The 57,065-nt window shown below is 59.1% G+C and carries 55 protein-coding genes (1 of these 55 running past the window's edge); 32 read left to right on the forward strand and 23 right to left on the reverse strand.

Annotated features, from left to right (window positions below; all coding sequences use genetic code 11):
* On the forward strand, positions 1–335 hold a 335-nt coding region (locus K290_RS0108980; protein ID WP_028751606.1), incomplete at its 5' end, for an IS630 family transposase.
* A gap of 110 nt (positions 336–445) precedes the next feature.
* On the opposite strand, the gene rpoD is transcribed toward K290_RS0108980, so the two are convergent.
* The 3 genes from rpoD to K290_RS0108995 all read right to left on the reverse strand — a co-directional run bounded on the left by rpoD (position 446) and on the right by K290_RS0108995 (position 5,200).
* A complete protein-coding gene (gene rpoD / locus K290_RS0108985) occupies positions 446–2,506 on the reverse strand; it encodes an RNA polymerase sigma factor RpoD (RefSeq protein WP_028751607.1) in 2,061 nt (686 codons plus the stop codon).
* 447 nt (positions 2,507–2,953) lie between these two features.
* A complete protein-coding gene (gene tdh, locus K290_RS0108990; RefSeq protein WP_028751608.1) occupies positions 2,954–3,991 on the reverse strand; it encodes an L-threonine 3-dehydrogenase in 1,038 nt (345 codons plus the stop codon).
* A 21-nt stretch (positions 3,992–4,012) separates the two neighbouring features.
* Positions 4,013–5,200, reverse strand: a complete 1,188-nt coding sequence (locus tag K290_RS0108995) for a glycine C-acetyltransferase (RefSeq protein ID WP_028751609.1) — start codon at positions 5,198–5,200, stop codon at positions 4,013–4,015.
* A 223-nt stretch (positions 5,201–5,423) separates the two neighbouring features.
* Here K290_RS0108995 and K290_RS33930 point away from each other — a divergent pair, with 223 nt between their 5' ends.
* Together K290_RS33930 and K290_RS0109005 are read left to right on the forward strand one after the other, a co-directional pair.
* The gene (locus K290_RS33930; RefSeq protein ID WP_342425898.1) at positions 5,424–5,612 is read left to right on the forward strand and encodes a type II toxin-antitoxin system VapB family antitoxin; all 189 of its coding nucleotides are present in this window, start codon (positions 5,424–5,426) and stop codon (positions 5,610–5,612) included.
* Positions 5,612–6,034: a type II toxin-antitoxin system VapC family toxin gene (locus K290_RS0109005; RefSeq protein WP_037135174.1), complete on the forward strand. Its 423-nt coding sequence runs from the start codon at positions 5,612–5,614 to the stop codon at positions 6,032–6,034. The genes K290_RS33930 and K290_RS0109005 overlap by 1 nt, the downstream gene beginning before the upstream one ends.
* Positions 6,035–6,051: 17 nt before the next feature.
* Here K290_RS0109005 and recQ read toward each other — a convergent pair whose 3' ends face one another.
* A complete protein-coding gene (gene recQ, locus K290_RS0109010; protein ID WP_028751611.1) occupies positions 6,052–7,932 on the reverse strand; it encodes a DNA helicase RecQ in 1,881 nt (626 codons plus the stop codon).
* 7 nt (positions 7,933–7,939) lie between these two features.
* A complete protein-coding gene (gene dnaG, locus K290_RS0109015; protein ID WP_028751612.1) occupies positions 7,940–9,931 on the reverse strand; it encodes a DNA primase in 1,992 nt (663 codons plus the stop codon).
* A 571-nt stretch (positions 9,932–10,502) separates the two neighbouring features.
* On the opposite strand from dnaG, the gene K290_RS0109020 reads away from it, so the two are divergent.
* Positions 10,503–10,745, forward strand: coding sequence for a hypothetical protein (locus K290_RS0109020; RefSeq protein ID WP_028751613.1), 243 nt, complete (start codon positions 10,503–10,505; stop codon positions 10,743–10,745).
* A 338-nt stretch (positions 10,746–11,083) separates the two neighbouring features.
* Positions 11,084–11,986 carry a hypothetical protein gene (locus K290_RS0109025; RefSeq protein ID WP_028751614.1) on the forward strand — a complete coding sequence of 301 codons (903 nt, stop codon included), beginning with the start codon at positions 11,084–11,086 and terminating at the stop codon, positions 11,984–11,986.
* Here K290_RS0109025 and K290_RS0109030 read toward each other — a convergent pair.
* Positions 11,967–12,419 carry a GatB/YqeY domain-containing protein gene (locus tag K290_RS0109030; protein ID WP_037135175.1) on the reverse strand — a complete coding sequence of 151 codons (453 nt, stop codon included), beginning with the start codon at positions 12,417–12,419 and terminating at the stop codon, positions 11,967–11,969. The genes K290_RS0109025 and K290_RS0109030 overlap by 20 nt on opposite strands.
* Positions 12,420–12,727: 308 nt before the next feature.
* On the opposite strand from K290_RS0109030, the gene carA reads away from it, so the two are divergent.
* On the forward strand, positions 12,728–13,936 hold the full coding sequence (carA, locus tag K290_RS0109040) for a glutamine-hydrolyzing carbamoyl-phosphate synthase small subunit (protein ID WP_028751616.1): 1,209 nt from the start codon (positions 12,728–12,730) through the stop codon (positions 13,934–13,936).
* Between the two features lie 203 nt (positions 13,937–14,139).
* Here the strand turns inward: carA and K290_RS0109045 are convergent, their stop codons facing one another.
* From K290_RS0109045 to K290_RS0109060, 4 genes are all read right to left on the reverse strand, one after another.
* Positions 14,140–14,712, reverse strand: a complete 573-nt coding sequence (locus tag K290_RS0109045; RefSeq protein ID WP_028751617.1) for an EVE domain-containing protein — start codon at positions 14,710–14,712, stop codon at positions 14,140–14,142.
* Between the two features lie 95 nt (positions 14,713–14,807).
* Positions 14,808–16,205, reverse strand: coding sequence for an MATE family efflux transporter (locus K290_RS0109050; protein WP_028751618.1), 1,398 nt, complete (start codon positions 16,203–16,205; stop codon positions 14,808–14,810).
* Between the two features lie 144 nt (positions 16,206–16,349).
* Positions 16,350–17,606, reverse strand: coding sequence for a TCR/Tet family MFS transporter (locus tag K290_RS0109055; protein WP_028751619.1), 1,257 nt, complete (start codon positions 17,604–17,606; stop codon positions 16,350–16,352).
* A gap of 161 nt (positions 17,607–17,767) precedes the next feature.
* Complete coding sequence (locus tag K290_RS0109060) at positions 17,768–18,679, reverse strand: LysR family transcriptional regulator (protein ID WP_028751620.1); 912 nt, start codon at positions 18,677–18,679, stop codon at positions 17,768–17,770.
* 116 nt (positions 18,680–18,795) lie between these two features.
* On the opposite strand from K290_RS0109060, the gene K290_RS0109065 reads away from it, so the two are divergent.
* Positions 18,796–19,788, forward strand: a complete 993-nt coding sequence (locus K290_RS0109065; RefSeq protein ID WP_028751621.1) for an aldo/keto reductase — start codon at positions 18,796–18,798, stop codon at positions 19,786–19,788.
* Positions 19,789–19,830: 42 nt separating this feature from the next.
* Here K290_RS0109065 and ypfJ read toward each other — a convergent pair whose 3' ends face one another.
* A complete protein-coding gene (ypfJ, locus tag K290_RS0109070; protein ID WP_028751622.1) occupies positions 19,831–20,766 on the reverse strand; it encodes a KPN_02809 family neutral zinc metallopeptidase in 936 nt (311 codons plus the stop codon).
* Between the two features lie 295 nt (positions 20,767–21,061).
* On the opposite strand from ypfJ, the gene carB reads away from it, so the two are divergent.
* From carB to K290_RS0109085, 3 genes are all read left to right on the forward strand, one after another.
* On the forward strand, positions 21,062–24,547 hold the full coding sequence (gene carB, locus K290_RS0109075) for a carbamoyl-phosphate synthase large subunit (protein WP_028751623.1): 3,486 nt from the start codon (positions 21,062–21,064) through the stop codon (positions 24,545–24,547).
* Positions 24,548–24,856: 309 nt separating this feature from the next.
* Positions 24,857–25,333, forward strand: a complete 477-nt coding sequence (gene greA / locus K290_RS0109080) for a transcription elongation factor GreA (RefSeq protein ID WP_028751624.1) — start codon at positions 24,857–24,859, stop codon at positions 25,331–25,333.
* Between the two features lie 6 nt (positions 25,334–25,339).
* Positions 25,340–26,419 (forward strand): glycosyltransferase family 4 protein, encoded by a 1,080-nt coding sequence (locus tag K290_RS0109085; RefSeq protein ID WP_028751625.1) that lies wholly within the window; start codon positions 25,340–25,342, stop codon positions 26,417–26,419.
* 9 nt (positions 26,420–26,428) lie between these two features.
* Here K290_RS0109085 and K290_RS0109090 read toward each other — a convergent pair whose 3' ends face one another.
* From K290_RS0109090 to K290_RS0109100, 3 genes are read right to left on the reverse strand one after another with little or no spacing between them, the layout of a single operon-like run.
* Positions 26,429–27,343, reverse strand: a complete 915-nt coding sequence (locus tag K290_RS0109090; protein WP_028751626.1) for a glycosyltransferase family 92 protein — start codon at positions 27,341–27,343, stop codon at positions 26,429–26,431.
* Between the two features lie 18 nt (positions 27,344–27,361).
* Positions 27,362–28,270 carry a glycosyl transferase gene (locus K290_RS0109095; RefSeq protein WP_028751627.1) on the reverse strand — a complete coding sequence of 303 codons (909 nt, stop codon included), beginning with the start codon at positions 28,268–28,270 and terminating at the stop codon, positions 27,362–27,364.
* 3 nt (positions 28,271–28,273) lie between these two features.
* Entirely contained in the window at positions 28,274–28,741 is a 468-nt protein-coding gene (locus tag K290_RS0109100) for an Lrp/AsnC family transcriptional regulator (RefSeq protein WP_028751628.1), read from the reverse strand.
* A 240-nt stretch (positions 28,742–28,981) separates the two neighbouring features.
* On the opposite strand from K290_RS0109100, the gene trxB reads away from it, so the two are divergent.
* From trxB to K290_RS0109130, 6 genes are all read left to right on the forward strand, one after another.
* A complete protein-coding gene (trxB, locus tag K290_RS0109105) occupies positions 28,982–29,956 on the forward strand; it encodes a thioredoxin-disulfide reductase (protein WP_028751629.1) in 975 nt (324 codons plus the stop codon).
* 23 nt (positions 29,957–29,979) lie between these two features.
* A complete protein-coding gene (locus K290_RS0109110) occupies positions 29,980–30,876 on the forward strand; it encodes a LysR family transcriptional regulator VtlR (protein WP_028751630.1) in 897 nt (298 codons plus the stop codon).
* A 565-nt stretch (positions 30,877–31,441) separates the two neighbouring features.
* Positions 31,442–31,735, forward strand: coding sequence for an ArsR/SmtB family transcription factor (locus tag K290_RS0109115; protein WP_028751631.1), 294 nt, complete (start codon positions 31,442–31,444; stop codon positions 31,733–31,735).
* Position 31,736: 1 nt separating this feature from the next.
* Positions 31,737–32,903, forward strand: coding sequence for an MFS transporter (locus K290_RS0109120; RefSeq protein WP_028751632.1), 1,167 nt, complete (start codon positions 31,737–31,739; stop codon positions 32,901–32,903).
* 46 nt (positions 32,904–32,949) lie between these two features.
* Positions 32,950–34,059: an alkene reductase gene (locus K290_RS0109125; protein ID WP_028751633.1), complete on the forward strand. Its 1,110-nt coding sequence runs from the start codon at positions 32,950–32,952 to the stop codon at positions 34,057–34,059.
* 79 nt (positions 34,060–34,138) lie between these two features.
* The gene (locus tag K290_RS0109130; protein ID WP_028751634.1) at positions 34,139–34,939 is read left to right on the forward strand and encodes an aminoglycoside phosphotransferase family protein; all 801 of its coding nucleotides are present in this window, start codon (positions 34,139–34,141) and stop codon (positions 34,937–34,939) included.
* Positions 34,940–34,945: 6 nt separating this feature from the next.
* Here K290_RS0109130 and K290_RS0109135 read toward each other — a convergent pair whose 3' ends face one another.
* Positions 34,946–35,920, reverse strand: a complete 975-nt coding sequence (locus K290_RS0109135; RefSeq protein ID WP_028751635.1) for an SDR family oxidoreductase — start codon at positions 35,918–35,920, stop codon at positions 34,946–34,948.
* A 90-nt stretch (positions 35,921–36,010) separates the two neighbouring features.
* Between K290_RS0109135 and K290_RS0109140 the strand changes: the two genes are divergently transcribed.
* On the forward strand, positions 36,011–36,910 hold the full coding sequence (locus tag K290_RS0109140; RefSeq protein WP_037135176.1) for a LysR family transcriptional regulator: 900 nt from the start codon (positions 36,011–36,013) through the stop codon (positions 36,908–36,910).
* 66 nt (positions 36,911–36,976) lie between these two features.
* On the opposite strand, the gene K290_RS0109145 is transcribed toward K290_RS0109140, so the two are convergent.
* The gene (locus tag K290_RS0109145; protein ID WP_028751637.1) at positions 36,977–37,258 is read right to left on the reverse strand and encodes a DUF2188 domain-containing protein; all 282 of its coding nucleotides are present in this window, start codon (positions 37,256–37,258) and stop codon (positions 36,977–36,979) included.
* A 231-nt stretch (positions 37,259–37,489) separates the two neighbouring features.
* On the opposite strand from K290_RS0109145, the gene K290_RS0109150 reads away from it, so the two are divergent.
* A complete protein-coding gene (locus K290_RS0109150; protein ID WP_028751638.1) occupies positions 37,490–38,587 on the forward strand; it encodes a calcium:cation antiporter in 1,098 nt (365 codons plus the stop codon).
* A 140-nt stretch (positions 38,588–38,727) separates the two neighbouring features.
* On the opposite strand, the gene K290_RS0109155 is transcribed toward K290_RS0109150, so the two are convergent.
* Positions 38,728–39,930, reverse strand: coding sequence for a pyridoxal phosphate-dependent aminotransferase (locus tag K290_RS0109155; RefSeq protein ID WP_028751639.1), 1,203 nt, complete (start codon positions 39,928–39,930; stop codon positions 38,728–38,730).
* A gap of 299 nt (positions 39,931–40,229) precedes the next feature.
* Between K290_RS0109155 and K290_RS0109165 the strand changes: the two genes are divergently transcribed.
* The 4 genes from K290_RS0109165 (at position 40,230) to K290_RS0109190 (ending at position 43,648) form a co-directional block, all read left to right on the forward strand.
* The gene (locus tag K290_RS0109165) at positions 40,230–41,378 is read left to right on the forward strand and encodes a PQQ-dependent sugar dehydrogenase (protein ID WP_051263973.1); all 1,149 of its coding nucleotides are present in this window, start codon (positions 40,230–40,232) and stop codon (positions 41,376–41,378) included.
* Between the two features lie 90 nt (positions 41,379–41,468).
* A complete protein-coding gene (locus K290_RS0109170; RefSeq protein ID WP_028751641.1) occupies positions 41,469–42,359 on the forward strand; it encodes a DMT family transporter in 891 nt (296 codons plus the stop codon).
* 499 nt (positions 42,360–42,858) lie between these two features.
* The gene (locus tag K290_RS0109185; RefSeq protein ID WP_004116423.1) at positions 42,859–43,074 is read left to right on the forward strand and encodes a cold-shock protein; all 216 of its coding nucleotides are present in this window, start codon (positions 42,859–42,861) and stop codon (positions 43,072–43,074) included.
* Positions 43,075–43,222: 148 nt separating this feature from the next.
* Positions 43,223–43,648: a BA14K family protein gene (locus K290_RS0109190; protein WP_028751642.1), complete on the forward strand. Its 426-nt coding sequence runs from the start codon at positions 43,223–43,225 to the stop codon at positions 43,646–43,648.
* Positions 43,649–43,807: 159 nt separating this feature from the next.
* On the opposite strand, the gene K290_RS0109195 is transcribed toward K290_RS0109190, so the two are convergent.
* On the reverse strand, positions 43,808–44,446 hold the full coding sequence (locus K290_RS0109195) for an MBL fold metallo-hydrolase (protein WP_028751643.1): 639 nt from the start codon (positions 44,444–44,446) through the stop codon (positions 43,808–43,810).
* Positions 44,447–44,620: 174 nt separating this feature from the next.
* On the opposite strand from K290_RS0109195, the gene K290_RS0109200 reads away from it, so the two are divergent.
* Entirely contained in the window at positions 44,621–45,238 is a 618-nt protein-coding gene (locus K290_RS0109200; RefSeq protein WP_028751644.1) for a DUF1236 domain-containing protein, read from the forward strand.
* Between the two features lie 192 nt (positions 45,239–45,430).
* On the opposite strand, the gene K290_RS0109205 is transcribed toward K290_RS0109200, so the two are convergent.
* Positions 45,431–46,321, reverse strand: coding sequence for a branched-chain amino acid aminotransferase (locus K290_RS0109205; protein WP_028751645.1), 891 nt, complete (start codon positions 46,319–46,321; stop codon positions 45,431–45,433).
* A gap of 258 nt (positions 46,322–46,579) precedes the next feature.
* Here K290_RS0109205 and K290_RS0109210 point away from each other — a divergent pair, with 258 nt between their 5' ends.
* From K290_RS0109210 to K290_RS0109225, 4 genes are all read left to right on the forward strand, one after another.
* Positions 46,580–47,056, forward strand: coding sequence for a MarR family winged helix-turn-helix transcriptional regulator (locus K290_RS0109210; protein ID WP_028751646.1), 477 nt, complete (start codon positions 46,580–46,582; stop codon positions 47,054–47,056).
* Between the two features lie 87 nt (positions 47,057–47,143).
* Positions 47,144–47,845: a response regulator gene (locus K290_RS0109215; RefSeq protein WP_028751647.1), complete on the forward strand. Its 702-nt coding sequence runs from the start codon at positions 47,144–47,146 to the stop codon at positions 47,843–47,845.
* Between the two features lie 25 nt (positions 47,846–47,870).
* Complete coding sequence (locus tag K290_RS0109220; RefSeq protein ID WP_028751648.1) at positions 47,871–49,250, forward strand: ATP-binding protein; 1,380 nt, start codon at positions 47,871–47,873, stop codon at positions 49,248–49,250.
* Positions 49,251–49,364: 114 nt separating this feature from the next.
* Complete coding sequence (locus K290_RS0109225) at positions 49,365–49,946, forward strand: DUF1349 domain-containing protein (RefSeq protein WP_028751649.1); 582 nt, start codon at positions 49,365–49,367, stop codon at positions 49,944–49,946.
* A 37-nt stretch (positions 49,947–49,983) separates the two neighbouring features.
* On the opposite strand, the gene K290_RS0109230 is transcribed toward K290_RS0109225, so the two are convergent.
* The 4 genes from K290_RS0109230 to K290_RS0109245 all read right to left on the reverse strand — a co-directional run bounded on the left by K290_RS0109230 (position 49,984) and on the right by K290_RS0109245 (position 52,344).
* The gene (locus K290_RS0109230; RefSeq protein WP_028751650.1) at positions 49,984–50,325 is read right to left on the reverse strand and encodes a tRNA-binding protein; all 342 of its coding nucleotides are present in this window, start codon (positions 50,323–50,325) and stop codon (positions 49,984–49,986) included.
* A 26-nt stretch (positions 50,326–50,351) separates the two neighbouring features.
* Positions 50,352–51,191 (reverse strand): pyrroline-5-carboxylate reductase, encoded by an 840-nt coding sequence (proC, locus tag K290_RS0109235; RefSeq protein WP_028751651.1) that lies wholly within the window; start codon positions 51,189–51,191, stop codon positions 50,352–50,354.
* A gap of 1 nt (position 51,192) precedes the next feature.
* A complete protein-coding gene (locus K290_RS0109240; protein ID WP_028751652.1) occupies positions 51,193–51,693 on the reverse strand; it encodes a type III secretion system chaperone family protein in 501 nt (166 codons plus the stop codon).
* Between the two features lie 390 nt (positions 51,694–52,083).
* Positions 52,084–52,344 (reverse strand): accessory factor UbiK family protein, encoded by a 261-nt coding sequence (locus K290_RS0109245; RefSeq protein WP_028751653.1) that lies wholly within the window; start codon positions 52,342–52,344, stop codon positions 52,084–52,086.
* A 262-nt stretch (positions 52,345–52,606) separates the two neighbouring features.
* Between K290_RS0109245 and lgt the strand changes: the two genes are divergently transcribed.
* From lgt to K290_RS0109270, 5 genes are all read left to right on the forward strand, one after another.
* On the forward strand, positions 52,607–53,494 hold the full coding sequence (gene lgt / locus K290_RS0109250; RefSeq protein WP_028751654.1) for a prolipoprotein diacylglyceryl transferase: 888 nt from the start codon (positions 52,607–52,609) through the stop codon (positions 53,492–53,494).
* A 78-nt stretch (positions 53,495–53,572) separates the two neighbouring features.
* A complete protein-coding gene (locus K290_RS0109255; protein WP_028751655.1) occupies positions 53,573–54,670 on the forward strand; it encodes a class I SAM-dependent methyltransferase in 1,098 nt (365 codons plus the stop codon).
* 124 nt (positions 54,671–54,794) lie between these two features.
* The gene (pgeF, locus tag K290_RS0109260) at positions 54,795–55,577 is read left to right on the forward strand and encodes a peptidoglycan editing factor PgeF (RefSeq protein WP_028751656.1); all 783 of its coding nucleotides are present in this window, start codon (positions 54,795–54,797) and stop codon (positions 55,575–55,577) included.
* Position 55,578: 1 nt separating this feature from the next.
* A complete protein-coding gene (locus K290_RS0109265; RefSeq protein ID WP_028751657.1) occupies positions 55,579–56,730 on the forward strand; it encodes a M24 family metallopeptidase in 1,152 nt (383 codons plus the stop codon).
* Between the two features lie 56 nt (positions 56,731–56,786).
* A protein-coding gene (locus K290_RS0109270) for a hypothetical protein (RefSeq protein ID WP_028751658.1) crosses the window boundary here: on the forward strand, positions 56,787–57,065 show its 5' end (the start). Its footprint extends 618 nt past the window's final position; 279 of the gene's 897 nt are visible here — the first part of the coding sequence; its start codon is at positions 56,787–56,789; its stop codon lies off the right edge, out of view.

Raw genomic sequence — 57,065 nt, forward strand, 5'->3', positions numbered from 1 at the left:
GCCAATGTTTCAAGGCCTATGTCGAGCAACAACTCGTCCCGACGCTGCGACCAGGCGACATCGTCATCATGGACAATCTGGGTAGCCACAAATCCGCGCAGATACGCCAGTTGATCAAGGCCGCCGGTGCAAGGCTCTGGTTTCTGCCGCCTTATTCACCTGACCTCAATCCAATCGAGCAGGCCTTCGCCAAGATCAAGCATTGGATGCGAAAAGCGCAAAAGCGCACCGTCGACGACACCTGGCGATATCTCGGCTCACTCGTCCAGACAATCGATCCAGACGAGTGCACCAACTATCTTGTCAATGCCGGATACGCTTCAAACAAAACATGAAATGCTCTAGAAGAACGCGCCGGGAAACCGGTCGTGCCGGCATCTCACAAAACGAAAAACCCGGCTCGCTTCCACGAACCGGGTTCTGATTTCATAACAGCGTAAATCGCTTAGCTATCGAGGAACGAGCGCAGCTTTCTCGAGCGGCTCGGATGCTTCAGCTTGCGCAACGCCTTGGCTTCGATCTGACGGATACGTTCGCGGGTAACCGAGAACTGCTGGCCGACTTCTTCGAGCGTATGGTCGGTGTTCATGCCGATGCCGAAGCGCATGCGCAGCACGCGCTCTTCGCGCGGCGTCAGCGAAGCCAGCACGCGGGTCGTCGTCTCGCGCAGGTTCGCCTGAATGGCGGCGTCGATCGGCAGCAGCGCATTCTTGTCCTCGATGAAATCGCCGAGATGGCTGTCCTCTTCGTCACCCACCGGGGTTTCGAGCGAGATCGGCTCCTTGGCGATCTTCAGCACCTTGCGCACTTTTTCGAGCGGCATGGCGAGCTTTTCGGCCAATTCTTCCGGCGTCGGCTCGCGGCCGATTTCGTGCAGCATCTGGCGCGACGTACGAACGATCTTGTTGATCGTTTCGATCATATGCACCGGAATACGGATCGTGCGCGCCTGGTCGGCGATCGAACGGGTGATCGCCTGACGAATCCACCAAGTGGCGTAGGTCGAGAACTTGTAGCCGCGGCGATATTCGAACTTATCGACCGCCTTCATCAGGCCGATATTACCTTCCTGAATGAGATCGAGGAACTGCAGGCCGCGGTTGGTGTATTTCTTGGCGATGGAGATGACGAGGCGCAAGTTCGCTTCGACCATTTCCTTCTTGGCGATACGCGCTTCGCGCTCGCCCTTTTGCACCATGTGAACGATGCGACGGAATTCCGAGATCGAAATGCCGGTTTCGGTCGCAAGATTCTGAATTTCCTGGCGGATGTCGCGGATCGTGGTGTTTTCGCTCTTGGCGAATTCCTTCCAGCCGCGAGCGGCCAGATTGCCGATCGACTTCATCCAGTTCGGATCGAGTTCGGCGCCCTGATACTGCTCCAGGAAGCTATCGCGCTTGACGCCGTAGGATTCGGCAAGGCGCAGCAGGCGGCCTTCATTCTGCACGAGGCGCTTGTTGATGTCGTAAAGTTGCTCGACCAGAGCGTCGATGCGGTTCTGGTTCAGCGACAGCGACTTAACGGACTTGACCAGCTCGTCCTTCAGCTCCTTGTAGCGGCGCTCCTGCGCCGACGACAGCGTGCCGGAAGCCGACAGGCGCTGCTCGACCTGCTGGTCCTGCAGCTTGCGCAGCTTCTTGTAGGTTTCCGCGATCGTGTCGAGCGTCAGCATGACCTGCGGGCGAAGCTCTGCTTCCATCGCGGCGAGCGAGAGGCTGGATTCGTCCTCGTCCTCTTCCTCCTCCTCGATCGGCATGCCTTCGCCGCCGACGTCCGTGATGTCGTCGTCTCCGGAGCGCGCGCGCCGGGTCTTTTCCTTCTCCTCGGCAGCCTTGCGGTCCGCCTCGATCTTTTCCGGGCTCTGGAACTGCGGCGCAGCCTTGGCCTCGGGACCGGAATAGGTCGTTTCAAGATCGATGATTTCGCGGAGCAGCGTGGTGCCTTCGTTGAGTTCGTCGCGCCAGATGATCAGCGCCTGGAACGTCAACGGGCTCTCACAGAGACCGCCGATCATGGTTTCGCGGCCGGCCTCGATGCGCTTGGCGATCGCAATTTCGCCTTCGCGCGACAGCAGCTCGACGGAACCCATTTCGCGCAGATACATGCGCACCGGGTCGTCCGTGCGATCGGTCGGCTCTTTCTTCTTGGTGGTTGCAAGCGCCGAACCGCCGGAAGGCGCAAGCTCGCCGCCTTCACCATCCTCGTCGCTGCTGGAATCGTCGTCGTCGCCGCTGCTGGCTGCCGCGCCCGCCTCTTCGACATCCTCATCTTCAATGACGTTGATGCCCATATCGGAGAGCATAGCCATAGTATCTTCGATCTGCTCCGACGTCACTTCTTCGGACGGCAGGACGGCGTTGAGCTCGTCCATCGTCACATAGCCGCGCTTCTTCGCGGCTTTGATCATCTTCTTGACCGCGTCGTCGGAAAGATCGAGAAGCGGGCCATCGGAGGCGCCGTCGCGTTCGACTTCAGCTTCTTCGTTCTCTTTGACCTTGGTTGCCATCTCTATATCGTCGCTTTCCCTGACGCTTAAAACTTACACGCGGTGAATAACCGCTCTGGCCCGGCACGCCTCGCGCCAGTCCCGAATCACCGACAAACACCTAACGGAATGACCTTTAATGCCTGATTAACCACGATCACCGGCTCCGGACAGCAAAGCTGGATTGCGTTTGGAATTCCGGCCATGGTATATGTGATCCGCCTGACCCAGTTTCACCGTTTTTCCGAGGACAAACGGTGATTCCTACAATTTTTGCTCTCGTCAAGCTTTTCCAGCAAAAAAGCCTGTTAAAATCGTGAAAAAGCCTTATCCACAGGCTCAACACGCCCAGAAACAATTGCTTCCCGTATTTAGGAAGTCCCCGCGCGATGACAAGGGCAGGTCCATGAAACCGCCCGCATTTCCGCAGTTGGCGGCAGTGCTGGTGCGATCGGGCCACAAATTTGCTCAAATCCAGTCCATCACCACTTTGCCGGAATTGCCGGAACGCATAGCTTCGAAGCCATCGCGGAAATCATCGATTTTGATGCGGTGGGTAATGACCGGCGAGACATCGAGCCCGCCTTGGACGAAGGCGATCATCTTATACCAGGTCTCGAACATCTCCCGGCCGTAGATGCCTTTCAGATTGAGCATCTTGAAAATCACCTTGTTCCAGTCGATCTCGAAACCGGCCGGCGCGATGCCGAGAATAGCGATCTTGCCGCCATTGTTCATCTTGTCGATCATGTCGCGGAAAGCTGGGGCCGCGCCCGACATTTCCAGACCGACATCGAAACCTTCGGTCATGCCGATCGACTTCATTACATCGGCAAGATTTTCCTTCGAAGCATCGACAACATGCTCGATGCCGAGCTTGCGGGCGAGCGCCAGCCGATTGGGATTGATATCGGTGATGACCACCTTGCGGGCGCCGGAACGCTTGGCGACCATGGCGCCCATGATGCCGATCGGCCCCGCGCCGGTGACCAGCACATCCTCGCCCACCAGATCGAAGGAAAGCGCGGTATGCACCGCGTTGCCGAAGGGATCGAAAATCGCCGCCACCTCGTCCGGAATATCGTCAGGAATCGGCACGACGTTGCTTTCCGGAATGCAGACGAATTCGCCGAAGGAACCCGGACGATTGACCCCGACGCCGCGTGTATTGCGGCAGAGATGGCCCCTGCCCGCCCGGCAGTTGCGGCACTTGCCGCAAACGATATGTCCCTCGCCGGAGACACGCTCGCCGACATGATATTTCGTGACCGCCGAGCCGATCTCGGCAATTTCGCCACAGAATTCATGACCGACGACCATCGGCACCGGAATGGTCTTCTGCGCCCATTGGTCCCAGTTCCAAATATGCACATCCGTGCCGCAGATCGCTGATTTCCTGACCCGGATCAGCACATCGTTCGGCCCAACCTCGGGAACCGGAACATGCTCCATCCACAGCCCGACTTCCGGCTTCGATTTGACCAGCGCCTTCATCATGTTCGACATGAGCTGTCGTCTCCATCCGATTCAAATGATTCCGAGTTCACGTCCCGCCTCGGCGAAAGCGGCAATCGCGCGCTCGACATCGGCTTTCGAATGCGCCGCCGACATCTGCGTGCGGATGCGCGCCTGGCCCTTCGGCACGACCGGGAAGGAGAAGCCGATGACGTAGACGCCCTTTTTCAGCATCAGCGCCGCCATCTCCTGCGCCAGCTTCGCATCCCCGAGCATGACCGGAATGATCGGGTGATCGGCGCCCGCCAAAGTGAAGCCGAGCTTGGTCATTTCGCTGCGGAAAAATTCCGCATTACCACGGAGCCGGTCGCGTAGATCGTTGCCGTTTTCGATCAGGTCGAAGACTTTCAACGAGGCGGCGGCGATGACCGGAGCCAAGGTGTTGGAGAAGAGATAGGGGCGCGAGCGCTGCCGCAGCCAATCGACGATCTCGGCGTTGGCCGACGTATAGCCTCCCGATGCACCGCCGAGCGCCTTGCCGAGCGTCCCGGTGATGATATCGATCCTGCCCTCAACGCCGCAGTGTTCCGGCGAGCCACGGCCATGATCGCCGACAAAGCCGACGGCATGGCTGTCATCGACCATGACCATCGCGCCATATTTTTCGGCGAGATCGCAAACGCCCCCAAGATTGGCGATGATGCCATCCATCGAGAAAACGCCGTCGGTGGCGATCAGCTTGAACCGGCTGCCCTCGGCCTTCTTCAACTCCTCCTCCAGGGCAGCCATGTCATTGTTGGCGTAGCGGAACCGTTTCGCCTTGGAGAGACGCACGCCGTCGATGATCGAGGCGTGGTTCAGCGCGTCGGAGATGATGGCATCTTCCTCCGACAACAGCGTCTCGAACAATCCGCCATTGGCATCGAAGCAGGAGGAATAGAGGATGGTATCCTCCATGCCCAAAAACGCGGATATCCGCGCTTCGAGCTGCTTATGCTCCTCCTGCGTCCCGCAGATGAAGCGCACCGAGGCCATGCCATAGCCATAGCGATCGAGTGCCTTCTTCGCAGCCTCGGCCAGTTCTTCGTTGTCGGCGAGCCCGAGATAGTTGTTGGCGCAGAAATTCAGCACCCGCTCGCCGCCAGCCACGGCGATTTCGCCCGCCTGCTTGGATGTGATCACCCGCTCGGACTTATAAAGGCCAGCATCCTTCAGACCGGCGATTTCGGATTGAAGATGGGAGATGAAGGCAGATGTCATGATGAACGCGCTTTCTCGAAAAGAGATGGAACCATCTAACGACGACATCATCGAATTAGCACATCTGCACACATCATGTCGCGAGGAAGGCGTCAAGGCGACGGTCAAAAGTGTCGCTGGTTTGAATATCGTTGTTCTGATATACAGATATACAACGGAATATATCGATGGCACTTTATATTCGCGACGCGGAAGTAGACTCCTTAGCTAATGAATTCAGAAATTGACGAAAGCGCCCACGAAAACGGAGGCGGTTCGGCAAGCGCTGAAACATGAGCTTGCACGCGCACGGAGGGAGCTTCCGCTGCGCGATCGACTTGCCCGCGCCAAAGCAATGGCCGATGCACTTGGCCCCAATGATCCTAATTTCGATATGAAAGTATTCACTGATGAAATGTGGGGCGATGCCTGATGTTTATCCACGCATCGGCAATTGTCGCAATACTTGGCGAGGAGCCAGGCTATGAGGAAATTGAAAAAAGCCTGGCGAAGGCCAACGGCGATTTCTATGTATCGCCACTCGTGAAGTTCGAGGCAACTTTAGCCCTCGCCCGTCGCAAAGCCCCGGCCCCCGGGCAAAAACCAACACCATCTCTCCTCCGAAGGGCCGGACAAGCTGTTGATGCATTTATCGAAGACATCGGGGCACAAGAGATCGAAATCTCATCGGACATTGGCAAAGCCGCACTGGAAGCAAGCGCTCGATACGGCAAGGCGGTAGGTCACAAAGCCGATCTCAATTTTGGCGATTGCTTCGCTTACGCCTGCGCCAAAGCCCTGAATGTGGGCTTGCTCTACAAGGGAAATGATTTCGCTTTCACTGATATTGGGTAAAGGAAAGCGCCCGCCGCTCATCCCTCTTCAAACGCGCGGATAACCTTCAGGAACGCATCTCCATAGCGTTCCAACTTCGACTGCCCCACGCCCGAAATTCCAAGAAGAGCATCGCGGCTCGTCGGCCGCTCCGTGGCAAAGGCAATCAGCGTCGTATCCGGGAAAACGACATAGGGCGGAACGCCGAGCGCCTTGGCGATCCTAACGCGCTCACTTCTCAACGCTTCGAACAGCGGTTGGGCCTCGCTCGACAGGCTTGACTGTCGCTTCTCGATCCGAGCCGCCTTCTTGGTGCGCCGGCCCGCCTCAGGCCTATCCTTGCGGAAGAAAACCTGACGCTCGTGCTTAAAGACCGCCCGCGCCTCCGGCTCCAGCTTCATCGCGCCGAAAGCAGCATGATCGATGCTGACAAAGCCGCTTGCCAGCAATTGCCGGAAGACGGACTGCCAGGTGCGGGCGGGAATATCTTTGCCGACGCCGAAAACCGGCATGTTCACATGACCGAAACGCTCGGTCTTCTCATTGACCGTTCCCATCAGCACATCGATGACATGGCCGGTGCCGAAGCGCTCGCCGGTACGGTAGACCGCGGCAAGCGCCTTAATCGCCGCTTCGGTGCCATCCCAGGTCTCGACCGGCTTCAGGCAGGTGTCGCAATTGCCGCAGCCACCGCTGTGCCCCTCGCCGAAATGCGCAAGGATCGCCTGGCGCCGGCAGCCGGCCGTTTCGCAGATCGCGAGCAATGCGTTGAGCTTGGCGCGTTCCACACGCTTGATCTCTTCCGCTGCACCGCCCTCGTCGATCATTCGCCGCCGCTGGATGACATCAGCCATGCCATAGGCCATCCAGACTTCGGAGGGTAAGCCGTCACGTCCTGCGCGCCCCGTCTCTTGATAATAAGCCTCGACGGAGCCGGGCAGATCGAGATGGGCGACATAGCGCACATTCGGCTTGTCGATGCCCATGCCGAAGGCGACTGTCGCCACTAGGCAAAGATCCTCTTCCTTCAAGAAGGCGTCCTGGTTGGCATCGCGCACCGACCGATCCATGCCGGCATGATAGGCAAGCGCGCGAACGCCCTGCCCGTTCAACCACTCCGCGGTATCCTCGACCTTGGCCCGCGACAGGCAATAAACAATGCCGCTATCGCCGCGATGACCATCGAGGAAACGCAGCAACTGCTGGCGCGGCTGATCGCGCTCGACAATCTCATAGGTGATGTTCGGCCGGTCGAAGCTGGTGGTGAACACCTTGGCGTTGTCGAGCGCCAGCCTCTCGATGATATCGTCGCGCGTGTGCGGATCGGCCGTCGCCGTCAACGCGATGCGCGGCACGTCGGGAAAGAGCTCCGCGAGCCTGCCGAGATCACGGTATTCCGGCCGGAAATCATGTCCCCATTGCGAGACGCAATGCGCCTCGTCGATGGCGAACAAGGCGATCTTCGCCCTGGCGATCATCTGGCTGAAGCCATCGGTCAGGATGCGTTCCGGCGTGACATAGAGCAGATCGAGCCTGCCGCTGGAGATGGCGCGATAGACATCGCTTGCCTCATCCCGCGATAAGGACGAGTTCAGAGCCGCCGCCCGGATGCCGAGCTGCTTCATCGCCTCGACCTGATCGCGCATTAAGGCGATCAATGGCGAAACGACGATGCCGATGCCGTCGCGGCAGAGTGCGGGAATCTGGAAACAAAGCGATTTGCCGGCGCCGGTCGGAAACAGCACGACCGCATCGCCGCCGGAAACCACATGCTCGACCACCTGCTGCTGCTTGCCGCGAAAGGCGGAATAGCCATAGACTCGTTTGAGAATGTCGAGCGGCGGCGCTCCCGAATTGTCTCTCGCGAACAACGTATCATCGGCGGAAAACCGCGGTTGCTGTCGATCTGGCTGTGACATCTATCCCCTATTTCCCCGCGGCCCCTTTGATGCGGCCGGAAAGCACGCCAAAGCCATCGATGATCGCTTCCTGATTTTCGAGGCGCAAAGCTTCGAGCTGCACTTCCTGCAAAGCGCGCATCAACTGTTCAATGAGGTCGCCGTCGCCCTCTTCCGTGGCCTCCGCGATCGCGCTTTGCAGCTCGATCTTGTGCCAACGCAGCGCCTTCGAGCGTTTGTGAAGCGCAAGCGCCTGGCGATACCCCTCCCGCGCATCTTCCGTGGCGGCCTCCTCGGTCGCCGTCCAGAGCCGGGCATTGCGCACCTGCTGGTCGAGGCTCTTCAGCAATGCGGCGAAGCCCTGCTCCTCCAATGCCTCGATCAGCCGCTCGCGATTGAGCTGCGGGCCGGCCATGGCTGCTGCCGTACCAAGCATGGCGGACCACAGACGCTGCAATTCGCGGCTTTCATAATCGATCGCGGCGATCTCATCATATTCGTCCTGCAGCAATGCCGGATGATTGACGATGGTCAACGCCAATACGCTCTCGCGCAGCCCCGGTATGTCCTGATGACCCTTGATCATCCCCGACCGCATCAAGCGATCGGTCGCTTTGGTGTTGGTGTCCGGTTGCCGATCCCGGCCCGGTCCGCCGCGGCCACCGAAGGCGCGGCCATTTCCCTCGCGGGAAAAACCGCGTCCCTGCTGATTGCCGCCGCGCTGAAACTGCGGTTGGAACAGCCCGTTCAGCCGATCGCGCATGTCCTGCTGATAGTGCCTACGGACGTTCTCGTCCGATATGACCGAAACCATCTGCTTCAGCCGCGCCTCCAGTTCGGCGCGTGCCTCTGGCGTGTCGAAGGTGCCACTGCTCGCTTCGCGGCTCCAGATCATTTCCGCCAGCGGCTTTGCCTGCGCCATCACCTTGTCGAAAGGCGCGCGGCCATCATGGCGGACGAGATCGTCCGGGTCCTTGCCGTCGGGCAGCAAGGCGAAGCGCACGGTGCGGCCCGGTTTGATATGCGGCAGCGCCAGATCGGCGGCACGATTGGCGGCGCGAATGCCGGCGCCGTCGCCGTCGAAGCAGAGCACCGGCTGGGGCGTCATCTTCCACAGGAGTTCGAGCTGGTTTTCCGTCAGCGCCGTGCCGAGCGGCGCGACTGCATTCTCGACGCCAGCCTGATGCAGCGCGATGACGTCCATATAGCCTTCCACGGCGATGATCGTCCCGGCGCCGTCATTGCCCTGGGCGGCACGGCGCGCACGCGTGAAATTGTAGAGCACGTTGCCCTTGTGAAAGAGTTCGGTCTCGTTGGAATTGAGATATTTGGCCGGCGCATCCGGCGACATGGCACGGCCGCCGAAGGCGATCACCTTTTCACGCGAAGACAGGATAGGAAACATGATGCGGTCGCGGAAGCGGTCGTAAGAGACCGGCACATTCTCGTGCACGACGAGGCCGCAGGCTTCCATCTGCTCTTTCAAGACGCCTTTGCCGGCTAAAAACTCCTTGAGCGCATTGCGGCTGTCCGGCGAGTAGCCGAGGCGAAAGGTCTCGATGGTGCGGCCGGTCAGGCCGCGGTCGCGCAGATAGGCGCGTGCCCTCGCACCGTTTGCCGCCTGGAGCTGATCCTGAAAGAACTGCGTTGCCATTTCCATGACATCGAGCAGCGATGTGCGTTCCTTTTCCCGCTTTGCCTCCATGGGATCCGCGACGGGCATGGGAACGCCCGCCATATCGGCGATCTGCTGCACCGCTTCGGGAAAGCTGAGCCCCTCGATCTCGGTCAGAAAACGGAAATGATCGCCCGTGACCCCGCAACCGAAGCAGTGATAACGGCCCTTGCGGTCCTCGCAGTGGAAGCTCGGCGACTTTTCGCCGTGGAACGGGCAGCAGGCCCAGTAATCGCCGCGCGGTACATTGGTCTTGCGCCGATCCCAGGTCACACGTCGACCGATCACGTCCGAAATGGGAACGCGGTCGCGAATCTCATCGAAAAACGTATTGGAAAATCGCATGACTACCTCTGGCTTGCTTCCATATAATCAGGAACGGAGCCCATTGCCACGAGAACCCGCCACCACGCCCGCTATTCACAGCCCCCTCTATTGCGTGACCGAACTCAACCTTTCCGATCACAACTCCGTGAAAACCTCGGCTCAACTCGGGTTCGCGCGCCGGTTTGGAAGGCTGTTTTGACATGGTCTGAGGCAGGGTCCAGGTCGAGTTCCTGCAGCATAGATATGCATTGCGGAAGGTAGACCACACAGCTCACCTTGTAAGAAACGCTCGTAAAAGCAAAGAGTTACTGATAATCAGAGTGAACAGGTAAGAGCGCAAAACGACGCAGTCGGCGACCATTGTCGAAGGTCGAAAGGTGCGCGCTTCTGCCTACTGGTGGCGCATTTGCGGCATAGTTCGTAAGCCAAACATTATTTTTTTGTAATTTGATTGTTGGTGTGCGGCGCAATAGCGTTCTTCTCAAGGGACGAGACAAGCCGGCGAACGAATGGTTCGCGACGCGACATGCCTAGACGTCCCGCCGAACGGGAAACCAGAGGTACAGGTTTTCAGTTTAGGAGAATCCGGATGCGCGTTCTGCTCGTACCCTTTGCTGCCGCCGCTCTCTTCGCCACAGCTACCTATAGCTCGGCTACGACGACGCAAGGTATAGCGCCCGCAGCGACGACGAACGTGCTTTATACCGACGCCGACTATCAGGTGCCGGTTGACATGAAAGTTCCGGCCCTCAAGGCCGGCATCAAGGTTCAGGTATCCTGGTTGCGGTCGCAAGGCATGGATTTGCCCCGGCAAGTCAGGATCATCAGATAAAGTTCACCCCATACCCAGGTGAGGCACCATCCCTACCCCCGGCGCCGCCTCACCTGGGTGCCTTTGCGAAAGACGTTTGATCTTTGGGCCCCACCCTGCGTCATCAAACGCCTGCAAAGCGCAAGAAGGCAGGAGCTCCCCCAGCTCCTGCCTTCTCTATTTCCTGTCACAAGTGGTGAGAAGCGCGCAAACCCGTTCGATTTTCGGGGATTGCCACCGGCTCGGGTCATCTTCAGAAAATATATTAGAAATTTCTATTTAACACTGACCCATCCAAATTCAATTGACAATTGATATTGTAAGCACAATGAATTGCCCGGCTCATCGGAAATCCCAATATGCCATTTGCTGCGGAAGAACTTTCCTCTGATCTTGGTTTCTTCACGACTATTCTCGGCTGCGCGCGCGAGATGGTTGCCGCATACGCTGAAAATCAACGTATGAGCTCGATTTTTGCTTCACAGCAGCGCTGGCTGATGGCCCAAGCCGGACTCGGACTGTATTTCGGCGGCATCGACAGAGAGCAGCCGGGCTTCTATGCCCGCCGCTTTGTCGATTATATTCTCAAACACGAGATCGCCAGTCACAATACGGCGCTGAATTTCATCCAGGAAATGCTGGCCTATCGCTATATGCGCTATCTGCCTGATCCACCCGACAAGCGCCTGCGGCCGATCGAGCCGACCGAAACGGCAGTCGAACAACTCTCAAAATGGTTTTATATCCATCTGATGGCCCTAGACAGCCTGGATGGAGGCCAGCGGATTGCGACGTTTGTCGAGCGGCCGGGGATCGTTGCAGCGCTGCAGCCGGCGATCGCAGAAAGAATCATTGCCAGCGACCGGGTCCGTCACCCCGGCGAGACCTTCGACCTCTTCACTTGGGCAAATTCCGGCGGCGTGGTGATGGATTTCCTTATGTCCCGCATCGGGACGATCGATCCGACGGCAGCAAGAATGGTCATCGGCCCGATTTCGTTCAGCGATATCTGCGATCGGTTCCTGATCTCCAGAACGCATGTGAAGCGATTGATGAGCAAGGCATCTGCTATCGGCAGCGTGGGCTGGGTCGGCAGTCCGGGCAAGAGCCCCTTCTGGCTGTCGCGGGGCTTTATTCAGGAATATTGGGATTACCAGGCCGAAAAATTCGCCATCATCGGCAACGTCTGGGAAGAAACCGTCGGCGCGCTGCCCGTGCCCACGCCGACGGAGCAAGAAAGATTTACTTCAGCAGCTCTTTGAGGATTCCCGAAGCCTTGGCGAAATCCATCTGGCCGGCATAGCGCTCGCGCAGGGCGGCGACGCATTTTCCCATGTCCTTCAGCCCCTGCGCACCGAGTTCGACCACAACGGCGGCGCAGATCTCCCGCACCTTCTCGTCGGAAAGCTGCTCGGGCATGAAACCTTGGATGACGACGATCTCTTCGCGTTCCTTGTCGGCGAGCTCCGGACGTCCGCCATCGATGTAGATCTTCACCGACTCTTCGCGCTGCTTGATCATCTTGGCGAGCAACTGCAGGATCTCGTCGTCGCTTGCCTGTTCCTTGCCGAGGCCACGATTGGCGATGTCCTTATCCTTGATCGCAGCGAGGATGAGGCGCACGGTCGAAAGCCTCGCCGCGTCCTTGGCCTTCATGGCATCCTTCTGGGCGTTGGAAAGCGTTTCGCGGATCATGTTTTTAACTCCTTAAGCAGACCGGCGACGATCGCCTGGCCTCTCATTTCACGTTGCCAGTCTCATAGACCATCAGCGGCGATCATTGCAATTATGTCCGGCCAAACCGAAAGCCGGCGAATTCCTTGGCGGGAAACGAACGGGGCGCATTGACCGACACGCCTTGTTTGGCTATGTCCAGCACCTGCACATTAGATCGATATGAAGGTCTCAAGCCGCGACGCACGTCGCCGGCTGCAATCTGCACAAACATGGCGGAAGCCCACGGTCTTTTCAAGGCCGCGCACGACGCCGGAAACGGGATGACAATGACCGCGACAGCCCCATGGACAACTGAAAAGCCGAGTGCCTTGCTCGTCCTCGCCGACGGCACCGTAATCGAAGGCAAGGGCATCGGCGCGACCGGTAAGGTCCAGGCCGAAGTCTGCTTCAACACGGCGCTGACCGGCTACGAGGAAATCCTGACCGATCCCTCCTATCTCGGCCAGATCGTTACCTTCACCTTCCCTCATATCGGCAATGTCGGCACCAATGACGAAGACATCGAGGATCTGACGCCTGCAGCCCGGCACGGCGCCGTCGGCGTCATCTTCAAGGCCGATATCACCGATCCCTCGAACTACCGCGCTGCAAAGCATCTCGACCAGTGGCTGAAGGCTCGCGGCATCATCGGCATGTGCGGCATCGACACCCGCGCGCTGACCGCCTGGATCCGCGAGAACGGCATGCCCAACGGCGTTATCGCCCATGATCCGAACGGCGTCTTCGACATCGACCAGTTGAAGGCGGATGCGAAGGCTTGGAGCGGACTGGAAGGCCTCGACCTCGCAAAGGTCGCCACTTCAGGCCAATCGTCGCAATGGTCGCAGACGCCCTGGCTCTGGAACGAAGGCTACCGCGAACTCAACGCCGACGATGCAAAATATCACGTCGTCTGCCTCGATTACGGCGTCAAGCGCAATATCCTGCGTCTCTTCTCCGGCCTCGACTGCAAGGTTACCGTATTGCCGGCAACCGCATCGACCGATGATGTGCTGGCGCTAAAGCCGGATGGCATTTTCCTGTCGAACGGTCCCGGCGACCCGGCGGCAACCGGCGAATATGCCGTTCCTGTCATCAAGGACCTGCTGAAGACCGAAATTCCGTTGTTCGGCATCTGCCTCGGCCATCAGATGCTTGGCCTTGCGCTCGGCGCCAAGACGGCGAAGATGCATCAGGGTCACCACGGCGCCAACCACCCGGTCAAGGATCATACGACCGGCAAGGTCGAGATCGTCTCGATGAACCATGGCTTCGCAGTCGACTCGAATTCGCTCCCACAAGGTGTTGAGGAGACTCACATTTCGCTTTTCGACGGCAGCAATTGCGGCCTGCGCGTGTCCGGCAAGCCGGTCTTCTCCGTGCAGCACCACCCGGAAGCCTCTCCGGGCCCGCAGGACAGCCACTACCTCTTCCGCCGCTTCGTCAATCTGGTGCGCGAGAAGAAGGGGGAAGCTGCCCTAGCCGAGCGCGCCTGAGCGCATCAACCGCCTAACCGCATAAGAAAGCCTCGGATTGTCGATCAATCCGAGGCTTTTTTTATGCGTCAAGTTGGGAGGTATAGAGCATTTCCAGGAAAAGTGCGCGGCGGTTTTCCGTCCGGAATGCGCAAAAACAAAAAGGGATAGAGCGGGAAAGCGACCCCGTGAAACGCTGAACCGCTCTATATCTTCACACCAGCTTACGCCTGCAGGCGACGCTGCTTCACGACTTCCAGCTCGCTCGTCATGATCTCCTGCAGGAACTCGAAATCGGACTGCCCGAAGTCGACGAGCCCGAACCTCAATCTGTAGCCCCAGTTCTTGTCCTGGGTGAAATCCAGCCAACCCAGCAGGGGACGAAGCGGCTGTTCGGGCGCATCGAGCCAATCGACATCGCGCCGATAGGCTTTTCCGCAATCCATCTCTGCCCGATAAACCTCGCCCTCGCGGACATAGCCGATCGCCGTGAAGCTCTGGAAGCCATCCTTGCCTCCCATCGTCAGCGATGGCGAATAATAGACGATGCCGTCACCTGGCTTGATGCGCTTCAGCGGAGCCGGTTTGCCGTGGCAAACCTGCATGAAGCCATGTTCCCGCCCGAGGCGAACGTGTTCTGCGGAAGCCACAGCCAGCCAGTAGGATCTCTCGGCAGGCTTGGGTCCGCCGCGAGACACGTTGGCGTGCGGCAGAAGGCGCACCGTTGCACCCGGATTGATCGATTCTTCCCGCGGGAACAGCGCGGCATCGTCACGATTGCTTGCCTTGAAAATCATGTTCGTCTCCCGTCGTTGGTATGGCACCAATATAGACGACCATGCTGTCAATATTTGTCAGCAGTCTCGCCGCTCTGGCTGCAAAATGGCCGGCGTCAACCGGCCATTTTCTTCGAGCGCACCAGGAAATAAAACCGCGTGCAGAGCATCGTCGCAGCCGAGGCCAGCCCCAGCAGAAAGCCGAACCAGATGCCGATTCCACCGAAGCCGAGCGGAAAGGCAAGGAGCCACGCCAAGAAGAAGCCGATCGGCCAATAGGCGATCAACGCCATGATCATCGGCACGCGCGCATCCTTCAGACCGCGCAGCAGGCCGCTGGCGATCGCCTGCAGCCCGTCGACGAGCTGGAACAGGCCAGCCACGACGATCAGCGGCGCCGCATAGGCGAGCACCTGCGGCGCCTCGGCCGACTTGACGTCGAGAAACCAGCTTCCCAGCCACGATGGCGCGGTCGCGAACAGAATGCTGCCGCAGAGCGCAATGCAGCTCGAAACGATGAGCGCCACGATGGCCGCGCGCTTCAGGCCAATATGATCGCCCTGCCCGTGCGCGACACCCACCCGCACGGTCGCCGCCTGGCTGAGGCCGAGCGGGATCATGAAGGCGATCGACGCCCATTGCAACGCGATACCATGCGCGGCAAGCTCGATCGTACCGATCTGCCCCATCAGCAGCGAAGCGGCCGTAAACAGGCTGACCTCCGCCAGGACCGTGATGCTGATCGGAAAGCCAAGGCGAAGGACTTCCCACAACGCATGCCAATCCGGCCGCCAAAGACGGACGAAGATTTCGTAGCGGCGCGTCTCTTCGCGGCTCTGCACATAGCCGAGAATGAACAGGAATCCCGCCGTCTGTACTGCGACGGAGACGATGGCCGCACCATGCAGCCCGAGCGCCGGCATGCCGAAATGACCGAGCACCAGGCAATAGGCGAGCACCGCATTCATCACCAGCATGGCAATGGTGACCTTGAGGATGATGCCGGCGCGGCCGATCGCGCTGACGAGTGCGCGAATGACGTTGTAAAGCAGCCCCGGCAGCACGGCGAAGTGGCCGATCGCGATATAGCCGCTTGCAAGCTTCGCGACGTCGGGCTTTTGCCCGGCTGCAAGAAGGATCTGTTCCGAATAAAGAAAGGCCGGCTGCGCCACCAGCCAATAGGCCGTGACGACCCATAGGCCCATACGCAATGCACGGCGCACCGAAGCCACATCGCCCTTGCCATATGCCTGAGCCACCAGCGGCACGACGGCGATGGAGAAACCGGAACCGAAAATCAGAATCGTGAAGAGAAACTGCGCGGAGAGCACCATCGCCGCCAGTTGCTCAGCACCGAGACGGCCGACGATCATCACATCGGTGGTGTTGATGCCAAGCTGCGCCAGTTGCGCGCCGATCAGCGGTATGCCGAGCGCCAGGGTGGCGCGGACATGGGCAGACCACGAATTATTGTTGTCGTGCGCGAACGGGCGCGCAGCTACCGGCGTATCCATCTTGTGACTCGATTTAAGAACGCGCAAACCACCTACCCAGGCGTGCGCAAGTCTGTCGGCTTAGCGCAACTTGGCTCGAAAAGCCAGCCGACAAAGCCTCGATGCTGAAGAATTCATCCGATCATCAAAATATCTGATGAATGTTTAGGCCAGTTCCTGAACCGCCGCTTCCATCGTGGCTTTCGGTTCACTCTTGCGCACCTTGGCAACGAAGAGGATCACCGCAGCCGCAATCAGCACCGCCGACATGATGAATGGAGCACCGGCGAAAACAACAGGCGCGGACGGTGCGGTAAAATAGCGAAACAGGTAGGGAAACAGCACCGGTCCGATGATCGCGGTGATGCTGGTCAGGCTGCCGAGAGCGCCTTGCAGTTCGCCCTGTGCCGATGGGGGCACCTTGCTTGCTGCAATTGAGCGCAGCGGCGCGTCTGCAACGTTTTCGATCACCGTGACTACGATCACCGCATAGACCATCCAGCCCTGCCACGCGAAGGCATATCCCAGCAAGCCAATGCCGGAAAAGACGAGCCCGAACACCACCGTCTTCCATTCCCCGAGCACCGGCACGATGCGAGGCAAAGCCAATCCCATCACCAGCGCCATGCCGATGCCGTAGGTGCCGAGCGAAATGCCGATCTCCCACGAGGTCCATTCATAGCGATAGGAGGTGACGAAGGACCAGACCGCCGGGAACACACCGTGCGCCAGCCAGTTGAAGAACATGACCACGAAGACCCAACCAAGCCCCTGATAGCGGCCTACTTGCCGTAATGCGCCAAGCGGACTGGCACGCCACAATTCGAAACGCCGGCGATTCTTCGCCGCCAACGTTTCCGGCAGGAGGAAATAGGCACCGGCGAAATTTAGAAGCGACAGTGTTGCCGCGCCATAAAAGGGTGCGCGTGGACCGAATTCGCCAAGGAAACCGCCGATCACAGGTCCAAGCACGAAACCGACGCCGAAAGCCATGCCGATCAGGCCGAAATTCTTTGCCCGGTTTCCATCATTGCTGATGTCGGCAATATAGGCGGAGCATGTCGAGAAACTCGCCCCGCTGACGCCAGCCAGTATCCGGCCGGCGAACAACATCCAGTAGCTGCCCGCAATGGCGCAGATGAAATTGTCGATCGCAAAAGTCAGCACGGACGCAAGCAGGACCGGACGGCGACCGAAACGGTCACTCAGATTGCCAATCAGCGGCGAGAACAGGAACTGCATGGCGGCATAGGCAAGCAACAGCCAGCCGCCATCGGTCGCAGCCTCGCTGACCGAAGCGCCCGTCAGTTCTTCGAGATATTTCGGCATGACCGGCATGATAATGGCGATGCCGATGACGTCGAGGAAGAGAATGATGAAAACGAGGAAAAGGCCGCGACGTACGAATTTTTGATCGATCATGGAGTTTGCCTATCGGGGCTCCATCTCCATGAAGAGACAGAACGTGAACGAAAAACCAAAATGGTCCCTTACCTAAAGATTTTGCCGGAAACAATGCGTGAACGCTTCAATCTTCCTGATTTACCGAATGATTTTTTTGATCTTTGACAGGAAGACGACGCCTACCCATCGTTCATGCGTCGTTGCTCCAATTTCAGAAAATCAACGAAGGCACGAAGCGGTACCGGCATGTGCCGGCGGCTGGCATAATAGAGAAACGGGCCGGGAAATGCAGTATTCCATTCCTCAAGAATGGGAATGAGGTCACCGCTTGCGATCTGCGGCGAGATGAATTCCCTGAAGGTCCTGATAATGCCGAGACCCTCCAAGGCGGCGCTGCGTTCGATATCGACCGAATTGCTGGCGAGAACCACGGGCGGCGAGATGACGATCGTCTCGCCCTCCCTTTCGAACTCCCAGGGAAAGGCCGAGCTGCCTAGGAAACGGTGACGGATGCAGCGATGGTCGAGAATGTCGCGCGGATGACGAGGCGTACCATTCGCGGCAAGATAGGCCGGCGAGGCGGCGGTGACATAGCATTGCTGCCGCGGCCCGATCGGCACGGCAATCATATCCTTTTCCAGCCGCTCATCGTAACGGATGCCGGCGTCATAGCCGCCCGCCAGCACGTCGATAAAACTGTCTTCGGCGACGATTTCGACCGAGATGCCCGGATAAGTCTTCAGGAAGCGGTTGATGATCCCGGGCATGATGACCATGGCAGCCACGGTCGGTACATTGAGCCGTAAAGTCCCGCCGGGACTGTCGCGGAATGTGTTGATATCGTCGAGCGCGGTGGCGATTTCGCCCATCGCCGGTCCCAGTCGCTCGATCAGCCGCTCGCCAGCCTCTGTCGGCGTGACGCTGCGGGTGGTACGGTTGAGCAGACGCACACCGAGCCGCTCCTCAAGCCGCCGCAGCGCCTCGCTTAGTGACGATGCGGAGACGCGGCGCTTACGTGCCGCCTCACGAAAACTGCGCTCACGAGCCACCGCGGCAAAGGCATCGAGATCAGCAAGGGGCAAATCATTCATTATGCGAAATTCCAAACAACCTGTTTCAATTTAAATGGATTATCGCACAACAAACGCCGGAGTAAACAATCTCGAAGACGCCCTTTGGAGAGCGCCGCCGATGAAGGAGAACTGAAATGCAGATGCATCAATTGGGTAGGACCGGTCCCGAAGTATCCGCCATCGGCCTCGGTTGCATGGGCATGTCCGGCATGTATGGACCCTCCGACCGCGCCGAAAGCATTGCGACCATTCACGCCGCGCTAGATGCCGGCATCAATCTGCTCGATACTGGCGATTTCTATGGCATGGGCCACAATGAAATGCTGATCGGCGAGGCGATCAAAGGACTGAAGCGCGACGATTTCCTGCTGAGCGTCAAATTCGGCGCGTTGCGCGATCCGGCCGGCGCCTGGTCGGGCTATGATGCGCGTCCGGCCGCGATCCGCAACTTTCTCGCCTATACGCTGCAGCGCCTCGGCGTCGACCATATCGATATCTACCGCCCTGCCCGCCTCGATCCGAACGTGCCGATCGAAGAGCAGATCGGAGCCATGGCCGATCTGATCAAGCAAGGCTACATCAGACATATAGGCCTCTCCGAAGTCGGCGCCGACACCATCCGCCGTGCGGCAGCCGTGCATCCGATCGTAGATCTGCAAATCGAATATTCGCTGATCTCGCGCGGCATCGAGGACCAGATCCTGCCCACGTGCCGCGAACTCGGCATCGGCATCACCGCCTACGGCGTGCTCTCCCGCGGCCTGATCAGCGGCCATTGGCAGAAGGATGCGGCGCAGAAGGGTGATTTCCGCTCCTTCAGCCCGCGCTTCCAAGCAGGCAACGTCGAAAAGAACCTGGAACTGGTGGAAGCACTGCGCCAGATCGCCGACGCCAAGGGCGTCAGCGTTGCGCAGATCGCCATAGCCTGGGTCGACGCCCAAGGCGAGGACATCATCCCCCTCATCGGCGCCCGCCGCCGCGATCGCCTGACCGAGGCGCTCGGCTCGTTGTCCGTCGAATTGTCTGAAGCGGATTTCGCCGCGATCGAACGCGCAATCCCAAAGGACGCCGCTGTCGGCGGTCGTTATCCGGAAGCGCAATTGATGCATATGGACAGCGAGAAATAGGTGGCTAGCACCTTCTCCCCGGCGGGGAGAAGGTATTCCCCTTTAAACCGGATTGTTCAGCGTATCGCAGTCGCTGAGCTTACCGGATTGGAAGCCTTGCTTGAACCATTTCACGCGCTGCGCCGAAGTGCCGTGGTTGAAGCTATCCGGAACGACATATCCCTGGCTGCGCTTCTGCAGCGTATCGTCGCCGATCTGCTGTGCGGCATTCAGCGCCTCTTCGAGGTCGCCTTCCTGCAGAATGCCTTTCTGCTGAGTAAACTTGCCCCAGATGCCGGCAAAACAATCGGCCTGCAGCTCGATGCGCACGGACATTTTATTCGCATCCACCTCGCTCATGTTTTGGCGCGCCTGATTGAATTTCGGCAGAATACCAAGGAGGTCCTGAACATGATGGCCGACTTCGTGCGCTATCACATAGGCCTGCGCGAAATCGCCGGATGCGCCGAATTGATCCTTCATCTGCTGGAAGAAGGCCATGTCGAGATAAACCTTCTTGTCACTCGGGCAATAGAAAGGCCCGGTCGCGGCCGATGCCGTGCCGCAGGCTGACGGGAAACGGCCTGAGAACAGCACCAGTTTCGGATCGGTGTAGGTCTGCCCCATCGACTTGAAGATGCCGGTCCACGTGTCTTCCGTATCGGCAAGCACCGTTGCCACGAACTGCTTCATCTCGTCATTGGCCGGAGGGGCGTTGCCGCCGCTGGAATCGCTCTGCTGGTAGCCCGGCCCGCCATCCAAGGCGCCGCTTTGCTGCAGAAGCCCTATGACGTCGACGCCCATGGCCTTCAGCACCAGGAAAATCACCACCAGAATGATGATGGTGCTGATGCTCAAACCGCCGCCGCGCCGCATGCCGCCGCCGGGGAAGCCCATGCCGCCACCGCCGAAGGGACCACCTCCCGAACCGCCGTCCATCGGCGATGAGCCACGCTCATCCTCGATATTGTCGGATTGCCGACGTCCTTTCCAATCCATATTGCACCTCCCGGCGATGCACCGATTCAATGTTCGCTACGTTCTTTATATATCCGCGAAGACGCGCTGTACCAGTTGCTCGTGAGGATAGAATCGGAACTTGCATCGGCATATCCGAAAGCAACTCCGGCGTCCGCTTCCGGATTCCTGTCGATTCCGCGATTTATGGGGTTCCGTTTGCAAATACATTTGCCTATAAGCCGCTTCTAGCCTGAAAAGACTTGCCCATGCGCCCCGGCCGGTGATCTCCCACCCTGGCCGGTTTTTCGCGCAACGAAAAAACGGATGAGAGCCCATGCCGAAGCGCCAAGATATCAAATCGATCCTCATCATCGGCGCAGGACCGATCGTCATTGGCCAAGCTTGCGAGTTCGATTATTCCGGCACGCAGGCCTGCAAGGCGCTCAGGGAGGAAGGCTATCGCGTCATCCTCGTCAACTCCAATCCAGCAACGATCATGACCGATCCGGGCCTGGCGGACGCGACCTATGTCGAGCCGATCACGCCGGAAGTGGTCGCCAAGATCATCGCCAAGGAACGCCCCGATGCGCTGCTGCCGACCATGGGTGGCCAGACCGCGCTCAACACGGCGCTGTCGCTGAAGCGCATGGGCGTGCTCGACCGCTATAATGTCGAGATGATCGGCGCTAAGCCGGCCGCAATCGACATGGCCGAAGACCGTGCTCTTTTCCGCGAAGCAATGGCCCGCATCGGCCTTGAAACCCCGCGCTCGATGCTGGCGAACGCCACCGACATCAAGGATGCCGACCGCAAGACGCATGAAGCCGAGCGTACCAAACTGAAGGCGCAGCTTTCCGGCGATGAACTCGACAAGGCACTGGACGAGCTGGAAAATCAGTGGAACCTCGGCGAAAGCGACCGCAAGCAGCGCTATATGAACCACGCCATGGCAGTGGCCGCCCAGGCGCTCGATCATGTCGGCCTGCCCGCAATCATCCGTCCTTCGTTCACGCTCGGCGGCACCGGCGGCGGCATTGCCTATAACCGCTCGGAATTCTTCGAGATCGTCAGTGGCGGTCTCGATGCTTCGCCGACCACGGAAGTGCTGATCGAAGAATCGGTGCTCGGCTGGAAGGAATTCGAGATGGAAGTGGTCCGCGACAAGGCGGACAATTGCATCATCATCTGCTCGATCGAAAACATCGATCCGATGGGCGTTCACACCGGCGATTCGATCACTGTCGCCCCGGCATTGACGCTGACGGACAAAGAATACCAGATCATGCGCAACGCCTCGATCGCGGTTCTGCGCGAGATCGGCGTCGAGACCGGCGGCTCGAACGTGCAGTTTGCCGTCAATCCGGAAGACGGCCGTCTCGTCGTCATCGAAATGAACCCGCGTGTGTCGCGCTCCTCCGCGCTCGCCTCAAAGGCCACCGGATTCCCGATCGCCAAGGTCGCAGCCAAGCTCGCCGTCGGCTACACGCTGGACGAACTGGAAAACGACATCACCGGCGGCGCGACACCAGCATCGTTCGAACCGTCGATCGATTATGTCGTCACGAAAATTCCGCGCTTCGCCTTCGAGAAATTCCCGGGCGCCTCGCCGGTGCTGACCACTGCGATGAAGTCGGTCGGCGAAGTCATGGCGATCGGCCGCACCTTCGCGGAATCGCTGCAGAAGGCGCTTCGCGGCCTGGAAACCGGCCTCACCGGTCTCGATGAGATCGAAATTCCTGGCACCGAAGAGGGCGAAGGCAGCCAGAATGCCATCCGCGCCGCCATCGGCACGCCCACACCCGATCGTCTGCGCATGGTCGCCCAGGCACTGCGCCTTGGCATGAGCCCGGAAGAAGTGCACGAGGGCTGCAAGATCGACCCGTGGTTCATCGCCCAGTTCAAGGCGATCGTCGACATGGAAGCGCGCATCCGCGAGCATGGCCTGCCGGAAGATGCATCCAACCTGCGCATGCTGAAGGCCATGGGCTTCGCGGACGCACGCCTTGCGACGCTGACCGGCAAACGCCCGAAGGAAGTTGCGGAACTGCGCAACCGGCTGAATGTCCGCCCGGTCTTCAAGCGCATCGATACCTGCGCCGCCGAGTTCGCCTCGCCGACCGCCTATATGTATTCGACCTATGAGACGCCTTTCGTCGGCGCCGCCCGCACGGAGGCGCAGGTTTCCGATCGCAAGAAAGTCGTCATCCTCGGCGGCGGTCCGAATCGCATCGGCCAGGGGATCGAGTTCGACTATTGCTGCTGCCACGCCGCGTTCGCGCTGAAGGATGCCGGCTATGAAGCGATCATGATCAACTGCAACCCGGAAACCGTCTCGACCGACTACGATACGTCGGACCGGCTCTATTTCGAGCCTCTGACCGCCGAAGACGTGATCGAAATCCTGCGCGCGGAGCAGGAAAAGGGCGAAGTGGTCGGCGTCATCGTCCAGTTTGGCGGCCAGACACCGCTGAAGCTCGCGGAAGCGCTGGAAAAGAACGGCATCCCGATCCTCGGCACCGCGCCGGACGCGATCGACCTTGCCGAAGACCGCGATCGCTTCCAGAAGCTGCTGATGAAGCTCGACCTCAATCAGCCGAACAACGGCATCGCCTATTCGGTCGAACAGGCCCGCCTTGTCGCTGCTGAAATCGGCTTCCCGCTGGTGGTGCGCCCGTCCTACGTCCTCGGCGGCCGCGCCATGCAGATCATTCATTCGGAAGGCATGCTGCAGACCTATCTTCTCGACACCGTGCCGGAACTGGTGCCGGAAGATATCAAGGCCCGTTATCCGAACGACAAGACCGGCCAGATCAACACCCTGCTCGGCAAGAATCCGCTGCTGTTCGACAGCTATCTCGCCAACGCCATCGAAGTTGACGTCGACTGCCTTTCCGATGGCACCGACGTCTACGTTGCCGGGATCATGGAGCATATCGAAGAGGCCGGCATCCACTCGGGCGACTCGGCGTGCTCGCTGCCGCCGCGCACGCTGTCGCCTGCCATGATCGATGAGCTGGAGCGCCAAGCGAAAGCCATGGCCAAGGCGCTGAACGTCGGCGGATTGATGAACGTGCAGTTCGCCATCAAGGACGACACGGTCTACGTGCTAGAAGTCAATCCTCGCGCCTCGCGCACCGTGCCCTTCGTCGCCAAGACCATCGGCGCCCCGATCGCCAAGATCGCCGCTCGCGTCATGGCCGGCGAAAAGCTGGACGCGACCTTCGCCGCCTATGGCGAAAAGCCCGATCCGCGCAAGCTGAAGCACATTGCCGTCAAGGAAGCCGTCTTCCCCTTCGCCCGCTTCCCCGGCGTCGACACCCTGCTGGGACCGGAAATGCGCTCGACCGGCGAAGTCATCGGTCTGGATACGGATTTTGCACTGGCCTTCGCCAAGTCGCAGCTCGGCGCCGGCGTTGAACTGCCGCGTGACGGGACTGTCTTCGTCTCCGTTCGTGACGACGACAAGCCGCGCGTTCTGCCCGCCATCCGCATGTTGACCGAGCTGGGCTTCAAGGTGCTCGCAACCGGCGGCACCCAACGTTTCCTCGCCGAAAACGGCATTGAAGCGACGAAGATCAACAAGGTGCTGGAAGGCCGCCCGCATATCGAGGACGCTATCCGCAATCGTCAGGTCCAGCTCGTCATCAACACGACCGACAGCAACAAGGCGATCTCCGACTCGAAATCGCTGCGCCGCGCGACTCTGATGCAGAAGGTGCCCTATTACACCACTATGGCCGGCGCCGAAGCCGCCGCGATGGCGATTAAGGCACTGAAGGCCGGCAACCTCGAAGTTCGGCCTCTGCAGAGCTACTTCTGAGACCTGTTTTCATGATGACGGGGCCGCATATAGGCTTCGTCATCACTTGCGCCAACGCTCGCTCCTTTCGTCAGAAAGGACAGGCGTGCTATCGCTGTAGCCGCAAGAAGAATTGCCGACGCTGATCCAGGCAGCGAGTAACGGCCAAGACCAGACTCACCATAAGTCGCCGAATTTTCTGGAAATCGGCTGTCGCAATCTGCTATAGATGACAGGATAATGGCTCTGTATGGTTCCGAAGTACCGCTTCGGGACCTGTTTTCTTTTGTGTCTGCGACAGAGCAACGCAGGGAATGAAGGATAAGAAAAATGGTTGAAAAGGTACCGATGACGCAGAACGGGTTCGTCAAGCTGCAGGAAGAACTGCGCTGGCGTCAGCAGGAAGAGCGCCCGCGAATCATCGAGGCAATTTCGGAAGCTCGCGCCCATGGCGATCTTTCCGAAAACGCCGAGTACCACGCCGCCAAGGAAGCACAGAGCCATAATGAGGGCCGCATCACCGAGCTTGAAGACCTCACGGCACGCGCCGAAGTCATCGACCTCACCAAGATGTCCGGTTCGAAGATCAAGTTCGGCGCCAAGGTGAAGCTCGTCGACGAGGACACCGAGGAAGAGAAGATCTATCAGATCGTCGGAGACCAGGAAGCGGATGTGAAAGCCGGCCGCATCTCCATCTCCTCGCCGATTGCCCGTGCGCTGATCGGTAAGGAAGTCGGCGATTCCATCGAGGTCAACGCGCCCGGCGGCGCCAAGGCCTACGAAATCCTTTCCGTCTCCTGGGGCTGATCGCCCGTGCGCGATCGCGACGTATCGCACTCGAGCGATCTCAGCGAAATCGAGGTCATCGCGACGAATTTCAAACGCCGGCTCTCCGGCGTTACCTCGACGATCGTGCAATTGATCCCGAAACAGCTCGAGCTCGGCTGGCATATCGCCACGCTCGGGCCGGGCTTGCCGGAAGACCTGCCGAAGCTTGGTTGGGCGCGCATACCCGGCCTCTGGGTAAAGCCCCGCCGCCACCGCGTTCGCGTCTGGCATGCCCGCCGCAACAACGAGATGCTGGTCGGGCTGTTGCTGCGCTCCGTGCTGCGCATGCCGCTGAAGCTGGTTTTCACGTCGGCCGCCCAGCGTCGCCACACCGCCTATACGCGTTGGCTGATCCGCCGCATGGATGCCGTGATCGCCACGAGCACACGCTCCGGCAGCTTCCTGCAGGTGCCGCACACCGTCATCCAGCACGGCATCGACCTCAACATGTTTCATCCGCCGGAAGTGCCGCATGATCGCATGGCCGCCACCGGCCTGCCCGGCACCTATCTGATAGCCTGCTTCGGCCGCGTCCGCCATCAAAAGGGGACGGATCTCTTCGTCAAGGCGATGATCGAGCTTCTGCCGCGCTATCCGGACTGGACCGCCGTTATCTGCGGCCGGGTAACGGCTGAGCATCGTGGCTTTGCGGACGAATTGGTGAAGATGGTAGCCGCCGCCAGCCTCAACGACCGCATCCGCTTTCTCGGCGAAGTCGACGATATCAGGCCCTGGTATCGCCGCGCGACGCTTTATGTCGCCCCTTCCCGCAACGAAGGTTTCGGCCTGACTCCGCTGGAGGCCATGGCCTCGCGCACCGCCGTCGTCGCCTCCGACGCAGGTGCCTATGCCGAGCTGATCGTACCCGGCGAAACCGGCGCGGTCGTGCCCGCCGGCGATGGCGAAACGCTGACGAAAGCCATCGCTTTCTATCTCGCCAATCCCGAAGAAGCACTTAGCCAAGGCGAAAATGCCGTGCGGCACGTCCGCAGCGAGTTCGCCTTGGAAAAGGAAGCAACGGCGATCGGCGACATCTATCGGCAGTTGCTCGGCGGCGCCCGCTGAATTGACGGCCTATTGGCCAAGATTGATGCGGTTGCGCGCGATGAAATCAATCATCGCCCGATCCTCGACCAGATCTTCCTCGAGGCTTTTGACGATCGAGAGAACCTTATCCCGGTATTTGGTCGGCGACGCGTCGTAGGACCATCCGCGCGCCAGCTTGGCCATCAGCTCTTCACGGGATTTGGTATAATAGTGATTGAGCTGCAGGAACCGGTTCGAATAGAAATCCGGCGATTTTCGTGCGCGGCGCGTAAAACGCTTTCCGGCGTCGTTCGCCGTCAGATCACCGAATCCCCGCGTCTGAAACTGGTGCACGGTGACTTCCGTCACTTCGCAGGGATCAACGATGCACTTGAAATTGCTTACATTTTCCTTGTGCGTCATCGGGTCGGCACCACGCATCGTATAGTTCAGCGTTAGAGGACCATCAGGGCGCTTCTCGTGACCGCTCGTCGCGAACATATGCCATGGCAGCGAGACATTTGGAAAATCGCCGACCGCCGCCAGCGCCTGTTCGACCGTTTGCCCTTCCTTTGGCAATAGGAATTCATCGACATCGATGAAGGCCATCCAGCGATATGAGCCGCCGAAATTGAGGATGGCGTGGGCGAAGACAATGACCTGACCGTTCAGCGTCGCCTCGGTGGAGGCGTCTATCATGCGGCCAGCCCAAGGGATGATTGTCAGCGTGTCGGCATCGAGAAGGTCGCGCAGGATGGCAGGAGTTCCATCCGTCGAACCATTGTCATAGATATAGAAGTGACGAATACCGACGGCGCGGTGGAAACGCACCCATTCCTCGATATAGCGCGCCTCATCCTTGACACAAACGGCAATCGCGATGCCGTGCCGACCCTCTTGCGGCTTTGGCGGATCGATTGCAAGCCGCTTCGCATCCGATACCTTGGGCTTCAGCCAACCCATGCGTCCATTCCCCGCAATTCACATGATCGATACGGCGGCAAAGCGCGCATCATAACCAAATCCATGCTTCAACAGCGCCGAAACCGGCGAATAATTGACAAATGTCACGCCTCGCTCCGCGGCGATTTCCTTGGCCAGAACGAAGTGTTCAATGATACGGCCCTCAGCCGCAGCGATACCGGAAAAAGCGGTTTCATCGCTGGTTTCGTAAAAACGCGGCTCACCGGCATTGGAAATATCGATGCCCAAGAAGCCGATCGTTTTAGGCGAGCAATAAAGCGCGAACTGCAGTGCCGACACGGCCACCGAGCCACCCTGGAATACACCGCAATCCGGCGCGACGGAAAAACCGGCGGAGCCAGTTGCATTGAGCCGCACGAAATTGAGCTTCCTGATGTCATCCATGGAGCGGCGGCGCGCACCATAAGGCTTGCGGATATCATCGATCAGAATGACCGTCTTATCCGCCAACCAACGACTGTCGAGTTCCGAGAGCGCCCTGAGCACGGCAACTGAAAACAGGCAAATCGTTTCGGACTTGATCCTGCGCCGCATCATCTCGGAATGCCGCCAGACGAAACGCTCGTCCTCCACGGCGATCGCAAGCGGCTTGGCAATCTGCTCGCCGCTCAACCCGATAGCGCCGTTCAGCAGGATGGCGCTGCCTTTCTCAAGCCCGGTCAGATCGCAGTCGCGGATCGATGGACCGGAGCCGACGACATGGATGATCTGGCCGGCATCTTCGCGCAAACGATCGATGGAAGAAAGGACCCCGACTTTGGTACGGTGGTGATACACCTCACCTACACCGTTCCCCCGCACGATGTTGAGCCCTGGAAACCAATCCTGCGCATGCGCCCGCGAACCGCCGAGCAGCAGGCGCGCGCCGGTCTTGATAAGGGATCGGTGCCAGGGGCGATCCGCCATGCTCTAGAGCTCCACCAGCCCGAGTTTCTTCACCTGCCGGATGGTCAGCATAGTGCGTACGGTGTCGACATGCTCGTTCGCCGTCAGCACCTCGATGACGAAATCCTGGAACCGGGTCAGGTTTTCGGCGACGCAATGCAGCAGAAAATCGCTGTCGCCGGAAACCATCCATGCCTGCCGCACCAGTGGCCACTCCGCCGTCACGCTGGCAAAAGCTTTGAGATTGGCTTCGGACTGATGCTTGAGACCGACCATGCAGAAGGCGACGAGATCGAAGCCGAGCTTCGGGCTGTTCAGCATCGCATGATAGCCCTCGATGACACCAGCCTCCTCCAGCTTGCGCACCCGCCGTAAACAGGGCGGCGCGGAGATGCCGACGCGGTCAGCGAGTTCGACATTGGTCATGCGCCCGTCGCGCTGGAGTTCCCGCAAGATCTTGATATCGATGGCGTCGAGTTCAGCCCGCAGCACGTTTCTTGCCTTTCTTTAATTCCCAACCGGCAGCTTCTATATAAAGCGGGAAAATACGCAAGAAAGTTTCCCAAGCGTAACCGAATCTTACACAAAGCAGATTTGCTCTGTTAGTAATGCAAGGCTGCCCTTGAATAAATGCATGCGACAATCATAAATGAGGCGGCGGATCGCGAAATCGCCTGCTTTTACCCGTTTGAAGCCGCGGCTTCCGAAGCGCTTAGATTGAAAGGACTTCTTATGCCTGCCCGCCATACCAAGGTGCTCATCATCGGTTCCGGCCCTGCCGGCTATACGGCCGCCGTCTATGCCGCGCGCGCCATGCTGAAGCCGGTTCTGATCGCTGGACTTGAACAGGGCGGTCAGCTCATGATCACCACGGATGTCGAAAACTATCCAGGCTTTGCCGATCCGATCCAGGGCCCGTGGCTGATGGAGCAGATGCTGCTACAGGCTCAGCATGTCGGCGCGGAGATCGTCAACGATCTCGTGACCGAAGTCGATACTACGCAGCGCCCCTTTGTTGCGCGCACCGACAGCGGTCAGGTCTGGACTGCCGACACGCTGATCATCGCGACCGGCGCCAAGGCCAAATGGCTGGGCATTGAAAGCGAACAGCATTTCCAAGGCTTTGGCGTTTCCGCCTGCGCCACCTGCGACGGCTTCTTTTATCGCAACAAGGATGTGATCGTGGTTGGCGGCGGCAATAGCGCCGTCGAGGAAGCGCTCTATCTTTCCAACATCGCCAAGTCGGTCACCGTCGTGCATCGTCGCGATTCGTTCCGTGCCGAAAAGATCCTGCAGGAGCGCCTGTTCGCGAAGGCAAACATCAAGGTCCTCTGGAATACCGAGGTTGCTGAAATCACCGGCACGCCGGCCAAGCCGCCGATGCCACCATCGGTTTCCGGCGCACGCCTACGCGACACCCGCACGGGCGTTGTCACCGACGTAACGATCGACGGCATCTTTGTCGCCATCGGCCATGCGCCGGCGACCGAACTCTTCAAGGGCAAATTGAAACTCAAGGATAATGGTTATCTCTGGACCGCCGCCGATTCGACTGCGACCAGCGTCGAAGGCATCTATGCCGCCGGCGATGTAACAGACGATACGTTCCGGCAAGCGATCACGGCAGCGGGGATGGGCTGCATGGCAGCGCTTGAGGCGGAACGCTACTTGACCGGGCATATGCCCGTCGCCGTAGCTGCGGAGTGATGCAGCCGATGAGGGGAAACGGCATGCCATTGGATTGGGACAAGCTGCGTATCTTTCACGCGGCTGCCGAAGCGGGCTCATTCACGCACGCGGCGGATAAATTGCATCTGTCCCAATCCGCGATCAGCCGCCAAGTCAGCGCTCTGGAGCAGGACGTCGGCATCAAGCTTTTCCATCGTCATGCCCGCGGCCTGATCCTGACCGAACAGGGCGAATTGCTGTATCGCACCGCACATGACGTTCTCTTGAAACTTGAAACGGTCAAGATGCAATTGACCGAAACGACTGATAAGCCGAGCGGCAAGCTGCGCGTAACGACCACCGTCGGCCTCGGCCAGGGCTGGTTGACCGACAAGATTCAGGAATTCCTGCAGCTTTATCCCGATATGTCGATCCAGCTCATCCTCGACAACGAGGAGCTGGACGTGAACATGCGCCATGCCGATTGCGCCATCCGCCTGCGCCAGCCGCAGCAATCGGACTTGATCCAGCGCAAGCTTTTCACCGTCCACATGCATGTCTACGCGGCGCCCTCTTACATCAACCGCTATGGCGAACCGCAGTCGGTGGAGGCTCTGGACGAGCATCGCATCATCAGCTTCGGCGAACCGGCACCGAACTATCTGCTCGATGTCAACTGGCTGGAGATTGCCGGCCGCTCGTCGGACAACAAGCGCATTCCGCATCTGCAGATCAACAGCCAGACATCGATCAAGCGCGCCTGCCTGCTCGGCATCGGAATCGCCGTTCTGCCGGACTACATCGTCGGCCGCGATCCGGGACTCATCCAGCTCGCGATCAATGCGGACGTGCCGTCCTTCGACACCTATTTTTGCTACCCTGACGAAATGAAAAACGCCGCCAAGCTCAAGGTTTTTCGAGATTTTATCGTCGCCAAGGCGCGGAATTGGAACTTTTAGTTGAGCTAAAGCTCTGCGAAACAAGCCTTTTTTGCTGTAATATACCTGTCACGCGTATGACGCATAGCTGATATGCACAAAACAGAGTTGAAGCCTGCCCGTTTAACTACCATATCGCACATAGCTGATGCACATGGTGGCTTTTCCTCCCAGTTCCACCGCATTGGCTGTTCCCCTCTGGAGGTTTTTAACCTTCATACCTATAGGGCCCTGGTTGTTACCGGTGGCCCTTTTTTTTGCCTGTTTGCGCCAGAAGTCGCAAATGCATAACTGCCATGCACAAAAAAGCATTGCGCACTGCACAAATTAGCATCATACCGCACGCAGCTGATGCACATGGTGGCTTTTCCTCCCAGTTCCACCGCAGCAGCTGTTCCCCTCTGGAGGTTTTTGACCTTCACACCTATAAGGGCCCTGGTTATTCCGGTGGCCCTCTTTTTTTGCCTAAATTCTAAGCATGCCGACGCCGTGACTTGCGTAAAATAATTTGCTACCGCACACCTTGATATATCGAAAACCAACGATACATAAATCGAAGATTTTCGATATTCACTCGGTGAACATCATGGACAGAACTGAGATATTGAAGGCATTGGCTCATCCGGCTAGGCTTGAAATCCTCAATCAGCTTAAAGATCCGCATAAGCATTTTCCGACCCAGGAACACCCGCTGGAACTGGGCGTCTGCGCCAGTCAATTCGAGCGTTGCGGTCTGTCGCAGTCCACAGTTTCCGCCCATCTCGGCACATTGCACCGTGCCGGACTGGTGACCACCAAGCGCCTTGGCCAGTGGATTTTCTACAAGCGCAACGAAGAAACCATCGCCGAATTCCTTGCAACTCTGCAGAAGGAACTTTGAGATGCCGCTCGCCCTCTTCGTCCTGGCTTTGAGCTCCTTTGCCATCGGAACGACTGAATTCGTCATCATGGGCCTGCTGCCCGAAGTTTCCACTGATCTGTCCGTCAGCATCCCGCAAGCCGGCTGGTTGTTGACCGGCTATGCGCTGGCGGTGGCGATCGGTGCGCCGATCATGGCTCTGTCCACGGCGCATCTGCGCCGCCGCTCGACGCTGATCATGCTGATGGGCCTGTTCATCCTCGGCAACCTGCTCTGTGCCGTCGCGCCCGGCTATTGGCTCCTGATGATCGCCCGTGTCGTCACCGCGCTTTGCCATGGCGCCTTCTTCGGCATCGGTTCGGTTGTTGCGGCAAGCCTCGTCACCGAGGACCGCAAGGCTCGTGCCCTCGCATTGATGTTTACCGGTCTGACGCTCGCCAATGTGCTCGGTGTACCGCTCGGTACCGCGCTCGGCCACGCTTTCGGCTGGCACGCGCCCTTTTGGGTAATCACGCTGCTGGGCGTCGCCTCGCTTATCGGCTTGGTGCTTGTCCTGCCCAAAGGCGAAGAAGTCCGCCAAGGCAGTCTTGCCCGCGAACTCTTGGCGCTCCGCGGTCTGGGCCTGTGGTTGTCGCTGATGACAACAGTATTTTTCGCCTCGTCCATGTTCGCGCTGTTCACATATATTGCGCCGCTGCTGAGGGAAATCACCGGCGTTTCGCCGCGGTGGGTAACCTTAACACTGCTGCTGATGGGTATCGGCTTGACCATCGGCAATCTCATCGGCGGCAAGCTTGCAGACTGGCGTCTCGGCACCACGCTTGCCGGCACCTTCGCGGCGATCGCGCTGACCTCGGCCATCTTCAGCATCACCAGCCATTCCTTCATCCCAGCCGAGATCACCCTCTTCCTCTGGGCTGCGGCAAGCTTCGCCGCAGTACCGGCGTTACAAATCAACGTCGTTGGTTTCGGCAAGGATGCGCCGAACCTGGTGTCGACCATCAATATCGGTGCCTTCAATACCGGCAATGCACTCGGGGCTTGGGTCGGTGGCGTCGTCATCGACGCCGGTTTCTCGCTGTCGCAGGTACCGCTCGCCGGTGCCGCCATGGCCCTCCTCGGCCTTGCCACCGTGGCGTTGAGCTTCGCGACCGCCAGAGCGAAGAGCGCCACGCTCGCCTCCTCCTAAGCTTGCCTCCAACACTTAAATCCCATGAAACAGGAAAGGACCTCCCATGAGCAAACTCTTTGAACCCACCAAGCTTGGCGATATCTCCCTCGCCAACCGCATCGTCATGGCGCCGCTAACGCGCAATCGCTCCCCCAATGCGGTGCCGAACGACTTGAACGTCAAATACTACGCTCAGCGCGCCACCGCCGGCCTGATCATCACCGAAGCGACCGCCATCACCCATCAGGGTCAAGGTTATGCCGACGTACCCGGTCTCTACACAAAGGAAGCCATCGACGGCTGGAAGAAAGTAACCGATGCCGTGCATGCAAACGGCGGTAAGATCGTCGTGCAGATGTGGCATGTCGGCCGGATATCCCACACCACGCTGCAGCCGAACGGCGGCAAGCCTGTTTCCTCCACCTCCAGACGTGCCAATGCCAAGACCTATCTGGTCAATAGCGACGGCACCGGCGCTTTTGCCGATGTCTCGGAACCGCGCGCTCTCGAGGCTTCGGAAATTCCGGGCATCATCGAAGACTACCGCAAGGCCGCCCGCGCCGCGATCGAAGCGGGTTTTGACGGCGTCGAAATCCATGGCGCCAATGGCTATCTCATCGATCAGTTCCTGCGCGCTGATGTCAACGATCGTACCGACCAATATGGCGGCTCGATCGAAAACCGCGCCCGTTTCCTCTTCGAAGTCGTGGACGCCGTGACCAAGGAAGTCGGCGCTGGCCGCACCGCGATCCGCGTCTCGCCGGTAACGCCATCGGGCGATGCCAGCGATCCTCATCCGCAAGCGCTCTTCACCTACGTTGTCGAAGGCCTGGCGAAATATGGTCTCGCCTACATTCACGTCGTTGAAGGCCAGACCGGCGGCGCCCGCGACTTCCTGCCCTTCGACTATGACGCCCTGCACGTCGCCTATCGGGCTGCGGGCGGCAAGGCCGCCTGGATGCTCAACAACGGCTACAACCGCGACATGGCCATCGAAGCGGTCGAAAGCGGCAAGGCCGATGTCGTTGCCTTCGGCAAGCCCTTCATCTCAAACCCGGACCTCGTTCGCCGGCTGAAGGAAAACGCCCCGCTCAGTGCTCTCAACCAGGCAACGCTCTATGGCGGCGGCGCAAATGGCTATGCCGACTATCCGACTCTGGACGAAGTGGCTTAACTCGCCCGCTTCGGTCATGACGAAAATCCCGCTGTACGGCGGGATTTTCTTTTTGGCGCCAGCCGTTAGAGTAACCCGCATGTTTGATCCCTATCTGAAGCGCTGGTCGCTGACGCCGGACGGCGATGCGATTATCACCCGTTCCAGCCATCTCCTGCCGGTCATATGGCGCGGCGTGCCTGCCATGCTGAAGGTCGCACTCGATATTGACGAGAAGCTCGGCAGCCAGGTCTTGCGTTGGTGGAATGGCGACGGTGCCGCGCAGGTCTTCGAACATGACAGCGACGCAGCACTTCTGGAACGAGCGACCGGACCGAGGTCCCTGTTGACGATGGCGATGGAAGGCGGTGATGACGAGGCAAGCCGGATCATCTGCCGCACGGCCGCAAAGCTTCACGCACCACGGTCAACGCCGTTGCCGGATTTGGTCCCGCTTGACCGCTGGTTCCGCGAGCTGGAGCCGGCGGCGCGCGTCCATGGCGGCCTTCTCGCCACCTGCGCTGAGATTGCCCGTCACCTGCTTGCAGATCAGCGCGATCTCACCGTGCTGCATGGCGATATCCACCATGAGAATATCATGGATTTCGGTCCGCGCGGCTGGCTCGCCATCGACCCGAAGCGCGTTCACGGTGAACGCGGTTACGATTTTGCCAATACCTTCTGCAATCCGGAACTCCCCATCGTCACCGCTCCCGGTCGCCTGCAGCGTCAATTGCCGATCGTCTGCAGCGAAGCGAGACTGGAGCCGAAGCGGATGCTGCAATGGATCGTCGCCTATGCCGGCCTCTCCGCCGCCTGGTTTCTCAGCGACGGCGATACCAAGAATGCCGAGTCGGATTTTGCCGTCGCTGCGATAGCGCTTGCCGAACTTCGGACCTAACGCGCCTTACCGTCCCGGCAAGCAGCCGAGTGCCGTTAGGCTCGTCTTCACCGCCTCGTCGATCGGAGTATGCGGCTCCTCGCCGAGCACAGCCACCAGCCTGTCATTTCTCATCTGCAGCGGCACCTTCCAGAGATAGCGCATTTCACGCAACTCTTTCATCAGCGGCACGAAAGGCGCAGCAAACGGTAGTATCCACCAGGGAAAGGATTTTACTTTCACCTTATGTCCGACCGCCCGCTCGATCGCACCGATCATCTGCTGGCCGTCACCATCCCAATGGCCGCGCATATGGTAGACAGCAAAAGTGGGAAGCGCGTCGCCTTTCTCGATCAGCCGGATCATTGTTTCCGCGACATCGGGCAGATAGGCCCATTGATGGCCGATGCCCGCTTTGCCCGGGTTGGTCACCGACGCCACCGGCTTGCCGGGTTTTACGATGCCCTGCGAGAACCAGCTATTGGTGACGCGCTCGCCGAAGAAATCCCCGGCACGGACAATGATGACGGGCGTGCCGGCCTCTGCCGCCGCCTTCAGGCGCCGCTCCATTTCGACGCGAATCGCACCCTTGCGTGTCTGCGGATGCTGCGGGCTGTCTTCGGTCACATTGGGAAGGACATCCGGCCCGAAATTATAGACCGTGCCCGGCAGGACAATCCTCGCACCGACCGCTTTCGCCGCCGCGATCGTGCTGTCGAGCATCGGCAGCACCAGTTGCCCCCAATTGCGATAGCCGGGCGGATTGACGGCATGCACGATAACCTCAGCGCCTGTGGCCGCCTGCAATACGTCGCTCGCCTGCATCGCGTCTCCCTGCACGCAATCGAAGCCGGGCTCGCGGCGCGCGGCTTCGGCCGCGTTGCGGTTCAGCGCCCGGATGCGCCAGCCATGGGCAGCGAGCCCGCGAGCGACGGCGCCGCCGATACCGCCAGTAGCGCCTAGTATGAGAGCGGTCTTTCCAGTGTTCATCTGCTCAGTCATCGTCATCTCCATTGGTTGATGAGATGACTATGCAGCACAGCCTTGATAAACGAAATTGCCAAAAAATCTGCACATGATATACAAAAATCTATGGCTATCGCATCGGAACCAAGCTGGGATTTCTACCGCACCTTCCTCGCCGTACTCTGTCACGGCTCGCTTTCGGCTGCTGCCCGCGAACTCGGCCTGACCCAGCCGACCATCGGCCGCCATATCGACGCGCTGGAAGAAACTGTCGGCGCCGAGCTCTTCACGCGCTCGCAGCAAGGCCTTCTTCCGACCGACGCTGCCCTCGCCCTCAAACCCTATGCGGAAACCCTGGCCAGTACGACCGCCGCCCTGCTGCGCGTCGCCTCTGAGGCGCGCGATAGCGTCAAAGGCACCGTGCGCATTAGCGCCAGCGAGGTCATCGGCGCGGAAGTCTTGCCGTCGATCCTGGCCGGGCTGCAGGCCGCGCACCCCGATCTGACCATCGAGCTCTCCGCCTCCGACGCTGTTGAGGACCTATTGCAACGGGAAGCGGATATCGCCGTGCGCATGGTCGCACCCACGCAGGATGCACTGCTGGCGCGCCGTATCGGTGTCATTCCCCTTGGCTTGTTCGCACACCGCAACTATCTAAAGCGATATGGCGAACCCAAAAGCATCGGCGAGTTACGCCATCATAAGCTGATCGGTTTCGACCGCCAGACCGCTTACATCCGCACGATGTTGAAACGCTATCCGCTGCTTGACGGCATCTCCTTCGCCTTCAAGTCGGATCACAGCATCGCGCTGCATAACGCCTTGTGCGCCGGCATCGGCATCAGCTTCCATCAAGTGCCGCTTGCAAAAAGAGATGAAAATCTTGTCCGACTGCTCCCGGAGATCGAACTCTCGCTCGACACTTGGGTCGCCATGCATGAGAATCTGAAGACGTCGCCGCGCTGCCGCGTGACGTTCGATGCGCTGGTGGCCGGATTGCTGGACTACACCAAAATCGGCGCCTAGCGGGCCGCCGCGAAGCGAGACTTCGTCGATGCGATTGTCGACCAGGCATCACGCAAGCCGCAGCGTTCAGGCGCCCGGAGCCGTATCGACAGGCGGGAAACGCACCTTGCCATCGACAACCTCAGTTTCCGGTCGGTCGCCGCCATCGGTATATTCTTCATGCCATTTGCCCCGCTCGTCCTGCCAACTGATCTCGGCCGAATCGCCGCCGACCTGCTGCTCCGCAGCCACGATCCTGGCCGCCTCCACCGCTTCGGAATGAGTCGGAAATGCTTCGGAATAGACTTCGCCGAAACGATATGCCCATCCTCCGTCATGTGGCACAATTTCGTAAGTGACCTTGACCATTCACAGCCTCCTTCTCATCTGCCAAGACCTTGGGCTCCGAGTGCTACCCGGCAGGACCGCGGTCCATCTCAGACGATTTGCAAGGATGCCGCGATATTGGGTTGGGCAGACCGATCACGGTAGTATTCCATTAAACGGCGCGGACTGCAAATCTTGTCATCCACGCGCATGCTTGATGTGAGAAATCATTGATTTAGACTGCGAAAGTAAATCCGCGCGAAAGGTAAGGACTTGGCAATATCGAGCTGGCTGAAGCAGGAAAAGCTCCTGATCATCGCATTCGCAATCGCTGTGATCGCTTATCTCGGCGAGCATGCGGTGCTGGATATGGGGCGGGTAGCATCACTGTTGGCCGCTGCCGCATTGATTGCAACCATCGTCCTTGTCTCGATGCGCGTCGCTCATCACGCCGAGATTTTGGCCACGAAAGTCGGCGATCCCTATGGCACGATGATCCTGACGCTGTCGGCCGTCGCCGTCGAAGTGATCATGCTGGCAATATTGATGGGCGGCGAAAGCTCGCCGACGCTCGTGCGCGATACGATCTATTCCGCCGTCATGCTCGACATCAACGGCATTCTCGGCCTCGCCGCCCTTCTGGGCGGGCTGAAACATGGCGAGCAGCCCTATAACGATGATTCCAGCAAGACCTACGGCGTGATGATCCTGACCGCGATGGCCATTTCGATGGTCGTGCCGGAATTCATACCCGATGTGAAATGGCACTATTACTCCGCTTTCACCATTGTCGCGATGGTCGCGCTCTATGCGCTATTCCTGCGCATGCAGGTGGGCAAGCACAGCTATTTCTTCAGCTACAGCTATCCGCGCAGCGAGAAGAAACAGGGCGCTCGAGAGGATCATCATGACGAAGGCCCAACGGCGACCTCTATTGTTACGATCCTGATCGGCGTCGTGCTGATCGGCGTTCTTGCCGAGTTCATGTCCGCCTTCATGGATGTCGGCCTCAGAGGCAGCGGCGCGCCGCCGGCGATCGCCGCCATCGTCGTCGCCGCCATTTCCGCCGCACCCGAAATCCTGACGGCATTGCGCGCGGCATTGCGGAACCGCATGCAGGCGACCATCAACATCGCCATGGGCGCCTCGCTCTCGACCGTTATCCTGACGGTGCCGGTCATGGAGGCGATTGCGCTCTATACGGGCCAACCCTTCGTCATGGCCATGTCGCCGGCGCAGACAGTGATGATCATGATCACTTTGATCGTAGCCGCGATCAATCTCAACGACGGCGAGACCAATGCCATCGAAGGGATGACGCATTTCATTCTCTTCGCCACCTTCATTATGCTGACGGCGCTGGGACTTTGATTCTTATTTCAAGGACTTGCACCAACCGGCGGACTCAAATTGCGAAGCGCTTGAATCACTTGATGAAGCCGAAACCATCGGCATGAACGCAAAAAGCCCGCCATCTCTGGCGAGCTTTCATTTGACTTGTCTTCGACTGCTTACTTGCAGGCCGCGCAGAAGCGCTGAATACGGCGGCAAGCCTCTTCGAGAAGGTCTTCCGAGGTCGCGTAGGAAATGCGGAAGTTCGGGCCGAGACCGAAAGCCGAACCATGCACGACGGCGACGCCTTCCGATTCCAGGAGTTCCGACACAAAGTCTTCGTCCGTCTCGATGACCTTGCCGGTCGGCGAGGTCTTGCCAATCAAGCCGGCGCAGGACGGATAGACGTAGAAAGCGCCTTCCGGAACTGGGCAGGAAATGCCCTTTGCCTGGTTCAGCATCGACACGACGAGATCACGGCGGCCTTCGAAAATCTTCTTGTTGCGCGGAATGAAATCCTGCGGACCGTTCAGCGCTTCGACGGCAGCCCATTGGGCGATCGACGTTGCACCCGAGGTCTGCTGGCCCTGGATCATGTCCATCGCCTTGATGAGCTGCAGCGGGCCGGCAGCGTAGCCGATACGCCAGCCGGTCATCGCATAGGCCTTCGAGACGCCATTCATCGTCAGCGTGCGGTCGTAGAGGCTCGGCTCGACTTCGACGGGCGTCGCGAATTTGAATTCGCCATAGGTCAGGTGCTCGTACATGTCGTCGGTCAGGACCCAGACATGCGGATGCTTGACCAGCACGTCCGTCAGCGCCTTCAGTTCGGCATGCGTATAGGCAGCACCCGACGGGTTGGACGGCGAGTTGAACATGAACCACTTGGTCTTCGGCGTGATCGCCTTCTCAAGATCGGCAGGCTGGAGCTTGAAGCTGTTTTCCTGCGTCGTCGCGACGAAAACCGGGGTGCCGCCGCACAGCGCCACCATTTCCGGGTAGGAAACCCAGTAAGGCGTCGGGATGATGACTTCATCACCGGCGTTCAGCGTCGCCATGAAGGCGTTGAACAGAATCTGCTTGCCGCCGGTGCCGACGATCGTCTGCTCCCAGGTATAGTCGAGATTGTTTTCGCGCTTGAACTTGGCGGCGATCGCCTTGCGCAGTTCCGGAATGCCGGAGACCGGCGTGTACTTCGTCTCGCCACGGTTGATCGCGTCGATGGCGGCCTTCTTGATATTATCAGGCGTATCGAAATCCGGCTCGCCGGCGCCGAGGCCGATCACGTCACGGCCTTTTGCTTTCAGTTCGCGCGCTTTCTGGGAAACGGCGATGGTGGCAGAAGGCTTTACACGGGAAAGAGCGTCGGCAAGAAAGGCCATGATGATCGGTCCTAATCGGTTGGAAGTGGGCAGAAAGCCTGTGGACCAGATTTCTGCGCTAAGCTCTATGTCGAATGTAGACCGCCGTTTCAAGCACAAAGGCGTCACAGTGACGTTATTTCGAGAGCCGCTGCGCTATATTCTGGATGCCGAATTGTAGGAAACCGGCGACAAGCAGGTCACGCCACGCGAACAGACGGCTTCCACGGACACAAAGACGTTACCCTCACAGTAATGAGCCTTGAACAGCAGCGCGCCCACTCCACGTTGCATAAACAGTTCATGGAGGAGGAGACGGATTGAAGCGCTGTCACAGGATAGGATATTGCGCTGCCCTTGCGGCTTCCGCGCTGCTGGTGGCGAATGCCGCCCTCGCCGTTCCGGTCAAGACGATCGAGACCCAAAAGGTCAAAGTCAAGATCGAGACGATTGCAAGCGGGCTCAACCATCCCTGGGCAGTCGAAGTGCTGCCGGATGGAGCCTACCTCGTGACGGAGCGGCCGGGCCGAATGCGCATCATCCGTGACGGCAAAACGTCGGCTCCGATCGCCGGACTGCCGGACATCTATGCCCGCGGCCAAGGCGGCCTGCTGGACGTGGCTCTCGATCCGAAATTCGCCAGCAATCGCACCATCTATTTCACCGCTTCGGTCGCTGCGGAAGGCGGCAGCGGCACGGCCGTCTTCCGAGCGGTTCTGTCACCGGACGAGCGGCGGCTGACCGATGTGAAGCGCATCTTTCTGATGAACAAGCTTTCGCGCGGCGACTTGCAATATGGTTCGCGAATTGCAATCGCCAAGGACGGCAGCCTGTTCGTCAGTCTGGGTGACCGCTTCGAACAGGATCGCGCCCAGGATTTCCACGACGATGCCGGTTCGATCATCCATATCAGGGCCGACGGCAGCATTCCCGCCGACAATCCGTTCAAGGACGGCGCCAAAGCCCTGCCCGAAATATGGTCCAAGGGACATCGTAATCCCGAAGGCATCACCTTCGATACCGCCGATGGCAAGCTCTATACGGCCGAACACGGCGCCAGAGGCGGCGATGAGATCAACACCCCGGAGGCAGGCAAAAATTACGGCTGGCCGGTCATCTCTTATGGGCGCAACTATTCCGGCACCAAGATCGGCGTCGGCACGGCAAAAGCAGGCATGGAGCAGCCGCTCTTCTATTGGGACCCCTCGATTGCGCCCGGCGCCATCGCAGTCTACCGCGGCAAAATGTTCCCGGAATGGAAAGGCGACTTCCTCGTCGCCGCGCTGAAATTCAAGCTGCTGTCCCGTCTCGATCGTAACAGCAGCGGCAAGATTACCGAACTCGAGCGCATGTTCGACGGCAATTTCGGCCGGCTGCGCGATGTCGTGGTGGCGCCGGATGGAGCCTTGTTGCTAACCACGGATGAGGACAACGGCGCATTGCTGCGTGTTTCCAGGGCAGCGGAATAGGATAACGCCTCCGGCCCTTTCGCCTTGCCCTGAGCAAAAGCAACTGCTAACGGTCGAGTTCCCAGTTCCTCCCCCTCCTGTAGGATTCAGATGACTCGCATACAGGCGAATTTGGTATTGTTGCTGGCTGCCGCCATCTGGGGCGGAGGCTTCGTCGCACAATCCACCGCGATGAAGGCGATCGGGCCGTTCTGGTTCATCGGCTTGCGCTTCGCCGTCGCCACTATCGTCGTTCTGCCCTTCGCGTGGATGGAAAACCGCAAGGCCGAGAAGCCTTTGACGCGCCGGAATTGGCTGTCCTTTTTCCTCGTCGGCGTCGCACTCTTCGGCGGAGCGGCAACGCAGCAGATTGGGCTTTTGACCACGACCGTCACCAATTCCAGTTTCATCACCGGCCTCTACGTCGTCTTCGTGCCGCTGATCGCCGTCGTCTTCCTGCGCCGGCCGCCGCATTGGATCGTCTGGCCCGCCGCGCTGATGGCGCTTGGCGGTATCTATCTGTTGTCCGGTGGCTCCTTTTCGCGGCTGACGGTTGGCGATTTCCTGACCGTCATTTGCGCCCTCTTCTGGGCAGCGCAGATCACCCTCGCCGGCTCTTCGGTCAGCGAGACTGGCCGACCGCTCGGAATCTCAGCCGTACAGTTTGCCGTTACCACCGTGGCTGCTCTTGCCGTCGCCGTAATTGCCGAGCCGATCAGCATCGCCGACATCCAAGGCGCGCTGGGCGAAATCCTCTATGTCGGCATTTTTTCGTCCGGCCTTGCCTTCGTGCTGCAAGTCATCGGCCAGCGCTACACGACGGCGCCCCAGGCTGCGATCTTTCTCTCTTCGGAGGCTCTGTTCGGTGCCTCGCTGGGCAGCTTGCTGCTTGGTGAAACCATGGGGCCGTTGGGCTATGCCGGCTGCACTTTGATGTTTATCGCCATGCTTGCCGTGGAATTGGTGCCGGAACTCGTCCGGCGGCGCAGCGTAGAAGCGTAAAAATTGTTGAAAATTCGCGTCATGGCTGTTGTGCGCCGCCGTTAATGATTTTTTTTCGAATGATCCGAAAGATGAATTTTGACTATATCATTTGGGAAAATTTCGCCAAAAATATATCGCAAACGATACAAAAACCTTAGAAACTTATTCTCGGCGAGGGAAAATTTGCGATTCGCGCTAACACACTTGCATTACGGCAGTGTGCTCTCCGGAACACGTTAAAAAACTTTTGCTTGCCAATTCCCGATAAACACAGCACTCTCAACGCTGTTCGGGCATTTTTAGAGCATGGGAAGTCCTTAATAAAGTTGCGCGCCGGAAACGCTAAATTATTCCGGTCAGCTTGGTTGAGAAACGATGCGCGAATTCGCTTCGAAACCACGCCGAGGTATAGGGGACCTTTTCCTTCAAATTGCGAGAACTGCCTGCAAGCGCCCGCAAGGGCAATACAGCAATGCTGCCCGTGTGGATGGTGGGCAGAGAGAAAAGGACCTGAGGCATGGCCGAGACTGGCACTGTAAAGTTTTTCAATACCGATAAGGGCTTCGGTTTCATCAAACCAGACAAGGGTGGCGCGGACATCTTTGTGCACATTTCCGCAGTACAGGCTTCTGGTCTGGCAGGGTTGTCGGAAAACCAGAAGGTAAGCTTCGACACGGAACCGGATCGCCGCGGCAAGGGACCGAAGGCTGTCAATCTTCAGATTGCCGGCTGAGAGCGCCTTACGGCTTTCATTCGAGTTGAAGCCCGGCAGTGATGCCGGGTTTTGTCATTCAGTCTGCATTCAGCTTGCCATGTCTAGTGTGTCCTCCATGTAAGGTTGGGAATTGCGGTCTTCCCGGTTCCCCTCAGAGGACAGACTCATGAACATGCTCGGCAAATCGCTCGTTATGTCCGCCGTGGCTGCAGCCCTGACGATGACATCCATTTCCACCGCTTCGGCTGATGATCACTGGCACCATCACAATGGCTGGGCGATTGGCGCTGCAGGCCTCGCCACCGGCCTGATCGTCGGCTCGGCAATTGCCAGCCAACCGCGTTACGTCGAACCGGATCCGGTCTACGTCGATCCCGACTATGCGCCGCCGCCTGCCTACTACTATCGCGCTCCGCCGCGCCGTGTCTATGTCGAGCGTGACGTCGGCTATTATGCTCCGCAGCCAGTTGGCTTGCGCCCCTGGTCATCCCAATGGATGCGCTATTGCTACGATCGCTACAGCAGCTTCGACGGCCGCAGCGGCACCTATCTCGGCTATGATGGCATGCGCCACTTCTGCACAGCCAACTAATCCCTGTGCAAGCCGATGTCTTAAAAGAAAGCGCCGCCATCCCGCGGCGCTTTTGTTTTGGCTTCAGAGCGGTCTGGCGCTTCAAGAAATCCGCTATATCCTATTGTTTTTACACAATTGCGGACAGAAAAACCGCTGAGCACTTTTCCGAAAATTGCTCTAAAGTCCACGCAGGAATGGATTGGTGCGGCGCTCCTCGCCGATCTGGCCGCCGGGTCCATGGCCGCAGATGAAGCCGACGTCATCGCCAAGGGGAAATACCTTGTCGCGGATCGACTCTAAAAGCTGCTGATGATTGCCGCCCGGCAGATCGGTACGGCCGATCGAACCATGGAACAGCACATCACCAACATGGGCGAATTTCTGGGTTCTGTTGAAATAGATGACGTGGCCCGGCGCATGGCCGGGACAATGGAATACTTCAAACTCATGTTCGCCGAAGGAAACTTTGTCACCATCCTTCAGAAAGCGATCCGGTATCACGTTGCGAACGCCCTCGATGTTGAACATCTTGCTCTTCGACTCGATATTCTGCAGCAGCAGGCGGTCGTCTTCATGCGGGCCGATGACCTCCAAACTCAACGTTTCCCGAAGCTCGTCAGCGCCGCCCGCATGGTCGATATGACCGTGCGTCAGCCAGATCGCCTTCAACACGATACCGTTTTCGCGCACTGTCTGCAGGATGACGTCGACGTCGCCGCCGGGATCCACCACGACCCCCTCCTTCGTTTCCGGATCGAACAGGATGGTGCAATTCTGTTCGAAGGGTGTCACCGGAATGATGCCGGCCTGGAGCATGCCCATGGGAAGCGCCTCGTCTGTTGAATGCATATTCCGCCGATATAATCCCAAACACTCGGCAAAACAGCCCCTCTTCCTTGGAAAACGTCGAGACTGCCTGACCGCGCGGCGGAACACTCCGCCTTTGCGAGCGTTTGCAAAGGTGGACTGCCTCAGCAAAGGAGAAAGTCAATGTTCGCAAAGAGAAACTTGCTGCTGACGGGCCTTGTGCTCCTGGGCAGCGCTGGGTTCGCCCAAGCGCAGATGTCCGCAACAACAGCGACCGACCTCGACGTCCGCACCGGCCCGGGTCCGCAGTATCCAAGTCTCGGCATGGCAACCCGCGGCTCTGAAGCGAGCCTCGACGGGTGCATCCAAGGCAGTAGCTGGTGCCGCATCGATGTCAACGGCATGCGCGGTTGGGTAGACGCCGAGGCCTTGAGCGTCGAGCAGAACGGCAATCCGGTCGTCGTCGAAGAGCACTACAGCCAGCTCGGCGTACCAGTTATCACCTATAGCGAAACCGATCAGACAGCGACGGGCAGTGTTTCCCCCTCACCCGACGACGAACTGATCGGCCCTGTCAGTGAGATCGATGCCGTCGCCCCGCCTGCCGAAGTCCGCACCTACATCACTCAGAACCGGGTCAACACTGTGCGGCTGCGCGGCAACGTCGTCGTCGGCGCCACTCTGCCGCAAAACGTCGTCATCCACCGTATCCCCGACTATCAATACAGCTATGTGGAAGTGAACCGCCAACCGGTGCTGGTCGATCCGACAACACGCCGCATCGTCTACGTTTACCAATGATCCGCTGCGGCTGAACAGCAACGCGTCAATGCGCCGGCGGCCAAAAGGCCGCCGCTCTCTTTGCGCGGATTTTCCGACAGATTGTTGCGGAAACCTCTCCTGTGAGTTGCCTTCCTGCTTTCCCCGAAAATGCACGAGGTATTGGCCAGCGATAGAGCCGGGTGGACAGAAGACACACGGCTTTGGGAAGCCTTAAGCGGCCGCCGCGGCAGTCGGATAGACTTCCTTCATGTAGTCGTTCATCAGCGTTTCGCTGATCGATGCCGGCGTGAAACGATAAGGTCCGATTTCCGAGACCGGCGTCACTTCCGCTGCCGAACCGGTCAGGAAGCATTCGCTGAACTCGGACAATTCTTCCGGCATGATCGCCCGTTCGACCACCTGCAACCCCCGCCGCTTGGCAAGTTCGATCACCGTCTGCCGCGTGATGCCGTTCAGAAAGCAATCCGGCGTCGGCGTATGGATGACGCCGTCCTTCACGAAGAAGATATTGGCGCCCGTCGCTTCTGCCACCTGACCGCGGTAATCGAGCATCATCGCGTCGGCATAGCCTTTGGCTTCGGCCGCGTGTTTGGAGATGGTGCAGATCATGTAGAGGCCGGCAGCCTTCGAGGCGCAAGGCGCAGTCTTCGGATCGGGGCGGCGATATTCGGCGATGTCGAGACGGATGCCCTTCAGCTTTTCAGCCGGATTGAAATAACTGCCCCACTGCCAGATTGCGATCGCCACGTTGATACGGTTGTTCTGGGCGGACACACCCATCATCTCGCTGCCGCGCCAGGCGATCGGGCGCACATAGGCTTCGGAAAAGCCCTGACGCTTCAACAGTTCGATTGTTGCGGCATCCAGTTCGGCAACGCTGTAGGGAATTTTGAAGCCAAGAATATCGCCTGACTTGTGAAGGCGCTGATTGTGCTCCGTCAGCTTGAAGACCCGGCCGCCATAGGCGCGCTCGCCCTCGAAGACTGCGCTCGCATAATGCAGACCATGGGTCAGCACATGAATCTTAGCGTCCTTCCAGGGCACGAACGCGCCGTTGAACCAGATCTCCCCATCCAGTTGATCAAAAGGAACCGATGCCATCTTACTTCTCCTCCGGCGCCCGGACGCCATGACTGTTGATTGTTGTCCCCATTCCGCATTATCCACGATGCAAGTGGGGAAAATATGAGACGTCTTGGAGTTTTGCGCAGCCGGGCTTAGTTTCCAAATATGGCCATATCCGTCCGGGCGGCGCAAGATCGGCGAAAACCTAGCAGCGGCGTAAAAATACGTCAATAAAGCTGACATATTTTTGCGCAAGTTTCCCGATTGCCCCAAAATAGGAAAGGAAATGCCAAGGTGCCACGACAGACGAGCCAAAAAGTAGCAAAACCGGAGCTGCTGGCGACGCCGATGGAGAATGCGGGGATCATCGATTTCGAGATCATCGAGCTGCTTTTCTTTGCCTATCGAGACTTCGTGTCGGATCCCGACCAGATTCTGGACAAGAGCGGATTCGGCCGTGCCCATCACCGCGTCGTTCATTTTGTTAACCGCGAACCCGGCATGACGGTTGCGGACCTGTTGGAAACATTGAAGATCACCAAACAGAGTTTGGCGCGGGTTCTCAAACAATTGATCGATTCAGGGTATATTCATCAGGTGACCGGGCCTGAGGATCGTCGGCAGCGCAAGCTCTACCCCACACAAGCCGGCCGCGATTTGGCATTGGCGCTGGCCGAGCCGCAATCGCGCCGTATTGAACGGGCATTCGAAGGCGCATCCGATGCGACGCGCGAAAGCGTCAAAAGGTTCCTGAGGGGAATGCAGGACTAAGTTATGGTCTCGGACCGAAAAACCGCAAAGCGTGGTTTTGGATAGACCATCTCAATCAAACGGATAGACAAGATCGAGACGGATTGAATGACGACAAAGACAGCAATTTCGGACGATGCAGCACATCTTTTGGTCGTGGATGACGACACCCGTATCCGCGCCCTTCTCAACCGTTATCTCATGGAAAAGGGATTCCGGGTAACGGCCGCCGCCGATGGCGCCGAGGCTCGCCGCAAGCTCGAAGGGCTCGATTTCGACCTCATCATCATGGACGTGATGATGCCCGGCGAATCCGGAATCACGCTGACGGCAAGCCTCCGCGCCATCAAGAACATACCGATCATCATGCTGACCGCCCTTGCCGAGTCGGAAGCCCGCATCGCCGGATTGGAAGCTGGCGCCGACGATTATCTGCCGAAACCTTTCGATCCGCGCGAACTTGTGTTGCGCATCAACAATATCCTGCGTCGCAACGCGCCCGCCGACGCGCCGAAGATCGAACAGGTGATGTTCGGCCCCTATACCTTCTCGCTGACCCGTAAAGAGTTGAAGAAAGCCTCCGAGCTCATCCGCCTGACCGACCGCGAGCAGGAAATCATGCTGCTCTTTGCCAAGCGCGCCGGCGATACGATTCCCCGTCACGAACTGATCGGCAGCGACGCCGAAGTCGGCGAGCGCACCATCGACGTGCAGATCAATCGCTTGCGCCGCAAGATCGAGGATGATCCGGCCAATCCCGTCTGGCTGCAGACGGTACGCGGCATCGGCTACCGGCTGAGCATAGATTAATATCATTTCCTTGGGATCAGCGGCGATGGTGACATTCGACTCGATCAGGCGCGATCAGGAGCACACGCCCTCCAACGGCATGCGCTGGTTTTCGCGCTGGTGGCGGAGACGGCTGCCGACCGGCCTCTATGCGCGCACGCTGCTGATCTTCATCCTGCCTATGATCATCCTGCAGGCGGTCGTAACCATCGTCTTCATGGAGCGCCACTGGCAGATGGTGACCCAACGCCTGTCGATGGCGACAACCCGCGACATCGCCGCCATCATCGACATCATTCAGACCTATCCGCAGGATGCCGACTATTCCGCGGTCGCACAGATGGCCCGGCAAAAGCTCGACCTTGCCATTTCGATCGAGCCGGGCGGCGAGCTGCCGCCGCCGCGCGAGAAGCCGTTCTTTTCGATTCTCGATGGCATCTTGAGCGACGAAATCCGCGATCAGATCAATCTCCCCTTCTGGATCGACACGGTCGGCAATTCCAGCCTCGTCGAAATCCGCATCAAACTGCCCGACAAGGTGCTTCGCGTCTTTGCGAAGCGCAGCCAGACCTACGCCTCGAACACACATATCTTCATTCTTTGGATGGTCGGCACATCGCTGGTGCTGATCGGCATTGCCGTGCTGTTCCTGCGCGGCCAGATCCGGCCGATCCTGGCACTGACGCAGGCTGCGGAAAGTTTCGGCAAGGGGCAGCGGCTGGAGAACTATTCGCCGCGCGGCGCCGATGAGGTGCGCCGCGCCGGCCTCGCCTTCATCTTGATGCGCGAGCGCATCGAACGGCAGATCGAGCAGCGCACCGCGATGCTCTCCGGCGTCAGCCATGACCTGCGCACCGTGCTGACACGCTTCAAACTGCAGCTCGCGCTTGTCGGCGACAACCCCGATCTCGTCGGCCTCAACGAGGACGTCGAGGACATGCAGAGCATGCTGGAGGGCTATATGGCCTTCGCCCGCGGCGAGGCCGAAGAGGATGTCGGCAAGCTTCGGCTCAGCGATATCCTCGACAAGGTCGAACAGGACTTCTCGCTGCACGGCAAGTCCATGAGCTTTTCGATCGACGGCGACGATGAAATCTCCGTCCGTCCGAACGCCTTTACACGGCTGGTGACGAACCTCGCTTCCAATGCGCGCCGATATGCGAATACGCTGCGCATCGAAGCCAAGCACAGTACCAAATGGCTGACGATCAATTTCGATGACGACGGCCCCGGCATTCCCGTCAATGCGCGCGAGGATGTGTTCAAGCCGTTCTTCCGGCTGGACGAGGCGCGCAATCTCGACAATTCCGGCACGGGCCTCGGCCTTGCCATTGCCCGCGATATCGCCCGCAGCCACGGCGGTAATGTCACACTCGGCGACAGCCCGCTGGGCGGTCTGCGCGCCACCATCCGCATTCCGGCCTAGAGCGGCTTAGCGTTTCACGGAATCGCTTTCTCGCTCTATCCCTTTGTTTTTACGCATTCCGGACGGAAAACTGCTTCGCACTTTTCCTGGAATTGCTCAAGGAGAGGACATTGCATGCCGATCGACATCAACGACATGCATTGGCTCAATCTGCCGCCGGCCTGGGAAGTGAACAATGGCCGGCTGCTCGTCCGCTCCGGTGACCAGACCGATTTTTGGCAGGGAACCTATTACGGCTTTCACCGCGACGACGGCCATTTCCTCGGCCGGCAATGGCATGGCGACTTCACCGCTGAGATCACCTTCATCGGTCACTATCACGAACTCTACGACCAGGCCGGGCTGATGGTCCGCCATGACGCCGAGCATTGGATGAAATGCGGGATCGAATATACCGACGGCGCCAAACATTTCAGCGTCGTGGTCACCAACGACAACTCCGATTGGTCCGCCTTCCGGCTCGATCATGAATTCGATGCCCTGTCGGTGCGGGTGACCCGCAACGGGGACGCGCTTTTCATCCAATACCGCACCGACAAGATGACCGAGTGGCGCATGGCCCGTCTCGCCTGGTTCGATCCAGCCCTCGAAGAAGTCTTTATTGGCCCCGCCTTCTGCTCACCGCAGCGCGACGGTTTCGAAGCAGAATTTCTGGATTTCAGCGTAACCGACCCAGTGTCGCGGGAGATTCATTGAAACCCTTCGCCCCAGCCGTTGGGGCGAGGGTAGCACTTCACATCATTTTCCTGCCGTTCGGCACCGGCTGGGTCACTGCCGCAAGCACGATCGCGCCGGACTCATCCTCGAAGCCAAGGGTGAGCACTTCGGAGCGGACAGGCCCGATCTGGCGCGGCGGAAAGTTGACGACGCCAAGGACCTGGCGGCCGATCAGGGATTCCGGTGTGTAATGCACGGTGATCTGCGCCGAAGAGCGCTTGATGCCGATCTCCGGTCCGAAATCGATCTTCAATTTGAAAGCCGGCTTGCGCGCTTCCGGAAAAGGCTCCGCCTCGATGATCGTGCCTACGCGGATGTCCACCCGCTCGAAATCGCCATAGGTGATCTCTTCCGCCATACGCGCACCTCTTTGATGCTGGGAAATTAGCCGGCCAGTTCCTGCGCGCGCTTGCGCGCTGCCTCCAGCGCCTCGTCGAACAGAGGCTGCATGCCATCTTCGGCCATCAGAACGGCAAGGGCTGCGGCAGTGGTTCCGCCAGGAGACGTCACATTCTGACGCAGACGCGAAGCGTCATCGGGGGACTGATGCAACAATTCACCAGCCCCCGCGACAGTTTCCCGTGCGAGGCGCATAGCGAGGTCCGCCTGCAGGCCGAGCTTCCGGCCCGCCTCCGCCATGCACTCGACGAGATAAAATACATAGGCCGGCCCGCTGCCGGACACGGCCGTTACAGCATCGATATCGGCCTCCGCCGGCACCCATTCGACCGGACCGGACACCTTTAGAAGATTTTGCACCAACTGCCGCTGACGCTCGCCGACTTTGGCGTTGGCAAACGCACCGGTGACGCCGCGGCCGACCATGGCCGGCGTGTTCGGCATGGCGCGCACCATCGCTGCTTCACCTAGGCTTTGTTCAAGGAAAGCAAGCGTCTTGCCGGCAGCGATCGACACCACCACGGTATTCTGTCCGATCGACGCCTTGAACGGCGGCAATATTGCTTCCATGACCTGCGGCTTTACGGCAACGAAAAGAACGCCAGCGATAATCCCTTCGGGAACGCCGATGACGTGCTTCGCGCCGGCATCGGCGATCAACTTCAGCATCGCATCCGACGGCTTGGGATCGACGACGGTCACCGAGGAGCCCGGCACGCCGCTTTTCAGCCAGCCCGTCAGCAGAGCGCCGCCCATGTTGCCGGCCCCGATCAGGATGATGGGATCGGAGGATGCAAAAGCGCTCGAGGATGCCTCAGTTGCCATATCAGGCTTCGCCCACGGTTTCGAACAGCACGGCTTCCATGGCGCGGTTGGCGTCAAGGCCGGACCATACTACAAATTGGAAAGCCTGATAGTAAGCCTCGCAGGTGTCAAGAGCATTGGACAGCAGCACTTCCACCTGGCGGTTGGTCGGCTCGGCGCCGCCGGAAAGCAGCAGCGACTGCCGGAAGATCACGATATCTTCCTGCCGCCACAGATCGAAATGTCCCATCAGCACCTGACCATTGATGCAGGACAGCAGCTTGATGACCTCGTTGACACGCGGATCGGGAACTTTGATGTCGAAGGCGCAGGCGATGTGCAGCGCCTCGAACTCCTCCATCCACGAGAAGGAGACATGATAATCGGTCCATCGACCTTCGACGGTCATGGCGATTTCATCCTCGCCGGACCGCTCGAACGACCAGTCGTTATTGGCGGCTACGAATTCGATCATATCGACCGGATTCGATTGTCGTTCGACTTCCAATTCCATAAGGCTCATGCAGCACCTTTTTGACCGGAATAAATGCAGCTTCCCCGTGATCGAACACTGAAAGAACGCAAACAGTTTTACTCCGGAAACATCCTCGGGATGATGTTGAACGGCTGCCAGACTAACGCATCCACCCTGCCCGGAGCTTACCAAGTCCGTTTCGAATCATCATTTAAAATCAGTGTATAACGGCATGCCCGACATGCCAGCCCCTCATCGGAGTTTTGGCGAAGGGCGCTGTGGACAGCTCTTCCGACGTCTATTCAGAAGGGAGTCATAACTGACTCTGACGATTGGCTTTTTTGCCTGTGTCCACAGGTGGAAAAACTGCCGAAAATTTTAGAGGAAAAATGCGCGGCAGACGCGTGCCGCGCCGATTTTACGCAAAATGAATCGCGACTACTTGCCTTCGGCGGAAAGACGCGCTTCCAGCGCTTCGATTCTGGCAAGCAGCGCTTCGTTTTCATCGCGCGCCTTGATCGCCATTTCGCGAACGGCCTCGAACTCCTCGCGCTTGACGATATCCAGGCTGTTCAGCCAACGCTCGGCCTGGGCATTGAAAGCCGTTTCGATTTCGCGGCGTACGCCCTGGGCGGCACCGGCGGCATCGGTCATCAGCTTGGCGAATTCATCCAAGATACGGTTCGGTCCAGTGCTCATAATGATCTCCTTGCGGCCGTCGGCCCGAAATGGACGGCATCATATGAAGGGCCAGATAGATCTGAGGTAAGATTTCCCAAGGTCCGATGCAAGCAAATTGAGATAGGGCGGGACAACCAGTAACGCGATGCGAGACACACGAATAATCGACTTGACCGTTTCAATAGCGAACGCCATGTTCCGCGCACATTGGATTTAGCATGCTCTTATCCAAAAACCGCACAGAGTTTTGGGGAATCATGCTGTAACGGACGCGAAAATCTTGCTGACATCAGCCAATCTTGCCGCCATCCTGCCGTTTCCGGATATAGATCCGATCGCCTTTTCGCTCGGCCCGCTGTCGGTCCATTGGTATGGTCTTGCCTATGTCGCAGGCATCCTGCTCGGCTGGTTCTATGCGAGGCGGCTGGTCGACAATGGCAAGCTTTGGCTCAACGACACCGCACCGCTGACGCGCGCGCATCTGGACGACTTCATCCTGTGGGTCGCCTTCGGCATCGTGCTCGGCGGACGCATCGGCTATATCCTGTTCTACGATCTCGATCCGGTACTCGCCAATCCGATTCGCGCCATCGAGGTCTGGAATGGCGGCATGTCTTTCCACGGTGGATTGATTGGCACGACCATCGCTATGATTTTGTTTGCCAATCGCAACAGGATTCCAGTCTGGAGCCTGTTCGATATCGTTGCGGCCGTTGCCCCTATCGGCCTCTTCTTCGGCCGCATCGCCAATTTTATCAATGGCGAACTCTGGGGCCGGACCACTGACGTGCCCTGGGCGATGGTTTTCTGCAGCCCGCATGTCTTGGCCGCTCACCAGGGCGTCTGCCCTGCCGGCCTTGATCCGCGCCATCCCAGCCAACTCTATGAAGCCGGCATTGAGGGTATCGTACTCTTCACTGTCCTCTTCATCCTCGCGCGCTGGGCGTTGGCGCTGAAGAAGCCCGGCACGGTCAGCGGCGTCTTTGTCATGGGTTACGCCTTCTCGCGCATTTTCGTCGAATTCTTCCGTCAGCCTGACGAACAGCTCGGCTATCTGCTCGGCACGAACTGGCTGACCATGGGCATGGTGCTCTCCCTGCCGATGGTCGCGATCGGCCTGTGGGCCGTGATCCGCGCCCGCCACGTTGCAGCCAGACAGACGGCTTGAACTCTAGGTTTAATGTCGCATGATCCGCCCGAAAGCCGATTCATATTTTTCGGGACCATGCTTTAGCGAGACCAAACGATGACGACCGCGCTCGGGGAAAAAATCAAGGCCATCATCCGCGCTAACGGACCGATCAGCATCACCGACTTTTTCTCGCTCTGCCTCGCCGATCCGCAGCACGGCTACTACAAGACGCGCGAGCCCTTCGGCAGCGTCGGCGATTTCGTCACGGCACCCGAGGTCAGCCAGCTTTTCGGCGAAATGATCGGCGTCTTCATGGTGCATGCCTGGCAGCGCCACGGCACGCCGGGCAGCGTCCGCCTCGTCGAAATCGGCCCTGGCCGCGGCACGATGATGGCGGACATGCTGCGCGTCGTCGCCAAGCTGGCGCCGCCGCTCTATGACGCAATGACCGTGCACCTGGTCGAAACCAGCGAGCGGCTGCAGGGCTCTCAGCGCCAGACGCTTGAGTCGCATGGCGATAAGGTTTCCTGGCATTCCGACTTCGATGACGTGCCGGCCGGCTTCGCCCTTCTTGCCGCCAACGAACTGTTCGACGCCATTCCCATTCGCCAGTTCGTCCGCACCGCCAATGGTTTTCGCGAGCGCATGGTCGGCCTCGACCTCCAAGATGAGCTGAGTTTCACGGCTGGCGTCGCCACCCTCGACCCCGCGCTTCTTCCCGCAGGGCCGCTTCCGCCGGTCGGCACTATCTTCGAGATCGCCCCTGCCCGCCAGGCGGTCATGACGACGATATGCGATCGGATCGCCGCCCATTGTGGCACCGCGCTCGTCATCGATTACGGGCATATGGCGACCGGCTTCGGCGATACGCTGCAGGCCGTGCGCATGCATGAATACGATCCACCGCTGGAACATCCCGGCGAAGCGGACCTTACGAGCCACGTCGATTTCCAGCATTTGGCTGAAACGGCTCTGGCATCCGGCCTGCATATCAACGGATGCTGCCATCAAGGCGATTTTCTCATCGGTCTTGGGCTGTTGGAGCGAGCTGCGGCGCTTGGCCGCGACCAAGACGCTGCAACACAAGAGAACATCCGCACCGCCGCCGAGCGGCTGGCCGGTGCCGGCGAAGGCAAGATGGGCGAGCTTTTCAAAGTGCTGGCCGTCTCCAGTCCGGCGATCGATCTTTTACCCTTTCGTCCCGTCCGCTGATCAACACTATTGACTTCCGCGGATTGACAGAACGCTCATCGCTGGGCCAACATTCCGCTCAAATCGAACCGCTTCGCCCCGGAAGCGTTATTTCCAGCACGAAAGACCATATAGGGACGCCGCATTGCCGACTCCGATCGAAAGCACGCTGCTGAGCGCCGCCAAGAGCGCCGGCATCCGTCACGGCTATTTCACCCGTGACGGCGGCGTTTCAGAGGGCCTTTATCGCGGATTGAATGTCGGCCTCGGCTCCAACGACAATCGCGAGCATGTCCAGGAAAACCGCCGTCGCGTCGCCGCCTGGTTTGGCCTGCCGCTGGAACGGCTCGCGACGGTGCATCAGATCCATTCGCCCGACGTGATAGCCATCGACGCGAACTACAACGGCACTCGCCCGCATGCGGATGCAATGGTAACGGCGACCCCGGGGATAGTGCTCGGCGTGCTCGCCGCTGATTGCGGGCCGATCCTCTTCGCCGATCCTGAAAACCGGGTGATAGGCGCTGCCCATGCCGGGTGGAAAGGCGCGCTGACCGGCGTCCTGGAAAATACCATCGAAGCCATGGTCGCGCTCGGCGCTAAGCGCGAGGCGATTGCCGCCTGCCTCGGCCCCTCGATCAGCCAGGCTAGCTACGAAGTCGGCCCTGAATTCGTCGATCGTTTCGTCAGCTATGACCCGAGCTATGCCAAGTACTTCATTTCGTCCGAGCGGACCGGTCATGCGATGTTCGACCTGCCGGGCCTGACGATAGATCGTCTGCGCAAGGCCGGCGTAACCGCCGAAAACCTCAATCTCTGCACCTATCCCGATCCCGACCGCTTCTTCTCCTATCGCCGCACCACCCATGCGAAGGAGCCGGATTACGGCCGGCAGATTTCCGCTATTGCCATCGAGGAGACGTTCTAAAATGGCCCTGCATTTCGAACGCAGCGAATTCGACGCCCGCCTAGCCCGCCTCCTCGCGAAAATGCAGGAGGAAAAACTCGACGCCATGCTGCTCTTCGCGCAGGAAAGCATGTTCTGGCTGACCGGTTACGATACTTTCGGCTACTGCTTCTTCCAGACGCTGGTGGTCAAGGCGGACGGTACGACGGTGCTGCTCACCCGCTCGGCCGATCTTCGCCAGGCGCAGCTCACATCGGTCATTTCCGACATCCGCATCTGGGTCGACCGAGTCAACGCCGATCCGACGCTCGATCTCAAGGAATTGCTGGTGGAGCTCGATCTCCTCGGCCGCCGCATCGGCGTCGAATACGATACCCATGGCATGACCGGCCGCGTCGCGCGCTTGCTTGACAACCAGATATCCACCTTCGGCCAGATCGTCGATGCCTCATATCTCGTCAGCCGTTTGCGCCTCGTCAAAAGCCCGACCGAAATCGCCTATGTCGAACGTGCCGCCGCGCTCGCCGATGATGCACTTGACGCAGCACTTGCATTAATCAAGCCCGGCGCCGATGAGGCCGACATTCTTGCCGCCATGCAGGGCGCAATCTTTTCGGGCGGCGGGGATTATCCTGCCAATGAGTTCATCATCGGCTCCGGCGCCGAAGCCCTGCTCTGCCGCTACAAGGCCGGCCGCCGCAAACTGGATGCCAACGATCAGTTGACTCTCGAATGGGCCGGCGCCTACGCACATTATCACGCCGCCATGATGCGCACGGTCGTCATCGGCGACCCCACGCACCGCCACCGCGAACTCTACAATGCCTGCCTGGAGACTATTCAGGCGATCGAAACCGTGCTGAAGCCCGGCCACACCTTCGGCGATGTCTTCGATATGCATGCCAAGATCATGGACGAGCGCGGCCTTGCCCGCCACCGGCTGAACGCCTGCGGCTACTCGCTCGGCGCCCGCTTCTCGCCCTCCTGGATGGAGCACCAGATGTTCCACATCGGCAATCCGCAGGAGATCGAAGAGGGTATGTCGCTCTTCGTGCACATGATCATCATGGACTCCGACACCGGCACCGCGATGACGCTTGGCCAGACCTACCTGACGACCTCCCAGGCTCCGAAATCTTTGTCGCGGCACCAGCTCGAATTTCTTAACCGTTAGCGGCGTAAAATAGCGATCCTGGACGGGGGAGACCGTCTAAGGAAGGGATCGCGCAAATGGGACTGGTCAGGACAACGCTTGTTTCGGTTGGCTTCTGCTTCGCGCTCGCCGCCTGCAACACGACGGATGCCCTGACCCCGCCCGAGACGATCGGCGATGCCGGCTCCAGCCCCATCACCCAACGCGATGTCGAGCGCATGGCCGCCGCGCCGCAACGCCAGCAGAATTATGAAACCGCGCAGGATAGCTACAGCTACCAGCGGCAGGGCTATCAGCAGCAGGGATATCAGCAGCAAAGCTACGGCAGCGGTGGCTCACTCGACGACCAGGCGGCC

It is taken from the genome of Rhizobium leucaenae USDA 9039 (assembly GCF_000426285.1).
Lineage (GTDB): Bacteria > Pseudomonadota > Alphaproteobacteria > Rhizobiales > Rhizobiaceae > Rhizobium > Rhizobium leucaenae.

What these genes read in the sequence shown, in the direction of transcription:
- rpoD (WP_028751607.1), bottom strand. Translation starts at nt 2,506, where the DNA reads ATGGCAACCAAGGTCAAAGAGAACGAAGAAGCTGAAGTCGAACGCGAC.
- tdh (WP_028751608.1), bottom strand. Translation starts at nt 3,991, where the DNA reads ATGTCGAACATGATGAAGGCGCTGGTCAAATCGAAGCCGGAAGTCGGG.
- K290_RS0108995 (WP_028751609.1), bottom strand. Translation starts at nt 5,200, where the DNA reads ATGACATCTGCCTTCATCTCCCATCTTCAATCCGAAATCGCCGGTCTG.
- K290_RS0109005 (WP_037135174.1), top strand. Translation starts at nt 5,612, where the DNA reads ATGTTTATCCACGCATCGGCAATTGTCGCAATACTTGGCGAGGAGCCA.
- recQ (WP_028751611.1), bottom strand. Translation starts at nt 7,932, where the DNA reads ATGTCACAGCCAGATCGACAGCAACCGCGGTTTTCCGCCGATGATACG.
- dnaG (WP_028751612.1), bottom strand. Translation starts at nt 9,931, where the DNA reads ATGCGATTTTCCAATACGTTTTTCGATGAGATTCGCGACCGCGTTCCC.
- K290_RS0109020 (WP_028751613.1), top strand. Translation starts at nt 10,503, where the DNA reads ATGCGCGTTCTGCTCGTACCCTTTGCTGCCGCCGCTCTCTTCGCCACA.
- K290_RS0109025 (WP_028751614.1), top strand. Translation starts at nt 11,084, where the DNA reads ATGCCATTTGCTGCGGAAGAACTTTCCTCTGATCTTGGTTTCTTCACG.
- K290_RS0109030 (WP_037135175.1), bottom strand. Translation starts at nt 12,419, where the DNA reads ATGATCCGCGAAACGCTTTCCAACGCCCAGAAGGATGCCATGAAGGCC.
- carA (WP_028751616.1), top strand. Translation starts at nt 12,728, where the DNA reads ATGACCGCGACAGCCCCATGGACAACTGAAAAGCCGAGTGCCTTGCTC.
- K290_RS0109045 (WP_028751617.1), bottom strand. Translation starts at nt 14,712, where the DNA reads ATGATTTTCAAGGCAAGCAATCGTGACGATGCCGCGCTGTTCCCGCGG.
- K290_RS0109050 (WP_028751618.1), bottom strand. Translation starts at nt 16,205, where the DNA reads ATGGATACGCCGGTAGCTGCGCGCCCGTTCGCGCACGACAACAATAAT.
- K290_RS0109055 (WP_028751619.1), bottom strand. Translation starts at nt 17,606, where the DNA reads ATGATCGATCAAAAATTCGTACGTCGCGGCCTTTTCCTCGTTTTCATC.
- K290_RS0109060 (WP_028751620.1), bottom strand. Translation starts at nt 18,679, where the DNA reads ATGAATGATTTGCCCCTTGCTGATCTCGATGCCTTTGCCGCGGTGGCT.
- K290_RS0109065 (WP_028751621.1), top strand. Translation starts at nt 18,796, where the DNA reads ATGCAGATGCATCAATTGGGTAGGACCGGTCCCGAAGTATCCGCCATC.
- ypfJ (WP_028751622.1), bottom strand. Translation starts at nt 20,766, where the DNA reads ATGGATTGGAAAGGACGTCGGCAATCCGACAATATCGAGGATGAGCGT.
- carB (WP_028751623.1), top strand. Translation starts at nt 21,062, where the DNA reads ATGCCGAAGCGCCAAGATATCAAATCGATCCTCATCATCGGCGCAGGA.
- greA (WP_028751624.1), top strand. Translation starts at nt 24,857, where the DNA reads ATGGTTGAAAAGGTACCGATGACGCAGAACGGGTTCGTCAAGCTGCAG.
- K290_RS0109090 (WP_028751626.1), bottom strand. Translation starts at nt 27,343, where the DNA reads ATGGGTTGGCTGAAGCCCAAGGTATCGGATGCGAAGCGGCTTGCAATC.
- K290_RS0109095 (WP_028751627.1), bottom strand. Translation starts at nt 28,270, where the DNA reads ATGGCGGATCGCCCCTGGCACCGATCCCTTATCAAGACCGGCGCGCGC.
- trxB (WP_028751629.1), top strand. Translation starts at nt 28,982, where the DNA reads ATGCCTGCCCGCCATACCAAGGTGCTCATCATCGGTTCCGGCCCTGCC.
- K290_RS0109110 (WP_028751630.1), top strand. Translation starts at nt 29,980, where the DNA reads ATGCCATTGGATTGGGACAAGCTGCGTATCTTTCACGCGGCTGCCGAA.
- K290_RS0109115 (WP_028751631.1), top strand. Translation starts at nt 31,442, where the DNA reads ATGGACAGAACTGAGATATTGAAGGCATTGGCTCATCCGGCTAGGCTT.
- K290_RS0109120 (WP_028751632.1), top strand. Translation starts at nt 31,737, where the DNA reads ATGCCGCTCGCCCTCTTCGTCCTGGCTTTGAGCTCCTTTGCCATCGGA.
- K290_RS0109125 (WP_028751633.1), top strand. Translation starts at nt 32,950, where the DNA reads ATGAGCAAACTCTTTGAACCCACCAAGCTTGGCGATATCTCCCTCGCC.
- K290_RS0109130 (WP_028751634.1), top strand. Translation starts at nt 34,139, where the DNA reads ATGTTTGATCCCTATCTGAAGCGCTGGTCGCTGACGCCGGACGGCGAT.
- K290_RS0109135 (WP_028751635.1), bottom strand. Translation starts at nt 35,920, where the DNA reads ATGACTGAGCAGATGAACACTGGAAAGACCGCTCTCATACTAGGCGCT.
- K290_RS0109140 (WP_037135176.1), top strand. Translation starts at nt 36,011, where the DNA reads ATGGCTATCGCATCGGAACCAAGCTGGGATTTCTACCGCACCTTCCTC.
- K290_RS0109145 (WP_028751637.1), bottom strand. Translation starts at nt 37,258, where the DNA reads ATGGTCAAGGTCACTTACGAAATTGTGCCACATGACGGAGGATGGGCA.
- K290_RS0109155 (WP_028751639.1), bottom strand. Translation starts at nt 39,930, where the DNA reads ATGGCCTTTCTTGCCGACGCTCTTTCCCGTGTAAAGCCTTCTGCCACC.
- K290_RS0109170 (WP_028751641.1), top strand. Translation starts at nt 41,469, where the DNA reads ATGACTCGCATACAGGCGAATTTGGTATTGTTGCTGGCTGCCGCCATC.
- K290_RS0109185 (WP_004116423.1), top strand. Translation starts at nt 42,859, where the DNA reads ATGGCCGAGACTGGCACTGTAAAGTTTTTCAATACCGATAAGGGCTTC.
- K290_RS0109190 (WP_028751642.1), top strand. Translation starts at nt 43,223, where the DNA reads ATGAACATGCTCGGCAAATCGCTCGTTATGTCCGCCGTGGCTGCAGCC.
- K290_RS0109195 (WP_028751643.1), bottom strand. Translation starts at nt 44,446, where the DNA reads ATGCTCCAGGCCGGCATCATTCCGGTGACACCCTTCGAACAGAATTGC.
- K290_RS0109200 (WP_028751644.1), top strand. Translation starts at nt 44,621, where the DNA reads ATGTTCGCAAAGAGAAACTTGCTGCTGACGGGCCTTGTGCTCCTGGGC.
- K290_RS0109205 (WP_028751645.1), bottom strand. Translation starts at nt 46,321, where the DNA reads ATGGCATCGGTTCCTTTTGATCAACTGGATGGGGAGATCTGGTTCAAC.
- K290_RS0109215 (WP_028751647.1), top strand. Translation starts at nt 47,144, where the DNA reads ATGACGACAAAGACAGCAATTTCGGACGATGCAGCACATCTTTTGGTC.
- K290_RS0109220 (WP_028751648.1), top strand. Translation starts at nt 47,871, where the DNA reads ATGGTGACATTCGACTCGATCAGGCGCGATCAGGAGCACACGCCCTCC.
- K290_RS0109225 (WP_028751649.1), top strand. Translation starts at nt 49,365, where the DNA reads ATGCCGATCGACATCAACGACATGCATTGGCTCAATCTGCCGCCGGCC.
- K290_RS0109230 (WP_028751650.1), bottom strand. Translation starts at nt 50,325, where the DNA reads ATGGCGGAAGAGATCACCTATGGCGATTTCGAGCGGGTGGACATCCGC.
- proC (WP_028751651.1), bottom strand. Translation starts at nt 51,191, where the DNA reads ATGGCAACTGAGGCATCCTCGAGCGCTTTTGCATCCTCCGATCCCATC.
- K290_RS0109240 (WP_028751652.1), bottom strand. Translation starts at nt 51,693, where the DNA reads ATGAGCCTTATGGAATTGGAAGTCGAACGACAATCGAATCCGGTCGAT.
- K290_RS0109245 (WP_028751653.1), bottom strand. Translation starts at nt 52,344, where the DNA reads ATGAGCACTGGACCGAACCGTATCTTGGATGAATTCGCCAAGCTGATG.
- K290_RS0109255 (WP_028751655.1), top strand. Translation starts at nt 53,573, where the DNA reads ATGACGACCGCGCTCGGGGAAAAAATCAAGGCCATCATCCGCGCTAAC.
- K290_RS0109265 (WP_028751657.1), top strand. Translation starts at nt 55,579, where the DNA reads ATGGCCCTGCATTTCGAACGCAGCGAATTCGACGCCCGCCTAGCCCGC.